This is a genomic window from Pseudomonas benzopyrenica (assembly GCF_036884265.1).
Lineage (GTDB): Bacteria > Pseudomonadota > Gammaproteobacteria > Pseudomonadales > Pseudomonadaceae > Chryseomonas > Chryseomonas benzopyrenica.
In genome coordinates, this window is record NZ_CP145723.1 from 914694 (window position 1) to 967500 (window position 52807).

The window sequence follows — 52807 nt, forward strand, 5'->3', positions numbered from 1 at the left end:
GATGGCGCCCAGTTCTTCAATCGCCTCGGCCAGCGCATCATCCATCTGCTCACCACCACCACCCCGGTGGGCACCCTCTACGAGGTGGACATGCGCCTGCGGCCGTCCGGCGCGGCGGGGCTGCTGGTGAGTTCGCTGGAGGCCTTCGAGCGCTACCAGCAGAGCGAGGCCTGGACCTGGGAGCACCAGGCGCTGGTGCGGGCGCGGGTGGTGGCGGGTTGTCCACGTCTAGGAGAACGCTTCGACGAGGTGCGGGCGCGCATCCTCGGTCGGCAGCGGGAGCTGGCGACCCTGCAGGCCGACGTGGCCGGCATGCGCGACAAGATGCTCGACAACCTCGGCACCGCGGTGACCGCCGGCGGACTGGGGCCGAACGCGCGCCGGCCGGAGCAGCTGTTCGACCTCAAGCAGGATGCCGGCGGTATCGTCGATATCGAATTTATGGTCCAATATGCCGTTCTGGCCTGGTCGTGGCAGCATCCCGAATTGCTGCGTTTTCCCGACAACATCCGCATCCTGGAATCCCTCGAAGCGGCTGGTCTGGTACCGGCCATGGACGCCATTGCCCTGCGCGAAGCCTACAAGGCCTACCGCGCCGCGCTGCACCGCCTGGTCCTGCAGAAGCAGCCGGGCAAGGTGCCGGCCGACGGCTTTCTCGCCGAGCGCGACGAAGTGCGCCGTATCTGGCACGGCCTGGGGCTGGACACGCCGTCCGGCAATCCGGCCACCTTTTAGGCCGCCATCAGTAAGGAGAGGCAAGATGTCGATGTCCGTGCGCGAGCTTTCGATCAGGCCGGGCCTGAGGGAGTGGGAGTCGGCCACCCGCTAGGTGCCGATCGCCTTCCAGCATGAATATTCTGATCATCGGACCCAGTTGGGTCGGCGACATGGTGATGGCGCAGACCCTCTTCGTCTGTCTCAAGCGCCAGCACCCCGACTGCCAGATCGACGTACTCGCTCCCGAGTGGAGTCGCCCGCTGCTCGAGCGCATGCCCGAGGTGCGCGAAGCCCTGAGCTTTCCCCTCGGCCACGGCGCCTTCGAACTGGCCACCCGCCGGCGCATCGGCCAGCAGCTGCGCGGTCGCTATGACCAGGCGATCCTGTTGCCCAACTCGCTGAAGTCGGCGCTGGTGCCCTATTTCGCCGGCATCCCCAAGCGTACCGGTTGGCGCGGCGAGATGAGATTCGGCCTGCTCAACGACATCCGCACCCTGGACAAGGCGCGCTATCCGCTGATGATCGAGCGCTTCATGGCGCTGGCTTACGCGCCCGGTGCGGAGTTGCCCAAACCCTATCCCAAGCCACGACTGGCCATCGACCCGGCCAGCCGTGACGCCGCCCTGGAGCGCTTCGGGCTGAGTCTGGACCGGCCGGTGCTGGCGCTCTGCCCGGGCGCCGAGTTCGGCGAGGCCAAGCGCTGGCCGGCCGAGCACTACGCCGCCGTGGCCGATGCCCGGCTGCGTCAGGGCTGGCAGGTCTGGCTGTTCGGTTCGCAGAAGGATGCCCCGGGTGGCGAAGAGATCCGCGAATGGGTCACCCCCGGCTTCGAAGAGGATGTCTACAACCTCGCCGGGCGTACCTCCCTGGCCGAGGCCATCGATCTGCTCTCCTGCGCGAGCGCGGTGATCAGCAACGATTCCGGTCTGATGCACGTGGCCGCTGCCCTGGATCGCCCGCTGGTGGCGGTCTATGGCTCCACCTCGCCGGGCTTCACGCCGCCGTTGGCCAGTCAGGTCGAGGTGGTGCGCCTGGGGCTGGAGTGCAGCCCCTGCTTCGACCGTACCTGTCGCTTCGGCCATTACGATTGCCTGCGTCTGCTGCAGCCGAGCCTAGTGCAGGAGGCCCTCGGCCGCCTGGTCGCCGATCCGGTCGAGGTGGGCTAGATGCGCGTGCTGCTGGTCAAGACCTCCTCCCTCGGCGATGTCATCCATACCCTGCCGGCGCTGACCGATGCGGCCCGGGCCATTCCCGGCATCTGCTTCGACTGGGTGGTGGAGGAGGGCTTCGCCGAGATTCCCGCCTGGCACCCGGCCGTGAGTCAGGTGATTCCGGTGGCCCTGCGCCGCTGGCGCAAGCAGCCCTTTTCCGCCTGGGCCAGTGGCGAGTGGGGCGAATTCAAGGCGCGCGTGCGCGAGCAGCGCTATGACCGGGTGATCGATGCCCAGGGCCTGCTCAAGAGCGCCTGGCTGACCCGCTACGCCGAGGCGCCGGTGGCCGGTCTCGACCGCAACTCCGCCCGCGAGCCCCTGGCCAGCCGCTTCTATGATGAGCGCTATCACGTCGCCAAGGGGCAGCACGCCCTGGAGCGGATCCGCCAGCTGTTCGCCCAGGCGCTGGATTATCCACTGCCGGCGGGCGTGGGTGACTACGGCCTGGATCGACAACGCCTGGCCGGTCCCAACGAGACGCCCTATGTGGTGTTCCTCCACGGCACCACCTGGGTCAGCAAGCACTGGCCCGAGGCCCACTGGCGCGAACTGGCCGAGCGCATGAGCCAACTGGACTGGCCGGTGCGACTGTTGTGGGGCAACGAGGCGGAACATGCCCGTGCCGAACGCATCGCCGACGGCCTGGATGGCGTCCAGGTGCTGCCGCGACTGAATCTCGCCGGGGTGGCCAAGGTGCTGGCCGGCGCCCGTGCCTGCGTGGCGGTGGATACCGGCCTCGGTCACCTGGCTGCGGCCCTGGACGTGCCCACCGTTTCACTCTATGGCCCGACCAGTCCGAAAAAGGTCGGCGCCTATGGCCGCGCCCAGGTGCACCTGAGTGCCGTGGGCCTGGATGGCACCGACGAGCCGCGCGACCAGCCCGCGGCCAGTCTGGCCGCCTTGACCCCGGAGCGGGTCGAACTAGAACTGGAAACCCTGCTGTTGGAAGACCTCCCCGCATGACCCTGGCTTTCGTGCTCTACAAGTACTTTCCCTTTGGCGGCCTGCAGCGGGACTTCCTGCGCATCGCCCAGGAGTGCCAGCGCCGGGGCCATGCCATCCGCGTTTACACCCTGATCTGGGAAGGCCCGGTGCCTGAGGGCTTCGACGTGCGGGTGGCCAGGGTCAGCGCCCTGTTCAATCACCGCCGCAACGAGAAATTCCACGCCTGGCTGCAGGCGGACCTGGCCCGTGATCCGGTGGACCGGGTGATCGGCTTCAACAAGATGCCGGGGCTGGACGTCTACTACGCCGCCGACCCCTGCTTCGAGGACAAGGCCCAGACCCTGCGCAATCCGCTCTACCGCCAGTGGGGTCGTTATCGTCATTTCGCTGAGTACGAGCGTGCGGTGTTCGCCCCCGAGTCGCTGACCGAGATCCTGATGATCTCCGAGGTGCAGCAGCCGTTGTTCGTCAAGCACTATGGGACGCCTGCACCGCGTTTCCACCTCTTGCCGCCGGGTATCGCCGCCGACCGCCGCGCGCCGGCCAATGCCAGCGAGATCCGCGCCGACTTCCGTCGCGAATTCGGGCTGGAGGAAGGCGAGCTGCTGCTGGTGCAGATCGGCTCCGGCTTCAAGACCAAGGGCCTGGATCGCAGCCTGCGGGCCCTTGCGTCCTTGCCCAAGGAACTGCGCCGCCGCACTCGACTCTTCGCCATCGGCCAGGACGATCCCAAGCCCTTCCTGCTGCAGGCCAAGGCCCTGGGCGTGAGCGATCGCGTCCAGATCCTCAAGGGCCGCAGCGACATCCCGCGCTTCCTGCTCGGCGCCGATCTCTTGATCCATCCGGCCTATAACGAGAACACCGGTACCGTGCTGTTGGAGGCGCTGGTCGCCGGACTGCCGGTGCTGGTCACCGACGTTTGCGGCTATGCCCACTACATCGACGAGGCCCGCGCCGGCGCGGTGGTGCCGTCGCCCTTCGTCCAGGAGACCCTAGACCGGATGCTGGCCGAACTGCTGGCCGATCCCGAACGCCGCGCGGTGCAGGGTCGCAACGGCCTGGCCTTCGCCGACAGCGCCGATCTCTATTCGCTGCCCGAGCGCGCCGCCGATGTCATCCTGGGGGTGGCATGACCCTGGAATTGCATGAGCCCTTCGCCAGCCTCTGGGCCGGCCAGGATCCCTTCGTCGCCGTGGAGGCCCTGCAGGGCCAGGTCTATCGCGAACTGGACGGGCGCCGTACCCTGCGCACCGAGGTGGCCGGGCGGGGTTATTTCGTCAAGATTCATCGCGGCATCGGCTGGGGCGAGATCGCCAAGAATCTGCTGCAGGCCAAGCAGCCAGTCCTGGGCGCGCGCCAGGAATGGCAGGCCATCGAACGCCTGCACCAGGTCGGCGTGCCGACCATGACCGCGGTGGCCTTTGGCGAGCGCGGCGCCAATCCGGCGACCCAGCACTCCTTCATCATCACCGAGGAACTGGCGCCCACCGTCAGCCTCGAAGACTTCAGCCTCGACTGGGTCCGCCAGCCCCCCGAGCCGGCGCTCAAGCGGGCGCTGATCGCCGAGGTGGCGCGCATGACCGGGGCCATGCACCGGGCGGGCGTCAACCATCGCGATTGCTACATCTGCCATTTCCTGCTCGACACCGCCCAGCCGGTCACCGTGGCCAATCTGCAGCTCTGGCTGATCGACCTGCACCGCGCCCAGTGCCGCGCCCAGGTGCCCCGGCGCTGGCGCGACAAGGACCTGGCCGGGCTGTATTTCTCCGCCCTGGGCATCGGCCTGACGCGACGTGACTTCCTGCGCTTCCTGCAGGGCTACTTCCAGCGCCCGCTGCGCGAGATCCTGCGCGACGAGGCGCCGCTGCTGGCGCGGCTGGAACGCAAGGCCGCCGCCTTGCTGGAGCGCAAGGAACGCTACGGGGACCGGCTCTGATGGCTGACTGGCGCATCGATTCCAGCGTCGCCCACCTGCCCGAATTCGCGACCCTGGACGCGGTGTTCGCCCTGGCCGGCGAACGCCTGACCAGCGATCCGCTGTCGGAAGTGGTGCGCATCGAGCGCGACGGCATCCGCTACTACGTCAAGCGCTACCACGGCGCCGGCAAGGGACTGCGGCGCTATGTCGGGCGGCCGCGGGTCAAGGCCGAATGGCAGAATCTCAAGCGTTTCGCCAAGTGGGGCATCGCCACCGCGCCGGTGGTGGCCTGGGGGATGGAGCGCTCGCCCCGAGGGTTCACCCGCGGCGCCATGATCACCCGCGAGATTCCCGATACCCTGGATCTCGCCGAACTGGCCAGGCGCGAGGATCCGCGGCTGCGCGACCGGGTGTGGGTGGACAAGGTCAGTCGTCAGCTGGCCGCGGCGACCCGTACCCTGCACGATCACCATTTCGTCCACAACGATCTCAAGTGGCGCAACCTGCTGGTGGATGGCCAGGGCGTGCTCTATCTCATCGACTGCCCGGCTGGTGCCTTCTGGGTCGGCCACTGGTTGCGCTGGCGCATCGTCAAGGACCTGGCCTGCCTGGACAAGGTGGCCAAGTACCAGCTGTCACGCACCCAGCGCCTCCGGTTCTATCTGCAATACCGCGGTCGCGCGCGCCTCAGCGACAACGACAAGGGGCGCATCCGCGAGGTGCTGGACTATTTCAAGGGGCGGGAATGAACGAGGTATGGGCGGCCGAGGATCGGGCCGTGCTGGCCGGCCAGGGCCTGGACAGCTTCGCGGCGCTGTGGGCGCTGGAGCTGACCGCGGTGGACGAACCCAACCAGGGGCGTGGCGGCTTCAGCCAGGTGTTTCGCCTTGACGTTAACGGTCATGGTTACTACCTCAAGCGCCAGCGCGACTACCTGACCCGCACCCTGGCCCGCCCGCTGGGCGAGCCGACCTTCGCCCGCGAGAGTCGCAATATCCGCCGCTACGCCGAGCGCGGCATCCCGGCGCTGGAGCTGGCCTATTACGGCGAGCGCCGCGATGACCAGGGCTGGCGTGCCATCCTGCTGACCCGGGCGCTGGATGACTGGCGCGATCTCGACAGCTGGCTGCGTGTCTGGACGCACCTGGCCCCCGAGGAGCGCCAGGCGGTGCTGGTCGCCGTCGGCGAACTGGCGCGCCAGCTGCACGGCGCCGGCCAGGTGCACGGCTGCTTCTATCCCAAGCATCTGTTCCTGCAGCGTCAGGGCGAAGGCCTGACCGCGCGGCTGATCGATCTGGAAAAGACCCGGCCGCTGCTGTTCGGCCGGCGCGATCGCCTGCGCGATCTCGAACCCCTGCTGCGCCGCGCGCCGCAATGGAGCGAGCCGGACATCACCCGCCTGCTGGCGAGCTATCTGGACCAGCCGCTGGACAGCGTCGCCGTGCGCGACTGGAGCCAGCGTCTGGCCGGGCGTCGCCGCCACAAGGAGCGCAAGGCATGACCCTGGAGCAACTGACCAAGGCCGGTCGTGCGCCGACCCTGCCGCTGCGCATGGAACTGCCCAGTGGCGAGTTGGAACTGCTGTCGCTGCTCAGGGTGCTGCCCGGTCAGCGCTATGTCGGCGAGGCCCGCTGGCAGGGCCGGCGAGTGCTGGCCAAGCTGCTGGTCGGCGAGCGCGCGAGTCGGCAATTCGCCCGCGAGCGTGAGGGCTGTCGCCTGCTGGCGGCAGCCGCGGCGCCGACCCCTGCGCTGCTGGACAGCGGCGAGGCGAGCGGGCAGGGCGCCTGGTTGCTGTTCGACTTCATCGAGGCGGCGCCCAGCGTCGAGCACCTCTGGCAGCGGATCGCTGGCGAGCCGCCCCTGTCTCCCGCGCAGAACGACCTGCTCGGCGCGGCCCTCGCCACCCTGGCGCGGTTGCACGCCCAGGGCCTCTGGCAGGCCGATCTGCACCTGGACAACCTGCTGGTCAAGGACGGCGCCGCCCTGGTCATAGACGCGGCGGACATCCAGGCCGAGACCGTCGGCCAGCCGCTGTCCCAGGCCCGGGTGCAGGAGAATCTGGCGGTGTTCTTCGCCCAGCTGCCCGCCACCCTGGATGCCCAGCTGGAAGAGCTGCTGATCCACTACCTGCTGGTCAATGCCGAACACGCCCTGCGCCTGGAGGCCCTGCTGGCGCGCACCACCGAGATTCGTCGCTGGCGCCTGGCCGACTACCTCAAGAAGAGCGGCCGGGAGTGCACCCTGTTCGCCGTCACCCGCAGCGCCTTTGGCCTGATCGCCGTGCGACGCACCTGGCTGAATCGCCTGGAAGGCCTGCTGGCCGATCCCGATGCGGCCCTGGCCGGTCTGCCGACCTTCAAGGACGGCGGCGCCGCCACCGTGGCCCGGCTGCAGTGGCAGGGTCAGGACCTGGTGCTCAAGCGATACAACATCAAGGGCTTCGGCCACTGGCTGACGCGCTTCTGGCGGCCGAGCCGGGCCTGGCACAGCTGGCGCGAAGGGCACCGGCTACGCTTCCTTGGTATTCCCACCCCCGAGCCCCTGGCCGTGCGCGAGCGCCGCTTTCTCGGCCTGCGCGGGCGGGCCTATCTGGTGACGCCCTTCGTCGACGGGCCCAATCTGCTGGAGCGCTTCGCGCCCTATGTGGATGCCGCGCCGCCGGCGGCCGAGCTGGAGGCCCTGCTGGCGCTGGTGGAAGCCCTGCGTCGCGAGCGCCTCGGCCATGGCGATTTCAAGGGCACCAACCTGATCTGGCATGAAGGCCGCTGGCTGGTGATCGACCTCGACGCCTTCCAGGCCCATGCCAGCGACCGCGCCTACGCCGCCGCCTATGCCCGCGACCGCGCCCGGCTGCTGCGCAACTGGCCGGCCGACAGCGCCCTGCATCGACTGCTCGACGAGCGCCTGCCGCCGGCCTGAGCGCCGACCCGCCATCTGTACCGGGGCTGAATCGCCGTGCGCTAGGCCCCGCTCCGGCGTGCGGCCATTACCCGTGGCCTGCCTGAACGGCTATAATTCGCCGTTTTTGAGGCGAGGCGGGCCTGCAGCGGCCTCGCGAAACCCCGGCGAACTCCTCTTGGCTTCGCCCTGTACAGAGGCTTTACCTGTGTCCCTGACCGTCCTTGGCCTGTCCGGCGCCCTCAGCCACGATCCCTCCGCCGCGCTCTATATCGACGGCAAGCTGATCGCCGCGGTGGAAGAAGAACGCTTCGTACGCGACAAGCATGCCAAGAATCGCATGCCCTACGAGTCGGCCAAGTTCTGCCTGGAGCAGGCCGGGATCACCCCCGCCGATGTCGACGTGGTGGCCATCCCCTATGCGCCCATCAGTCTCTTCGGCGAAGCCCGCTGGCACTACGCCAAGCGCTACGCCTACGCCCCGGATCGCGCCCTGGACGCCATCCTGTTCGGCAATCGCCGCTACCACCGCTACCAGAAGCGCATCGAGTGGTGCCTGGTACAGCTCGGCTTCGACCTGAAGAAGGTCAAGCTCGAAGCCGTCGAGCACCACCTGGCCCACGCCTCCAGTGCCTATCACTGCTCGGGTTTCAGCGAGAAGACCGCGATCCTCGGCATCGATGGCAAGGGCGAGTACGCCACCACCTTCTTCGGCTACGGCGAGAACGGCAAGATCCACAAGATCAAGGAGTTCTACGACCCGGACTCCCTGGGTGGCCTCTATGGCGCCCTCACCGAATTCCTCGGCTTCGAGATGCTCGACGGCGAATTCAAGGTCATGGGCATGGCGCCCTATGGCGATGCCAGCAAGTACGATTTCTCGCGCCTGGCGAAATTCGAGAACGGCGAGCTGATCATCAACACCGACTACGCCAACGTCATCGGCTTCCGCCGCTACAAGGAAAAGGGCAAGGGCTACTACTTCTCGCCCAAGCTCATCGAGTGGCTGGGACCCAAACGGGAAGGCGACATCGCCGACGATCCCTACATCCACTACGCCGCCAGCATGCAGGCACTGTTCGAACGCCTGGCGCTGGAGATGATGGACTACTACCTGGGCGACATCATCCGCCAGACCGGCAAGCTCGCCTTTGCCGGCGGCTGCGCGCTCAACGTCAAGCTCAACCAGAAGATCATCGCTCGACCCGAGGTCAAGGAACTGTTCGTCCAGCCCGCCTCGGGCGATGCCGGCACCGCCGTCGGCGCTGCCGCCTATGTCTCCCACGCCCGTGGCGTGCCGGTGGAGAAGATGGAGCACGTCTATCTCGGCCCCGGCTACAGCAACGAAGACGTCATCGCCGCCTGCGCCCGCCATCCCAACGCACCCAAGTGGGAGCGGATCGACAACATGCCCCAGCGCATCGCCGAGATCATGGTGGCCGGCAATCCGGTGGCCTGGTTCCAGGGTCGCCTGGAATTCGGTCCGCGCGCCCTGGGCGGTCGCTCCATCATCGGCTGCCCCAGCGTGCCGGGCGTGGCCGACCGCATCAACGCCCAGATCAAGTTCCGCGAGCGCTGGCGGCCGTTCTGCCCGTCCATGCTCGATACCGTGGCGCCGCAGATGCTCAAGGTCGATCATCCTTCGCCCTTCATGACCTTTACCTTCGAGGTCAACGAGGAGTGGAAGAACCGGGTGCCCGAGGTGGTCCACGAGGACGGTACCTCCCGCGCCCAGGTGCTGGAGCGTCGGCACAATCCGCGCTGGTACGACCTCATGGTCGAGCTGGAAAAGCTCACCGGCAACGGCGTCTCCCTCAACACCTCGCTCAACCGCCGCGGCGAACCCATGGTCTGCTCGCCCACCGATGCCCTGAACATGTTCTTCGGCTCGGATCTGCAGTACCTGATCATGGAAGACATCCTGGTGGTCAAGGAGGGGGCAGGCCTATGACGCGTTCCGCCGAACCGCGGGTGCTGCAGTTCTGTCACGGCTACGACGGTCCCTTCCTCGACTGCGCCCGCCAGACCGCCAGCCTCTTCGCGGGCAGCGGCTATCGCGTCACCACGGTCTTTCTCACCGGCACCGCCGATGCCGAGGTAGCGGCCGGCTGCGGCAGCGACGAGGTGCTGTTCCTGGAGTATTCCTCGCGCGACGTGCGCGGCCTCAAGCTCGGCGCCATCCAGGCGCTGCGCGAGATCGTCCGCTCGCGGGGCATCCGCTTCGTCATCGCCCATAGATTCAAGCCGATCTGGATCGCCTGCCTGGCCACCAATCTGCCGGTGATCGGCGTGCACCACGCCTTCGGCGACTACGACCGAGTCGGTCGGCGGCTGTTCGCCAAGCTGATGAGCAAGCGCCTGACGCTCCTGGCGGTCTCCGATGCGGTGCGCGACGAGATCCGCCAGCGCCTCAAGGACTGGCCGGCCGAGCGTATCGAGACCCTCTACAACCGCCTGGATGTGGAGGCGGTGGAGCGCGAGCTGCTGCCGGCCGATCAGGCCCGCGCCGAGCTCAAGCTGCCCCAGGAGGCCTGGATCGTCGGCAACGTCGGTCGCCTGCATCCGGACAAGGACCAGGCCACTCTGCTGCGCGGTTTCGCCGCCGCCTTGCCGAATCTACCGGCCAATGCCCTGCTGGCGATTCTCGGCAAGGGCCGCCTGGAAGACGACCTCAAGGACCTGGCCCGCGAGCTGGCCATCGCCGACCGGGTACTGTTCCTCGGCCAGGTGGAAGGCGCCCGACGCTACTTCAAGGCCTTCGACGTCTTTGCCCTGAGTTCCGATCACGAGCCCTTCGGCATGGTCCTGCTGGAAGCCATGGCCGCCGGCGTGCCGCTGATCGCCACCTCCTGCGGCGGCGCCCGGGAGATCGTCGAAGGCGTCGGCTTCCTCTTTCCCCTGGGCGATGCCGAAGCCCTCGGTCAGGGGCTGCAGCACCTGGGTCGGCTGGCGCCGAGCCAGCGACGTGCCTGTGTGCAGCACATGCGCGAGCGCCTGGCCGAACGCTTCTCCGACGCGGCCGTGCGCCGTGACTTCTGGCGCCTGCCGATGGTCGCCGCCTTCAAGGCCCCGGCGCCGTGAAAGTCCTGTTCCTGGTCCAGAAGGAGCAACGCATCCTGCTGGACCACTTCTATGCCAGCATCGCCGCCCACTGCGACTGCGACCTGCGCTGGCTGAGCGACGAGGAACAGGCCGATCTGCGCGCCTATTTCCGCCGCGCCGTGCCCCAGCCCGAGCAATACGACCGCATCCTGCTGTTCCTGAGATTCAAGAAGCAGCTCAAGCAGATCTCGTTCATCCGCAGCCTGCCCAATCTGGTGGAGCTGGAACACGACGCCTACCAGAATTTCATCCCCTGCAAGTACACCGGCAAGTTCAGTCGCTACTACCAGGCCATGCCCCACGTCCGGGTGCTGGTCTCCGGCGCCGGCGTGGCGCGGCGGCTGCAGGAGGAGGGGGTGGACGCCCACTTCGTGCCCAAGGGCTATGACGACAGCCGCCTGCGCGACCTGGGTGTCGAGCGCGACATCGAACTTGGCTTCGTCGGCAGCCTCGGCAGCGTGGCCTACAGCGGGCGCAAGCAGCTGCTGGAAGACCTGGCCAAGGTCGAGCCGCTGCTGATCACCAAGACCCGCTCGGGCGACGAATACCTGCAGACCCTCAACCGCATCCGCTTCTTCGTCGGCGCCGATGTCGGCATGGGCGAATACATGATCAAGAACTTCGAGGCCATGGCCTGCGGCTGCGTGCTCTTCACCTTCGATCAGGGTGAAGAAGAGAACCGGGCGCTGGGTTTCGAGGATGGCGTCAACGTGGCGCTCTATCGCTCGCTGGACGAATTGCGCGAGAAACTCGCCCGGCTGCGCGGGGACCCGGTGCACGCTGCGGCCATCGCCAGGGCTGGAGAGGCCCTGGCGCGTCACTCTTTCGCTTTCGGCCACTTGGGTGAGCGCATCGTTTCGGCTATAACCCCTGCGCTGCGACCGGCAGTGGCTCCCGGGTTCCTGCACCGCCTGCTGGGCAGGCTGGGACGCTGATGCGCCGCGCTAGGTCCGGCTTTCGACTCCACTGGCAGAAAGGGTAGAACGTGCAGTTTTCCGCCGACAGCGACATCTCTGTGGTCGTCACCAGCTGCGGGCGCTTCGACCTGCTCCGGCAGACGCTGGCGACCTTCGACGAATTCAACACCGCGCCCATCCGCCGGGTCTTCATCACCGAGGACTCCGGCGACGAAGCGGTACGGGACTGCATCCCCGTCCATTGGCGCGAACACACCGAGTTCATCGTCAACAATCCCAAGCTTGGCCAGATGCGCAGTGTCGATGCCGCCTATGGTCGGGTCGAGACCAATTGGATCTTCCACTGCGAAGACGACTGGGCCTTCTATCGCCCCGGCTTCATCGAGGATTCCCAGGCGTTGCTGGAGGCCGATCCCCAGGCGCTGCAGGTCTGGCTGCGCAGCCATGCCCATGACCTGGCGATCCACAGCCCCTATGTCTATCTCAAGCCGCGGCAGGTGCATGCCGGCATCGCCTTCCATGAAGTCGGCTCGCACAAGCCCGAATGGCAGGGTTTTTCCTTCAATCCCGGTCTGCGCCGGCGTGCCGACTATCTGTTACACGCCCCCTATGGCGAGTTGAGCGGCGAGAAGGAGCTGTCCCGACGCTATGCCGACGCCCAGCGCCATGCGCTGATCCTGGAAAACGATGCCGTGCTGCACACCGGCTTCGGCCAGCACGTGATCAGCGACAAGGACCGCAACGACAAGCAGAAGCGTCGGCGGATGGAACGCATCAAACTGGCACTGGCCTTCCTGGTCGGTGCACTCCTGGGAGCCCTGTTGTGGTGACACCCTTGCTCGATCGCCTGCAGCAGAGCCGCTATTTCACCCTGGCGGTGTTGGTGTTCATGGCCGCCTACCTGTGCATCCCCACGGCCAAGCTGATCAACAGCTACTACTATGCGGCGATCGCCCTGCCGGCGCTGATCCTCTTCGTCCTGCGGCCGCGCTTGATCGACTGGCGCTCGCCGCTGCTGCTGCTCTGGCTGGTGTTTCTCGCCTGGTTCATCGTGCCGGGAGTGCGGGCCGAAGAGGGACAGTTCTTCAAGCATATTCTCTATGTGCTGCTGTTCGTGCTGACCGTGGCCTGCCTGGTGGATGGCGATTTCTTCCGCCGCCCCGGCTTCGTGCGCCTGGCGTTCTGGGTCGTCTGCGCCTATGCCGTGGGTTCCAGCCTGGTGTTCTGGCTCACCGGCCACTATGCGGTCGGCCAGCGGGTCATCCATTTGCCGGGACGCATCTCCAATCCCATCTACGTGAGCATCTGGATGGTCTGCCTGGGCGGCCTGGCCGCGCCCACCTGGATCCGCGAGCGGCGCTGGATCGAGTTGCTGGCGGCGGTGGTGGTCAGCATCGTCGGCATCTCCTTCGCCCTGCAGACCCGTACCGGCCTGGTGGGCATCGGCTTCCTGGCCGCCCTCGGCGTGCTCTTCGCCTTTCCGCGCTTTCCGCTGCGCACCCTGGCGCTGGTCGTCCTGGTCAGTGCCCTGATCGCCGGAGTGGTCCAGGTGGTGCATACCGAAGCCTGGTTCGTCGCCTTCTGGGGCCGGGCGGATTCCGGACGCATCGAGCTGTTCCACTTCATGATCAAGGACTGGGAGTCCTGCGGCTGGTGGCTGGGCTGCGGCCTGGGCTATCAGAGCCATGACCTGCTGCACGGCACCGAGGCCATCCAGCACCCGCACAACATCTTCGTGTCCTTCGGCATCTATACCGGCCTGGTGTCGCTGCTGATCTTCGGCGTGCTGATGCTGGCCAGCCTGGGCGCGGCTCTGCGCCAGCGCGATCCCTGGGGTCTCTATCTGGCCGTGGCGCTGCTGATGCTCAATTTCGACGGCGCCAAGCTGATCGGCAATCCGGACGAGTTGTGGCCGCTGGTGCTGTTGCCCGCGGCGATGATCGCCGGGGCCGAGGTGCAGCGCCGGCGTAAGCTGGCACTGGGACAGGCGGTGCCGGTCTAGTCGTGTAGCTGCCGGTCGAGTTCGCGCCAGTCCAGGGGTTGGCGGCAGGCTTCGGCATAGGCCCTGAGGAAGGGTTCGCGACCGGGCTCGAACAGCCAGTCGCGGTCCTCGCTGTAGCGCAGCAGGTGATGGAAGTTGCGCACCCGCAGGCGCAGCGGCAGGCGCCGCGCATGGCAGCGCAGATCGGCGATGTCGATCAGACCCAGCTCGCCGTCGGGCGTCAGCACCACGTTGCCCAGATGCAGCGAGCGGAAGTAGACGCCGCTGTCATGCAATTCAGCGATGAAGCGACCCAGGGCAGGGCGCAGCGCCGTGGCCTGGGGCGAGTTGCGCAGTTGCCGCAGGGTGTCGCCCGGCAGCGGGCTGTAGTGCACCAGGTCGCGCTGCAGCGAGGCGGCGCGATAGACCTCCAGCACCCGCGGACAGGGAATGCCGCGTTCGGCCAGCTGGCGGGCGTTGTCGGCGAAGCGCTGGGCATAGGGAAACAGAGCGGCCGAGGTCAGCAGCCGTTTGCGGCGGAACAGCTTGAGGTAGCTGCCATCGGTGAGGCGCAGGACCTTGTCGCCGTGGTGGTCGGCTTCCACTACCTGGGCGGCGTCGCGCAGTTCGAGATAGCGCGAATGTTCGAGAGGCTTCATGCAGGACCCGTCAACGTCAGGGCGAGCATGTTACCCGAAGGTGGCAGGCTGTGAAGTGACCCTTACGCCCTATCCTGCCGCTTGTTGTTAGAATCGACTTTTTGCCGGCACTCTTACATGCGCCCAACACGTCAACTCCTGTACTTCGTCTATGGCGGTGCTCAGGCCTATCGGCAGGAGCTGAAGTTCAGCCTGCTGAGCGTGCTGCATTGGCGGCAGCAGCAGGACATCGCCATCCGTATCCTGACCGACCGGCCACAGGACTATCGCGGCTGGCCGGTGGAAGTGCTGGCCATCGAGGGGACGACACTCAAGGCCTGGCAGGGGCAGCACGGCTATCTGCACCGCAGCAAGGCCTGCGCCATCGCCTGGGCACTGCCGCGGGCCGGCAAGACCCTGTTTCTGGACAGCGACACCGTGGTCCAGGCGCCCCTGGCTCCCCTGTTCGACGGAATCAATGACCAGCGCGGAGTTATGGATGTCGAGGAGTGGCCGTGGCGCAAGGCCCGCAGCCGCCCGGAGTTCGCCCGTTTCGCCGCTGCCCTGGCCGCGCGCGGACAAGAGCCAGCGGAGGACACCCGACTCTACAACAGCGGGGTCTGCGGTCTGGCCCGGACGCATCTGCCGCGAGTCGAGCGGGCCATTGCCCTGATCGATGACTGGCATGGCCATGACGAGGAGGTCCATACCCTGGAGCAGATCGCCCTGTCTTTCAGCCTGGCGGATCTGGCCATCAGCGAGGCCCGGGGATCCATTCGCCACTACTATGCGGAAAAGCGCTTTCTGCACTTCATGCTGGCGCACTTCTTCGAACGCTATGGCGAAGACTATTCCCCAACGCTGCAGAGCAGCTGGCAAGAGGTGCCCTTGACCAAGCCGCTGCCCGATGTCTGGACGCGGCTGCGGGTGAAGTGGCAATTGGCCGGACTGGACAAACAGCGCGCGAGCCTGGGACGCAAGCTGCTCTATGGCTGCCTGGCGACCCAGGACAGCTACGCCCGCGCCTGTCGCCACGTCTGGTGGGAGCGGGCCCTGAGCGAACGTCTGGGCGGCGGCGACCGCCAGGCCTTCGCCGAAGGCATCTGGCCCAACGACCTGCCGCGTCCGCACCTGGCCGACGAAGCCAGCGCGGCCCTCGACTACCTGCGCAAGCGAGTGCGCGGCTAGGCCGCCCTCTTCAGGAAACCCCATGCGAACGCTCTTTCTCGTCGTCCTCTATGGCTTGCGCCCCGGGGAGTCGGCCACCATCGACAGTCTGCTGGCCCAGCCCCCGGCCAGCCTGCCGGCCGACAGTGCCCTGCTGGTCTGGAACAACGGTCCTCGGCCTCTGGAAGACGCCGAGCGGCAGCGCCTGCTGGCCGCGCCGGGCTGGGCGGAGGTGCTCATCCGGGAGGACGTCGGCAATCCACCCCTGAGTCGGGTCTACAATCTGGCGTTGCGGCAGGGCGCGGAGCGCCTGGTGATCTTCGACCAGGACACCGTGGTGGACGGGCGCTATCTGCAGGCGCTCGGCCAGGAGGCCGAGTTGCTGGTCCCCCTGGTGCTGGGGGCCGGCGCCATCCGCTATCCCCACCAGTACAAGGCGGTGGTGACCACCGAAGGACCTCTGGATCCCCAGGCCACCGTGACCATCAGTTCGGGCCTGTGCCTGACGCAGGGCCTGGCCGCGCGTATCGCGGCCCGCCACGGCGATGTCTTCGACGAGCGCTTCGCCCTCTATGGCGTCGATGTCTCCTTTTTCCTGCGCGTCCAGGCGCTGGCCCGGGAAGAGTCAGTCGAGCTGCTCTGCGCGGGCATCCTCGACCATTCGCTGTCCGAACTGGAAGCGGAAACCCCGGCCCAGCGGCGCTTTCGCGACATCGAGAAATTCTATGTCGCCCTGCTGCTGCGTCTGCACTACAAGGGCGCTTCCCGCGGCAAGGTGCTGCGCTACCTGGGGCGGCAGCTGCTAGGCAATCGTCTCTATCTGTATGGCGTGCTGCCGCGGATGCTGCGGACCATCCTCAGCGGGCGGCATCCCCGGGCGTAGCGCCCGGCAGCGGCCGGATCACCGCCTCGTGGCGGCTGTAGTAGAGGCTGTCGGCGGGGATGTCGCGCATCACCAGGGCGCCGGCCCCGACCACCACGTTGTCGCCGATGGTCAGGTGGTCGCCGACGATGCAGACGTGGGCGCCGAGGCTGACGTTGTCGCCGATGAAGATGCCGACGAGTTGCGCCGGATCGTCGCTCTTGATGCCGATGGTGGTGTGCTGACGGATCATCACGTTGCGCCCGATCACCGCCAGATTCGACACGCAGATGCCCATGCGATGAGGCAGGCGCAGCCCGGGCCCGATACGGGCGCCCAGCAGGATCTCGATGTTGTGCCGGCGGATCAGCCGGCGATTGATCCGCTCGGCCAGCTTGCGATAGTTGAGCAGGCCACGCGGGCGGCAGTAGAGGAATTGCGCCAGGCGATACCAGAACAGAAAGCTCGGACTCTCTCCCGCGGTGACGCGCCGGAGCAGACGCTTGAGTCGCAAGGGCTTGCCGGGTGCGTCCAGCACCTCCAGGCGCCAGTAATCCTTGAGTTCGGCGAAGGTGGCGATCAGCGGCGGCATGCTAGGTGTTCCGTGGCGGGGGAGGGCCAGCCTAGCGGAAAATCCCCTGGCTGGGTCAGCGGCGGGTGCGTGTTAACATGGCGCTTTTGCGTCACGACGAGACCATGAGCCAAGACTCCCCTGCGCAGACCTCCAGCCTGAAGATCTATTTCCGCCTGCTCGGCTACGTGCGGCCCTACATCGGCATGTTCGCCCTGAGTATCGTCGGCTTCCTGATCTTCGCTTCCACCCAGCCGATGCTGGCGGGCATCCTCAAGTACTTCGTCGATGGCCTGAACAATCCCAACGCCTCCATGTTCCCGGGCTGGCCCATCGTCGGTGGTCTGCACCTGGTGCAGGCGGTGCCGCTGATGATCATCCTCATCGCCGCCTGGCAGGGCGTCGGTTCCTTTCTCGGCAACTACTTCCTGGCGCGGGTCTCCCTCGGCCTGGTGCACGACCTGCGCGTGGCGCTGTTCAACCACATGCTGCGCCTGCCCAATCGCTATTTCGACGCCAACAATTCGGGCCACCTGATCTCGCGTATCACCTTCAACGTCACCATGGTGACCGGCGCCGCCACCGAGGCGATCAAGGTGGTGATCCGCGAGGGCATGACCGTGATCTTCCTGTTCGCCTCGCTGCTGTGGATGAACTGGAAGCTGACCCTGGTGATGGTGGCCATCCTGCCGCTGATCGCCCTGATGGTGACCAGCGCCAGTCGCAAGTTCCGCAAGCAGAGCAGCAAGATCCAGTCGGCCATGGGCGACGTCACCCACATCACCTCCGAGGCCATCCAGGGCTATCGGGTGGTGCGCAGCTTTGGCGGCGAAACCTACGAGCAGCAGCGCTTCCTCGATTCCAGCACCGCCAACACCGACAAGCAGCTGACCATGACCAAGACCGGCGCGGTCTATACGCCCATGCTGCAGCTGGTCATCTATTCGGCCATGGCGGTGCTGATGTTCCTGGTGCTCTGGCTGCGTGGCGAGGCCTCCGCCGGCGACCTGGTGGCCTACATCACCATGGCCGGCCTCTTGCCCAAGCCGATCCGCCAGCTCTCCGAAGTCAGTTCCACCATTCAGCGCGGCGTGGCCGGTGCGGAAAGCATCTTCGAGCAGCTCGACGAGCCCGCCGAGCGCGACGAAGGCCGCGAGGAGCGCGAGCGCGTCCAGGGTCGGCTGGAGGTGCGCAATCTGACCTTCCGCTATCCGGGTACCGAGAAGGCCGTGCTGGAAGGCATCGACTTCGTCGCCGAGCCCGGCCAGATGGTGGCCCTGGTGGGTCGCTCGGGCAGTGGCAAGTCGACCCTGGCCAATCTCATTCCGCGCTTCTACCAGCACGAAGAGGGCGAGATCCTCCTCGACGGCCTGGAGATCCAGGACTATCGCCTGAACAACCTGCGCCGGCACATCGCCCTGGTGACCCAGCACGTCACCCTGTTCAACGACAGCGTCACCAACAACATCGCCTATGGCGATCTGGCCGGGGCGCCCATGGAGCAGGTCAAGGCGGCGGCCGAAGCGGCCTATGCCGACGAATTCATCCAGCGCCTGCCGCAGCAGTACGACACCCAGGTCGGCGAGAACGGCGTGCTGCTCTCCGGCGGTCAACGCCAGCGCCTGGCCATCGCCCGGGCGCTGCTGAAGAACGCGCCGCTGCTGATCCTCGACGAAGCCACTTCGGCGCTGGACACCGAATCCGAGCGCCATATCCAGGCGGCACTGGACCGGGTCATGCAGGGGCGCACCACCCTGGTGATTGCCCATCGCCTCTCCACCATCGAGAAGGCCGACCTGATCCTGGTGATGGACCATGGCCGTATCGTCGAGCGTGGCAGCCATGGCGAGCTGCTGGCGCTGAACGGCTACTATGCGCGCCTGCACGCCAAGCAATTCGAGGAAGTCGCTCCCGTGGCGCCCACGTCCCATGCTGAATAGCTTCCGTTTCTGGCGCGAACGCGGCTGGACGACGATCTCCGCGGCCGACTATGCCGCCACCTGGCAGCGCCATGGCGGCAGCGTCGCGACTCACCCCGAGATCGTCGCGCGTCTGGCCGAACTGGCCGGCATCCCGGTGCGCTACCTGGGCTGGCCCGGCGCGGACGGTCTGCAGGCCGCGGTACCCTGTTGGGGGCGTGAACTGGCGCTCTCGCGCAGCGTGCTGAAGAAGCGCCGCCAGCGCGCCTTGTTCGATCTGGGCAATGCCGAGATCATCCTGCCCGCTGCGCCGGGTAGCGCGGCGCCCCTGCGCCAGCGCGCCCGCTATCTATCGCCCCTGTGCGACGAGCGTTTCGCCGGTCTGCGTCGGCAGAGCGAAGAACTGGCCATGCTCCGCGAGCCGGAAGCCTGGTCGAAGAAATTCCGCTACAACCAGCGTCGCGAGCAGCGGCTCTTCGAAGACGCCGGCGGTCGTGCTGTACCCATGGCCGAGCTGGACAGCACCGAGCAGGCACGGATCTATGCCGAGCTGTTCGAGGCGCGCTGGGGCTTCGAGGTCCCGGGCAAGGAGCGCCTGGCCGAGGTGTTCGCCCTGCTGCGGGAGTTCATGACCGGGTCGCTGCTCATGCTCGGCGAGCGCCCGGTGGCCATCCAGGTGCTCTATCGGGTGGAAGCGCCCGAATGGATCAGCGTCGAATACGTCAACGGCGGTGTCGATCCTGCTTCCAGCGACCTGAGTCCCGGCAGCGTCCTCACCTATTTGAATACCCAGGCCGCCTGGCAGGATGCCCGCGCCCTGGGCAAGGCCTTGCGCTATTCCTTCGGCCGCGCCGATCGCGACTACAAGGACCGCTGGTGCCATCGCGTCACCGTCTTCGAGAGCTGAGATGACCGCCCGCAAACAAGCCCTGCTCAAACGTCACCGCCGGCACAAGCGGTTGGCCCTGGCGGTCATCGCCGTCGTGTTGCTCGGCTGCCTGGCGCTGGGGCCCTGGTGGAGCGCGCCGCTGCTGGCGCTGCTGGTCTGGCTCGGCCACGAGGCCTGGTTCGCCGACCATCTCTTCTATTCGCCGCGTGACAACTACAGCTACCAGTTTCCCGCCGATACCCTGGTGCTGGGCCTGCATCTGGAGCATGGTCGACTGGCCGCGGTGGAATTGCCGCCAGGCGAGCTGACGCTGTTCCTGGAATGCCGCCTGCGCGCCGGCTGGCTGGGTCGCCTGCTGGATCCCCAGGTGCGCCTGCGGGCAGGAGACGACGGCGATCGCCAGGACTTCGAGCGCGGCGTCGCCGGGCGGCGCTATGTCAATCTCAGCGGCTATGCCGAGGCCCTGCGCCGTGGCGAGCTGCACCTCTGGACGCGCTTCTGTCGGCTGCAGGGCGAGTTGCGCCTGCACGTCTTCGCCCAGCATGATCTCCGCAGCAAGAGCGTCATGGTCATCGCGCCCCACGCCGACGACGCCGAGCTGGCCGCCTTCGGTCTCTACAGCCAGGCACGGGAAGCCAGCATCGTCACCCTGACCCAGGGCGAGATCGAGGCCGGGCACTACCAGCGCCTGGGCCTCGATCGCCAGGCCGCGGCCCGGCTCAAGGGCCGACTGCGTACCTGGGACAGTCTGGTCACGCCGCTGTGGGGTGGGGTACCGCCGGAGCGCTGCGTGCAGCTGGGTTACTACTGCCTGCAATTGCCGGCCATGCGCCAGACGCCGGAAGATACCTTCGGCTCCCGCGAGTCCGGCGACAGCGATGTGCGCAGCGCCCGGCGCCATAATCCCCTGCAACTGCCCGGCGATGTCGACGGCGCCCCCACCTGGCGCAATCTGGTGGCCGATCTGGTGGCCCTGCTGGAGCACTTCCGTCCCGAGGTGGTGGTGCTGCCGCATCCGCAGATCGATCCCCATGCCGATCACGTGGCCAGTACCCAGGCCCTGCGCGAAGCCCTGACGTTGAGCCAGTGGCAGCCCGAACTCGAACTGCTCTACGCCAACCACCTGCACGACAACGACCGCTGGCCCATGGGCCCGGCCGAAGGCGGCATCGCCCTGCCGCCGGCCATCGAGACGCCGGCGCCCCTGGTGCCCTGGAGTCCGCTGCTGACGCCGGAGCAGCGCCTGGATAAGGCCATGGCCCTGGGTATGCAGCACGACCTGCTGGTGCCGCTGCTGGCGAAGAAACGCCTGCGTCGGGCCATCCAGTGGCTGCTGGCCGGACGCCGCTGGCCGCGCACCGGCGAAGACGAGTTCTTCCGCAAGGCCGTGCGCCGTCACGAGCTGTTCTGGATAAGCCGCCGCGACGAGCCCTGACCCCGGCGTCTCCCGCCGGCAGGCGCTTTCGGGGCGCCTTGGCCCCTATGCTATGATCGCCGCCATTTTCGCGCTTTGGAGCCTGTCCCTATGAAGCTGACCATGCCTCGCTTCGATCTCGCGCCGGTCCTGGTGGTCGGCGACGTGATGCTCGACCGCTACTGGCACGGCACCACCTCGCGGATTTCCCCCGAGGCGCCGGTGCCCGTGGTGCGCGTCGACCAGCACGAGGATCGTCCCGGTGGCGCGGCCAACGTCGCCCTCAACATCGCCGCCCTGGGCGCACCGGCCTATCTGGTCGGCGTCACCGGCCAGGACGAAGCCGCCGATGCCCTCACCGACAGCCTGAGAGCCGCCCATGTACAGGTGCGTTTCCAGCGCATCGCCCAGCAGCCGACCATCGTCAAGCTGCGCATCATGAGTCGCCATCAGCAGCTGATCCGCGTCGACTTCGAAGAGCCCTTCGACACCGATGCCCAGGCGCTGGCCTCGGATACCGCCGCCATGCTGGCCGGGGTCAAGGTGCTGGTGCTGTCCGACTACGGCAAGGGCGCGCTGAAGAACCACCAGGCCCTCATCCAGTTGGCCAAGGCGCGCAACATCCCGGTGCTGGCCGATCCCAAGGGCAAGGACTTTTCCATCTATCGCGGCGCCAGCCTGATCACGCCGAATCTGTCCGAATTCGAAGCCATCGTCGGCGTTTGCGCCGACGATGCCGAACTGGTGGCCAAGGGCAGCGAACTGATGGCGCGCCTGGACCTGGGCGCCCTGCTGGTGACCCGCGGCGAGCACGGCATGACCCTGCTGCGTCCCGGCCAGGCGGCCCTGCACCTGCCGGCTAGGGCTCGCGAGGTGTTCGATGTCACTGGCGCGGGCGACACCGTGATCTCCACCCTGGCCGCCGCCCTGGCCGCCGGCGAGGATCTGCCCCAGGCCGTGGGCCTGGCCAATCTGGCCGCCGGCATCGTGGTCGGCAAGCTGGGCACCGCCGCCATCAGCGCCCCCGAGCTGCGGCGCGCGGTGCAGCGCTCGGAAGGCTCGGAGCGCGGCGTCCTGACCCTGGAACAGCTGCAACTGGCCATCGAGGACGCCCGCGCCCACGGCGAGAAGATCGTCTTCACCAACGGCTGCTTCGACATCCTCCACGCTGGCCATGTGACCTATCTGGAGCAGGCGCGGGCCCAGGGCGATCGGCTGATCGTGGCGGTCAACGACGATGCCTCGGTGACGCGTCTCAAGGGTCCGGGGCGACCGATCAACAGCGTCGACCGGCGCATGGCGGTGCTGGCCGGACTCGGCGCGGTGGACTGGGTCATTCCCTTCAGCGAGAACACCCCGGAGCGCCTGCTGGAACAGGTGCGCCCGGATGTGCTGGTCAAGGGCGGCGACTACAAGAGCGTGGAAGAGGTGGTCGGCGCCCAGATCGTGCAGGGCTACGGCGGCGAGGTGCGCATCCTCGGCCTGGTGGAGAACAGTTCCACCACCGCCATCGTCGAGCGCATCCGCAACCGCACCTGACCATTGCCGGCACTCGGGTTAAGCTGGGCGCAGAACCGTTACGGAGCTGCGCCATGTCCTCGACGCCTTAGCTGATCCTTGGTACCCGGCCCGATGGCCAACCCCTTGGCCACCCCCTCAAGCTGGCCAACCGCCACGGCCTGATCGCCGGCGCCACGGGCACCGGCAAGACCGTGACCCTGCAGCGCCTCGCCGAGGCCTTCAGCGACGCCGGTGTCGCCGTTTTCGCCGCCGACATCAAGGGCGATCTCTGCGGCCTCGGCGCGGCCGGCGCGCCTCAGGGCAAGCTGGCCGAGCGCATCGCCGCCCAGGGTCTGCCGCACCAGCCCCGGGCCTATCCGGTCACCCTCTGGGACGTCGACGGCAAGCGCGGTCATCCGCTGCGTACCACCCTGGGCGAGATGGGCCTGCTGCTGCTGGGCAATCTGCTGGAGCTGACCGACAGCCAGCAGGCCGCCTTGCACGCCGCCTTCAAGGTGGCCGATCGCGAAGGCCTGCTGCTGCTCGATCTCAAGGACCTCAAGGCCGTCCTCAATCACCTGCGCGAACAGCCCGAGGCCCTGGGCGAAGACCGCGCGCTGTTCGCCGGCGCCTCGGCCCAGGCGCTGCTGCGCCGGCTGGCGACCCTGGAACAGCAGGGCGCCGAGGCCTTCTTCGGCGAGCCGGCGCTGCAACTGGAAGACGTGCTGCGCCTGGAGGCCGACGGCCGCGGACGCATCCATCTGCTCGACGCCAGTCGCCTGGTGCACGAGGCGCCCAAGGTCTATGCCACCTTTCTGATCTGGCTGCTGGCCGAGTTGTTCGAGCAACTGCCCGAGCGCGGCGATGCCGATAAGCCGGTGCTGGCGCTGTTCTTCGACGAGGCCCATCTGCTGTTCGGCGACACCCCCAAGGCCCTGCGCGATCGCCTGGAGCAGGTGGTGCGACTGATCCGCTCCAAGGGCGTTGGCGTCTATTTCGTCACCCAGTCGCCCAGCGACCTGCCGGATGCCGTCCTCGCCCAGCTAGGCTTGCGCGTCCAGCATGGCCTGCGCGCCTTCACGGCGCGGGAGCAGAAGGCCTTGCGCGCGGTGGCCGACGGCTTCCGACCCAATCCGGCATTCGACAGCCTGGAGGTGCTGACCGAACTGGGCATCGGCGAGGCCCTGGTAGGCAGCCTGGAAGACCGGGGCACGCCGGCGATGGTCCAGCGCGTGGCCATCGCGCCGCCGCAGTCCCGGGTCGGTCCCTTGAGCGAAGCCGAGCGTCAGACGCTGATCCGTCAGTCGCCCCAGGCGGGTCGCTATGAGCGGGCGGTCGATCGCGAGTCGGCCTACGAGATCCTGCGGGAGCGTCAGGCCGATCGGGTATCGGCGGAGGCGCCGGCAGCGGCAAAGACCAAGGCCGGGCAGGGCGGTGCCCTCAGCGATCTGGTGGGGGAGCTCGCGGGGAGCGCGCTCAGGAGCGCGGCGCGCCAGGCGGCCAATCAGCTCGGGCGGCAGTTGGTGCGTGGGCTGCTCGGCTCTTTGCTGGGCGGCAAGCGCCGCTAGCCGATTAGCAGGCAAAAAAAGACCCCGCCTGGCGGGGTCTTTTGCTTTCACGCCGCCATTACATGCGCGGGGCGACGGGGTTGGCGTCGTTGGAGATGGTCACTTCCACGCGACGGTTCAGGGCGCGATCGGAGGCATTGCTGTTGCTGGCCACCGGGAAGGCCTTGCCATAGCCGCGGGTCTGGATGCGGCTCGGCTCGACACCGGCACTGACCAGGGCAGTCTGGATGGCCTGGGCACGACGCTCGGACAGCTGCTGGTTGTAGGAGTCGCTGCCGACGCTGTCGGTGTAACCCTCGACGATCACCTTGCGCTCGGGATTCTGCTTCAGGTAGTCGGCCAGCTTCTGGGCATTGGCATAGCCTTGGGGCTTGAGCTCGGCCTTGTTGAAGTCGAACAGCACGTTGCCAAAGGTCACCACGGTGCCACGCTCGGTCTGCTTGGCCTGCAGGGCGTCCTGCAGTTGCTTGAGCTGGGCGGTACGGGCGTCCAGGCGGGCCTGGGTGCGCTCGGCGTCGACGTTCTGCATCTGGGCTTCGGTCATGCGCAGCTTGATGGTCTGCATGGCCGTCTGGATGCGCTGGTTGGTCAGGTAGGCCAGCTGGTCGACGGTCTTCTCGTTTTCACCGTCCTTGTAGGCCTTTTCGGCCTTCTGCAGCCAGGCACCGGCATCCTTGGTCTCCAGGGCGGCCAGCTGGGCAGCCTGGGGTTGAGACTCCAGTGCGGAATAGTCGGACTTGGCCTGTTCCAGGTTGGGGTTGGGCGGCGTGGAGCAGGCGGCCAGGGCCAGGCTGAGCAGCGACACGGCAGGGATCAGAATGTGTTTACGCATGATGGTCGTCCTTTGAGTTCGTGAAGGGAGGAAAGGGGCGGTCGCTTACTGCTGGACCTTCTTCTGCAGGTTCTGCTGGAGCTGCAGGTTGATCTGACCTTCCTCACGGATCTGCTGGATGCTGTTCTGGGCATCCTTGAGCGCGGCGTCGGCCTTGGCGGCCTGGGTCTTGCGGGTGGCCAGACGGGCATCCCACTCGGCCTGCTCGGCCAGTTGCTTGGCTTCGTCGTACTTCTCGTTGGAGAGCGCGGTCTGGGCCTGGGTCCACTTGTCCTGGGCCGACTTGGTCTCGATGGGCGCGAACTGGTTGCCACCGGAGCTCACGGCCTCGTTGACGGCGGACTGGGTCACGGCCATCTGCGCGGTCGGCGGATTGCCGGCACAACCGGCCAGCAACAGCGAGCTGCCCAGGGCAAGGGCTGCCAGTTTCAGGGTGCAGGCTTTGGAAAGGGACTTTTGGGCAGTGGCACTCTTCATGGATTCAAGCTCCGTTGTTGATCCGAAAAGCGCGCCGCCGGCACGGGCAGGGCGGGCGCCTGGTCATGGAAAGCCGCATGTGGAAACAAGCCCGGCGCGACCCCGAGAGGTCCGTGGCGGGTGCTGACAACCAGCCCTCGTCCAGCGCTGCGGTCTGACTCTGTGACCGCTCATCCGACAAAAATGTTCACTGGCTATCGAATTTTGCCGTGGCGTGGAGGTGCTTGGCAGAGCGGTAGCGGCGTAGGTAAAGCTGCAGGTCGGCGGTTAATCCGCCGTGTCGGACTGCAGTCGATGCAGGTGCTTGCGCGCCAGTTCCAGAAAGCGCGGCGTCGTGCCGGCATCGGCGTAGAGGGGGTCGCCGAGTTCATCGGTGGCCACCACTTCCTCGCCCTGCACATAGGGAAAGCTGGCTTCCAGCTCTTCGAAGGCGGCCGCCAGCAACTCGCTGAGCAAAGCTTCGGGCGTGCGCTGGGGATAGAGTTCGCAGAGGGCCTCGAGACGGGCCGCAGTCTCGACTTCCAAGTCGAGGCGGTAGCTGCGGGTGGTGCCAGAGGTAGTGGCCTGCTGCTCCCATTGGTGAGCGAGTTCGCGAATCTTCATGGGTATCTCCCGTGGCTTAGGCAAAGGTCGGATATTCAGGTCGGACGCGGCTGGGCACCCTGCAACGACCGGGGCTTGCAACCGCGTCACCAGGGTGCTGTCCTCTGCGCTAGACCGCAGCGGTTGCCGTGAGGTCCGAACCGGTACTTTCGAGGAGCAACGAGATGGTGGAAATCGATATTCGCCTGCGCGAGCAGGTGCGGTTGCTGGGTGAGCTCCTGGGGCAGACCATTGCCGACCAGCATGGCGCGGCCTTTCTCGACAAGATCGAGCGGATCCGCAAGGGCGCCAAGGCCGCCCGTGGCGGCTCCGCGGAGGGTGCCCGCCAGCTGGGCGACACCCTGGATACCCTGGCCGAAGACGAACTGCTACCGGTGGCGCGAGCCTTCAGCCATTTCCTCAACCTGGCCAATATCGCCGAGGAATATCACCGGGTCAGACGGCGCACCGAAGACGAGCCGCCACCCTTCGAGCAGCAGGTGCTGCCGGAGTTGCTGGAGCGCCTGGCCGCGGCCGGTCACTCCGGCCAGGAGCTGGCCGAGCGGGTCGCGGCGCTGGACATCGATCTGGTGCTGACCGCCCACCCCACCGAGGTTTCGCGGCGCACCCTGATCCAGAAATACGACGAGATCAGCGCGCAATTGGCGGCCCTCGATCATCGCGACCTGACTTCCGCCGAGGTGGCTGCCATCGAGGCCCGGCTGCGCCGGCTGATCGCCGAGGCCTGGCATACCGAGGAGATCCGCCGCCAGCGCCCGACGCCGGTGGACGAAGCCAAGTGGGGCTTCGCGGTGATCGAGAATTCGCTCTGGCAGGCGATCCCCAGCCTGCTGCGCAAGCTGGACGACTGCCTGCAGGAGCGTACCGGCCAGCGCTTGCCGCTGACGGCGGCGCCGGTACGCTTCTCGTCCTGGATGGGCGGCGACCGCGACGGCAACCCCAATGTCACCGCCGCCATCAGCCGCGAGGTGCTGCTGCTGGCCCGCTGGATGGCCGCCGATCTCTACCTGCGCGACGTCGACCGGCTGGCCGCGGAGCTGTCCATGCAGGCGGCGAGTCCGGCCCTGCGCGAGCAGGCCGGCGATCATCCCGAACCCTATCGCAAGGTGCTCAAGGTGCTGCGCGAGCGGCTGCAGATCACCCGCAGCTGGGCGGCCCATGCCATCACCGATCCCCACGCCGGCGCCCGGCATATTCTCAGCGACAACGCCGAGCTGATCGCCCCGCTGCAGCTGTGTTACGACTCCCTGCAGCACTGCGGTCTGGGCGTCATCGCCGACGGCTCCCTGCTCGACACCCTGCGCCGGGCCCGTACCTTCGGCCTCTATCTGGTCCGTCTGGACATCCGCCAGGACGCCGCCCGCCATGCCGCGGCCCTGGCCGACATCTGCCGCTACCTGGACCTGGGCGACTATGCCGCCTGGAGCGAGGCGCAGCGTCTGGAATTCCTCCGCGGCGAACTCGGCAGCCGGCGTCCCTTGCTGCCGCTGGACGCCGAGCTGGAGGCCGACACCCAGGAGGTGCTCGCCACCTGCCGCGTCATCGCCGCCTCGCCGGCCGATGCCCTGGGCTCCTATGTCATCTCCATGGCCGGTGCCGCATCCGACGTCCTCGCCGTGCAGCTGCTGCTGCGCGAATGCGGGGTGCGCCAGCCGATGCGCGTGGTGCCGCTGTTCGAGACCCTCGACGACCTGGATCAGGCTGGTAGCGCCATCGCCAGTCTGCTCGATCTGCCCGACTACCGGGCGCGTCTGGCCGGTCCCCAGGAGGTCATGATCGGCTATTCCGATTCGGCCAAGGATGCCGGCACCCTGACGGCGGCCTGGGCCCAGTACCGCGCCCAGGAAGCCCTGGTGGACATCTGCGCCAGCCGTGGCGTGGAGTTGCTGCTGTTCCATGGCCGCGGTGGCACCGTGGGGCGTGGCGGCGGTCCGGCCCATGCGGCCATCCTCTCGCAACCGCCGGGCTCGGTGGCCGGGCGCTTCCGTACCACCGAACAGGGCGAGATGATCCGCTTCAAGTTCGGCCAGCCGGCCATCGCCGAGCAGAATCTGGCGCTGTACCTGGGCGCCGTGCTGGAGGCCACCCTGCTGCCGCCGCCGGCGCCGGAACCGGCCTGGCGCGAGCAGATGGATCGCCTGGCCCGCGACAGCCTGCAGGCCTATCGCGGCGTGGTGCGCGAGGATCCGCATTTCGTCAGCTATTTCCGCCAGGCCACTCCGGAGCAGGAGCTGGGCCGGCTGCCCTTGGGCAGTCGCCCGGCCAAGCGCCGCGAAGGCGGCGTGGAAAGCCTCAGGGCCATCCCCTGGATCTTCGCCTGGACTCAGACCCGGCTGATGCTGCCCGCCTGGCTCGGCTGGGAGAAGGCGCTGGACGAGGCCGAACGCCGTGGCGAATCGCCGTTGCTGCGCGAGATGCGCGAAGGCTGGCCGTTCTTCCAGACCCGCATCGACATGCTGGAGATGGTGCTGGCCAAGGCCGAAGCCGAACTGGCGCGGCTCTATGACCAGCGCCTGGTGGAGGCCGACCTGCAGGTGCTGGGCAGCCAGCTGCGCGAGCGGCTGCGCCAGGCCGGCGTGGCGGTATTGCGGCTGACCGGGCAGGGGGAATTGCTCGAACACCATCCGGAAACCCTGGTGTTCATCGCCGTGCGCAACACCTATCTCGATCCGCTGCACCTCTTGCAGATCGAGTTGCTGGCCCGGGCGCGGGCGGCGGGCGAAAGCCAGCCGGCGGCGCTCGATCAGGCCCTGCTGGTGAGCGTGGCCGGGATCGCCGCAGGACTGCGCAATACCGGTTGAGCAGGCTGTCGCTTTTGCCGGTGCCCGGGGTCGTCTGGACGGGCCCGGCACCTGCGACGCTTGGTAACTTGTGCGGCCAGGGGGCGCTGTGTATGGTTGGTCCCTTTGGCCGTCTCGTGTCGTCGACAACAATCATCGCGACAGCGCCCTGCGTGGGCTGCCAGTCCGAGACCATTCTAAGGAGCAACAGATGCGCGTAATCCTGCTGGGAGCGCCCGGTGCCGGCAAAGGTACTCAGGCCCGGTTCATCACTGAGAAATTCGGCATTCCGCAGGTTTCCACCGGCGATATGCTGCGGGCCGCGGTCAAGGCTGGCACGCCCCTGGGCCTGCAGGTCAAGGACATTATGGACAATGGCGGTCTGGTCTCCGACGAGATCATCATCGCCCTGATCAGCGAACGCATCCTCGACGCCGATTGCGCCAAGGGTTTCCTGTTCGACGGCTTCCCGCGCACCATTCCCCAGGCCGAAGCCCTCGAAGCCGCCGGCGTCAAGATCGACCACGTGCTGGAAATCGCCGTCGATGACGAAGAAATCGTCCAGCGCCTGTCCGGTCGCCGCGTGCATCCGGGTTCGGGTCGCGTCTATCACATCGAGCACAATCCGCCGAAGGTCGCCGACACCGACGACCTGACCGGCGAGCCGCTGGTACAGCGCGAAGACGACCGCGAAGCCACCATTCGCAAGCGTCTGGACCTCTATCATTCCCAGACCAAGCCGCTGGTGGACTTCTACCAGAAGCTGGGCGCCGCCCAGGGCACGCCGAAGTGCAGCCGCATCGAGGGCGTGGGTTCGGTGGACGCCATCACCGCCAAGGTGCTGCAGGCCCTGAGCTAAAAGCCGGTAACGGCCGCCTGTGCCTGCAGGCGGTCCGGTCGCGGCGCCGTCCTGGCGTCACGATCGATGGGCGGGTCCCCTCGCGTCCCGTCTTCCTCTAGAATGCGCAGCCCTTTTCCCCAGTTGCGGATCTACCCCATGTCCATCCTGCTCGCCCTCGACACCGCCACCGAAGCCTGCTCGGTCGCCTTGCATCTGGGCGACGAGATCATCCATCGCTACGAGATCGCGCCGCGCCTGCATGCCCAGCGGGTGCTGCCCATGGTGCAGGAGCTGCTGGCCGAGACCGGTCTGAGTCTGGCGCAGGTGGACGCCATCGCCTTCGGTCGTGGCCCTGGCGCCTTTACCGGCGTGCGCATCGCCATCGGCGTGGTGCAGGGCCTGGCCTTCGGGCTGGACCGGCCGGTGCTGCCGGTATCGAATCTGGCCATCATCGCCCAGCGCGCCTGGCGCGAGCGGGGTGTGACCCAGGTGGCCGCCGCCATCGATGCGCGCATGGATGAGGTCTACTGGGGCTGCTATCGCCTGGACGGCGCAGCCATGGTGCTGGCGGGGGCGGAAGCCGTGCTGGCACCCGAGGCCATCGCCCTGCCGGAGGCTGCCACCGGTGACTGGTTCGGGGCCGGCACCGGCTGGGGCTATGCCGGCCGCATGGCCGTGCCGCTGGTCGAGAGCGATGCCAGCCTGTTGCCCCATGCGCAGGATCTGGCGGTGCTGGCGGCCTCGGCCTGGCAGCGCGGCGAAGCCGTGTCGGCCGAATCCGAAGCGGCGCAACCCGTCTATCTGCGTGATCGGGTCGCCACTCCCAAGCAGTCGGTCTGACGTCAGGAAACCCGGCGTAATAGTCTGACGTCCAAGCTGTATATGCCGCTCGTCCGCCGGTCGCGACGGGCGTCCGGCCCTTGATTGTCATAGCTTTCGACCCTACTTAGAGTAGTGCCATCCGTTCGGGACCTGCCATGCGCATTGACAGCGGCTATTCCTCCTCTGCTTACCCCCTGAATCGTTCCTCGCGCGCGGTCACGCCCGTACGCGAGGTGGCGCAGGACGAGGCCGCCCGTCAAAACGCCATCGCCCGCGAGGCGGCCAACAACGCTCAGCCCAAGCTCGAGCCGGTGCGCCGCGTCGAGGCGGCCGCGGCGACCGATACCGGCAACGGCGGTGGCAATGGTCTGGTGCTCAGCGAACGCGAAGGGCGCTTCGCCAGTCAGCTCACCGCGCGTGCGCAACAGGCGCTGGCCAGCTACGGCAGCACCGCCGCCCTCGGCGCCGAGCCGGATGGCTCCTCCAGCGTCGTGGGCCTCGATCTCTACGCCTGATGCTGCCGTACTTTCTCGGCTGTCCCTCCTGGAACGACAACGCCTGGCGCGAAAGCCTCTACCACGGCCTGCGCCCGGGTGACTTCCTGTCGCGTTATGCCCAGGTGTTCAACGCCGTGGAGGGCAACACCACCTTCTATGCCTGGCCCTCGGCGGACACCATTCGCCGTTGGGCCGAATTGATGCCGGCCGGCTTTCGCTTCTGCGCCAAGTTTCCCCGGGACATCAGTCATGCCGAGGATCTGCGGGTGCAACTCTCCAGCGCCCGCACCTTTCTGGAATTGCTGGCGCCCTTGGGCGAACGGGCCAGTCCGCTGTGGCTGCAACTGCCTGCGGGCTTCGGTCCGGATCGGCTCAATGAGCTGAAGGTCTTTCTTTCGGCCATGGCGCCGCGTTGCGCCCTGGCCGTGGAGGTCAGGCACCTGGCCTTTTTCGACAAGGGCGAAACCGAGCGCGCGCTCAATCGCCTGCTCATGGAGCTGGGCGTGGAACGCGTCGGCCTGGATTCCGCCGCCCTGTTCAGCGCCGATCCGAGCGAGCCGGCCGTGCGCCTGGCCCAGGCCAAGAAGCCGCGGGTACCGGCCCGTGCCCTGGCTTTTAGCGAGCATCCCCAGGTGCGCTTCATCGGTCGCCTGGAGCTGGCGGCGAACGACTACTACCTGGCCAAGTGGGTGACCCGGGTGGCCGATTGGATCGAAGGGGGCAAGGTACCCTATGTCTTCCTGCACACCCCGGACAATCGCCAGGCGCCCGAACTGGCCCTGAGATTCCATGCCCAGCTGCGCGAACGCCTGCCCGGCCTGCCGGCGTTGCCCGAGTTGAGCACCGCCGACACCGAGCAACTCGGCCTGCTCTAGCCCCTGGCGTCCGCCGCGATACGTTTGGCGACGTTTTCGCCGGCATTCCCGCTGGCCGCTCCGGTCTGATGAGGATTCCGCCTTGCGAATCCTCTTCGGCGCGCCGCATGAAAGCCAGACACCTGCTCGGTCTCGTCATCCTGCTCTACAGCGGTCTGCACACCGCCTTCGACCAGGGCTGGCTGCGCATCCCGCCGGCCTATAACCCCTGGGCGCCGCTGGATATCCAGGCACCCGCCAATGCCGTCACCCGGCTCAAGCTCTGGCGTCTGCAGGCCGATGCCGACTATTGCGCGGCGTCCCTGGCCACCTCGGCGCTCAGCTTTCGCGAATTGCGCGGCAATCCCGGTTCGGCCGACTGCCCGCTGGAGCGGGCGATACGCATCCAGCGGGGGGAAGGGGTGCGCCTCAACGGCAGCTTCGTCGCCAGCTGTCCGCTGGCGGTGAGTTTCGCGCTGTTCGAACGCCAGGCCCTGCAACCGGCCGCCGAAGCCGTCTATGGCCAGCGGGTCGCCGAGGTGGAGCACTATGGCAGCTTCGCCTGCCGCAACATCTACGGTCGCGCCAGCGGCCGGCGCAGTCAGCACGCCACCGCCAATGCGCTGGACATCGCCGGGCTGCGCCTGGCCGACGGTCGGCGCATCAGCGTGGCGCGGGACTGGAAGGGCGATCCCCAGGCCCAGCGCTTTCTGCGGCTGGTACGCGACGGGGCCTGCCGCTCCTTCAATACCACCCTGGGACCGGACTACAACGCGGCGCACCGCGATCATTTCCATGTCGACATGGGTGGCTTTCGCGTCTGCCGGTAGAATGCACGGTCTTTTCGCCAGCGAGTCGCCCATGTCCACCGCCCGCCCCGCGCTTATCGTCGAAGCCCTGGAACCCGCTCACACGGAGGCTGCCGCTGCCTGGGCCGCGCGCCTGGGCCTGCCCCTGGGTACCGCCACCACCGAAGAGTTCGCCCTGCAGTTCGGCGCTCAAGGCCTGCAACTGGTCCAGCGCGGCCCGGAGGCGCCGGGTCCGGTGCGGGTGGATTTCGTCGAGGGCGCAGCGGCCCATAGACGCAAGTTCGGCGGCGGCGCCGGCCAGATGATCGCCAAGGCGGTCGGGGTCGGGCCGGGTGTGCGCCCGCGTATCCTCGATGCCACCGCGGGTCTGGGCCGCGACGCCTTCGTGCTGGCCACCCTGGGTTGCCCGGTGACGCTGCTGGAGCGCCAGCCGCTGATCGCCGCCCTGCTCGAAGACGGCCTGGCCCGTGCGGCGCGGGACCCCGAGGCGGCCGGCATCGCCGCCCTGATGACCCTGGTGCCGGCCGACTCCACCGCCTACCTGCAGGGCGGGGAGGGCGAGACGCCCGAGGTGATCTATCTGGATCCCATGTTCCCGCACCGCGACAAGAGCGCCTTGGTGAAGAAGGAGATGCGTCTGTTCCGGCCGCTGGTGGGCGACGACCCGGACGCCCCGGCCTTGCTCGCCGCCGCCCTGGCCCGCGCCAGTCACCGGGTGGTGGTCAAGCGCCCGCGCAAGGCGCCGGCCATCGAAGGGGTGAAGCCGGGCTATGTGCTGGAGGGCAAGTCCAGCCGCTACGACATCTATCCGAAGAAGAGCTTCAAATCTTCCTGAATGAAAAAGCCCGCGGGCGGAAGGACTCCGGCCGCGGGCGCGGGTGTCGCCGACCTCAGACGGTCGCGGCCTTGGGCGCGCGACGCTTGCGCCAGGCACGGTAGAAAGGCAGGGCCACCATCAGGATGCAGACGATCCAGATGGCCTGGCTGATGCCGCTCTGCCAGAGGATGCCCACTTCGCCGTTGGAGATCGACAGTGCGCGTCTCAGACTCGTCTCCATCAGCTCGCCGAGGATGAAGCCCAGCAGCAGCGGTGAGAGCGGGAAGTCCAGCTTGCGCATGATGTAGCCGAAGATGCCCACGCAGACCATCAACACCAGGTCGAAGGTGGTGGCGTGCACCGCGTAGACGCCGATGCCGGTTATGATGGCGATGGCCGGGGCCAGCGACCAGTTCGGCACATCGAGGATCTTGGTGAACATTTTCACCATGGGCACGTTGAGGATCAGCAGCATCACGTTGGCGATGAACAGCGAGGCGATCAGGCCCCACACCAGATTCGGCTCGTTCTGGAACAGCAACGGGCCGGGGGTGATGTTGTACAGGGTCAGGGCGCCGATCATCACCGCGGTGGTGCCCGAGCCGGGGATGCCCAGGGTCAGCATGGGAATCATGTTGCCGCACACCGCCGCACCGATGGCGGTTTCCGGTGCGGCCAGGCCACGCAGGTCACCCTTGCCGAACTTGCCATCGGCACCGGCCATGCGCTTCTCGGTGGTGTAGGCCAGGGCACTGGCCAGGGTCGCGCCGGCGCCCGGCAGCACGCCGATGATGAAGCCGCTCACTGAGCTGCGCAGGTTGACCATGAACACGCTGCGCGCTTCGCGCACATTGAACAGCATGCGCCCGGTAGCCTTGACCGCGACCTGACCATGGTGGGTCTGCTCCAGCAGCAGGAGCAGTTCGCTCACCGAGAACAGGCCCAGTACCAGGATCACGAAGTCGATGCCGTCGGCCAGGTGCACGTTGTCGAAGGTGAAGCGATAGACGCCGCTGTTGGCGTCGATGCCCACGGAGGCGATGGCCAGGCCGAACAGCGCGGCGACCAGGGTCTTGACCGGCTTTTCGGCGGCCATGCCGGAGAGGCTGAGAATGGCCAGGGCCATCAGCGCGAAGTACTCCGCCGGGCCGAAGGCGATCGCCCACTTCGCCAGCAGCGGCGAGAACAGCACCATGCCGCAGGTGGCGATGAAGGCGCCGATGAAGGAGCTCCAGGCCGACAGCGACAGGGCCACGCCCGCCATGCCCTGGCGTGCCAGCGGATAGCCGTCCAGACAGGTCATCATGGTCGCGGCTTCGCCGGGTATGTTCAGCAGGATCGAGGAGATCCGACCGCCGTACTCGCAGCCCAGATAGACCGCCGCCAGCAGGATCAGCGAGGTTTCCGGCGGCAGGCCCAGGGCGAAGGCCACCGGGATCAAGAGGGCGATGCCATTGATCGGGCCAAGACCCGGCAACAGACCCACCACGGTGCCGATCAGGGTGCCGATCAGCGCCACGATCAGGTTGGTCGGCGTCATGGCGACGCCGAAGCCCTGCATCAGAAAATTCAAGGTTTCCATGTCAGCCTTCCAGGAATTCCAGCACGCCAAGGGGTAGGGGGACTTCCATCACCCGGTCGAACAGCACATAGAGACTTACCGAGAGCAGCAGGCTGACCAGGGCACAAGGCATCAGGCGGCCGCCATAGAGCAGGCCGCACAGGGTGGCGGTCAGGAAGGCGCTCAAGGGGAAGCCCAGCGGCTGGAAGGTCAGGGCATAGCCCAGCAGGATGACGCAGCAGGCCACCACCTTGCGCAGCGAGGAAGCGTCCAGCGGCTTCTGGTCTTCGCCGTCGCCGATCGGCGTGGGACGAATGATCAGATAGGCCAGGCCCAGGCTCATCAGCCCGAACATCAGCATCGGATAGGCCCGCGGACCGACCGGCTCGTAGGAGAAGGGCGCCTGGTAATCCCGGGCAATGAACAGCATGACGAGTCCGGCCACCAGCCAGACCGCCATGAAGGCGCGTTGGAAGATCATGTCGACATCCTCGAAGGCGCCCGGAGGGGCGCCAGGGGCGGGGGCTTAGAGTCTGTTCACGATCTGCTGCGCGTCGGCCAAACTGCGTTGAAAACGCCTTCGGAATGCTCATTTACCATTCGTAAACTCCGCTTCCTCAGACGTTTTCGCCTTGTCTGGCTCTAGCTCGCGAGATCGTGGACAGCCTCTTACTGGATCAGGCCGAATTCCTTGGCCATGCCGCGGTAGCGCGCGACTTCCTTCTGCACATAGGCATCCAGTTCGGCACCGGTCATGGCGAAGGGGAAGAGTTCACGCTGATCACGCAGCTTGGCGAAGTCGTCGGACGCCAGCAGCTTGTCGAAGCTGGCTTTCCACCAGTTGTACTGCTCGTCGGTGACCTTCGGGCCGACATAGAAGCCGCGGACCACGGGCCAGACGATGTCGTAGCCCTGCTCACGCGCGGTGGGGATGTCCTTCATCGCCGGTTCGTCGAAACGCTGCTCGGCGAAGACCGCCAGGAGGCGCATGTTGCCGGCCTCGACATGGGGCATGGAGTCGGAGATGTCGGTGCTGCCGACCTGGATGTGGCCGCCCAGCAGCGCGGTGGCGATCTCGCCGCCACCTTCCAGGGCCACGTAGCGCAGTTCCTTGGGATTGATACCGGCGGCCTTGGCGATCAGGGCCGTCTGCATCCAGTCCTGGCTGCCCACGGTACCGCCGGAGCCGATCACCACCTTGCTCGGGTCCTTCTTCAGCGCCTCGACCAGATCACCAAGGGTCTTGTAGGGCGAATCGGCCTTGACCGCGATGGCGCCATAGCTGGCCCCCACCGCCGCCAGCCAGCGTACGGCCTTCTCGTCGAAACGACCGAACTTGCCCTGGGCCAGGTTCAGCAGCGAACCGCTGGAGAAGGCGACGATGGTGTCGCCATCGGCCGGACGCTGAGCCACCACGGTGTTGTAGGCCACCGCGCCCACCCCGCCGGGCATGTAGGTCACGCGCATGGGCTTGTCCAGCAACTTGGCTTCCACCAGGCCACTCTGGGCCAGCTTGCAGGTCAGGTCGAAGCCACCACCTGGGGAGGCCGGGGCGATGCATTCAGGACGCTTGGGTTCGGCCACGGCCTGGGCGGACAGCAGCACGGAGGCGGCCAGGGTCAGGGTGAGGTTGCGCAAGGTGGTGCTCATCGACGTCTTCCTTTTGTTGTTATTTCAGAAGCTGACAGGCGGACACGGCTCAGGCTCGCCAGGGCGGCGATCGTTCACAGAAGAGAAGGGTGAGCACGTGGAGCTGCGCGAGGGCGAGCATGGATGTCGTTCCGCTTGTTATTGTTGTTGGCCAACCAGGGGTGGCGCTTGGGCAAGCATCATGCGGTTCTGGGACCGCTACCTTTCACTCTAGACCGCCAAGCTTTCAACAGCCTTTCAATCGTGAAAGGCGGCAATAGTGCGGTTCCGGCTACAGGCCAGCTGGCCGGTATCCGGTAAACTCGAATTTTTTGAGCGGGAGCTGTCAGCGTGCGCATCCTATTGGTCGAAGATCATCCGCCACTGGCCGAAAGCGTCGCCCAGGCGCTCAAGAATGCCGGGCTCAACGTCGATCTGCTCAACGATGGCGTGGCCGCGGATCTGGCCCTGCAGAGTGAGAGCTATGCCCTGGCTATCCTCGATATCGGCCTGCCGCGCATGGACGGCTTCGAGGTCCTGGCGCGCCTGCGCGAGCGCGGTGATCGCCTGCCGGTGCTGATGCTGACCGCCCGCGGCGAGGTCAAGGATCGGGTGCAGGGCCTCAATCTCGGTGCCGACGACTACCTGGCCAAGCCCTTCGAGCTCACCGAGTTGGAAGCCCGGGTCAAGGCCCTGCTGCGCCGCAGCGTGCTGGGCGGGGATCGCCAGCAACGCTGCGGTCCACTGATCTACGACCTCAATACCTCGCGCTTCACCTTGGCGGAGGAAGCACTGTCGCTCACCTCCCGCGAGCACGCCGTACTGGCTGCACTCATCGCCCGCCCCGGCCGGGTCATGAGCAAAGAGCAGCTCGCCTCGCAAGTCTTCGGCCTGGACGAGGAAGCCAGTCCCGAAGCCATCGAGATCTATGTGCATCGCCTGCGCAAGAAGCTGGAGGCCGGCGCGGTACGCATCGTCACCTTCCGCGGCCTGGGCTATCTGCTGGAAGAGCAGCATGGCTGACGTGGCGAAGGCCGCTGGCAGCCTGCGTGGCCGCCTGTTGCTGCGCATGGTCATCCTGCTCGCCGTGATCCTGGCGGTCAGCAGCCTGGCCGCCTATCTCAATGGCCGGCGCCTGGCCGACGTGGCCTATGATCGGACGCTGCTGGCCTCGGCCCGTACCATCGCCGCGGGCCTGTCCGCCAGCAACGGCACCCTGCGTGCCGATGTGCCCTACATCGCCCTGGACAACTTCGCCTACGACAACGTCGGACGCATCTTCTACCAGGTGCTGGACACCCGTGGCCGACTGATTTCCGGCTACGAGGAGATCCCGCCACCCCCACCGGACGCAGCCCTGACCCGCGACTATCCGGCCCTGGCGCGCTTCTACAACAGCACCTATCGCGGCAAGGACGTGCGGGTGGTCAGCCTGGCCCAGCCGGTCAGCCAGCCGGATCTCACCGGCATGGCCGAGATTCGTGTCGCCGAGACCGCCGAAGCCCGCGAAGAGGTGGCCCGCAGCCTGCTCACCGACACCCTGATCCGCCTCGGGCTGATGGGGCTGGGTGCCATCCTGCTGGTGTGGATGGCGGTCGGCGCCGCCCTGCGGCCCCTGGAGCGCCTGCGCCAGGCCGTGGAAGAGCGTGGGGTGGACGACCTGCGCCCGCTGCCCGAGGTGCGCGCGCCCCAGGAACTGCTGCCGCTGGTGCATGCGCTGGAAGGCTTCACCCTGCGTCTGCGCCGACTGTTCGAGCGCCAGGCCGACTTCATCGCCAACGCCGCCCATGAGTTGCGCACCCCGCTGGCAGCGATCAAGGCGCGGGTCGAACTGGGCTTGCGCGAACGCGAGCCCCAGGCCTGGTACGCCACCCTGGAAGAAACCCGCACCAGCACCGATCGCCTGGCGCGCCTGGCCAATCAGCTGCTGTCGCTGGCACGGATCGAGAGTGGTGCCCAAGCCATCGCCGAAGGGGGCGCCGAGCGCCTGGAGCTCAGCGAGCTGGCCAGGGAGCTGGCCATGGCGCTGGCCCCGCTGGCCCATGCCAAGGGCGTCGCCCTGGCCTTCGAGCCCTTCGCCAAGGCGCCGGTGATCGGCGAGCCGACGCTGCTCAACGAGCTGCTCTGCAATCTGGTGGAAAACGCCCTGGCCCACAGCCAGTCAGGTGGCAACATCGTGGTGCGGGTGTTGGCCCCGGCGGTGCTGGAGGTCGAGGATGACGGTCCCGGCATTCCCGCCAGTGCGCGGGCCAAGGTCTTCGAGCGCTTTCAGCGCCTGGATCCCCAGTCCGGTGGTGCCGGCCTGGGGCTGGCCATCGTCGGTGAGATCTGCGCCGCCCATCGTGCCCGCATCCAGTTGCTGGACGGCGCGCTCGGCGGGCTACGGGTAAGGGTCGAATTTCCCGCCGAGGAAGCCTAGGCCTTGTCTAAAAGTGCCTGTGCTTGGCCATGCTGCGTTAAAAATTCGCTGGATCGCCAGCCCGGCCGGAATGCTCATTTACCACTCGTAAACTCGTTCGCGAGCCCGGTCCGCTTCCTCACGGATTTTTGCCTTCCCTGACCTTCGCTCGGCGACTTTTCAGACAGGCCTAGGCTCAGCCGAGCAGGGTGCGCGACTGTTCCACCGCGTCCCAGAAGGCCGGATCCTGAGCGGGGTCCGGCTGATTGTTCAGCCCCAGGCGGATGCCGGCGGGCAGCGTCTGGACCGAGTTCTCCTGCTGACCCTGACGCTGCGCGTGCAGCTGCGAGGCGACCTGCACGATATCGGCATAGTCGGCCGCGGCGGGCTGACGCTCCAGCGCCAGGTATTCGCGGGGCACGCAGGCGATGTCGGCCGGGAAATCCCAGACCTTGAGGATGCGTTCGCCGATCTGCGGATGGATGCGCGCGGTCACCTGATCGAGGGTGATGGCGTTGGCCAGCAGTTCTTCCTGCTCTTCGGCATAGGTCAGGATCGGCAGCACGCCGATCTGGTGCACCAGGCCGGCGAGCAGGGCGCGGTCGGCCATCAGGCGGGTATACCTCTTGCACAGCGCGTGGCTGATGGCGGCGATCTCGGTGCCCTGGCTCCAGACCTCGCGCATCTTGCGATCCACGGCGTCGCTGGTGGCCTGGAACATCTGCTGCATGGCCAGACCCGTGGCCAGATTCGCCGTGTAGTTGATGCCCAGGCGTCCGACCGCCATCTGCAGGTCGGTGATCTCCTTGCTGGTGCGCAGCAGCGGGCTGTTGACCACCTTGATCAGGCGCGCCGTCAGAGCCGCGTCCATGGCGATCACCCGACTCAGCTCGGCGACGCCCACGTTGGGGTCTTCGGCCGCTTCTCTGACCTTCAGGGCCACCTCGGGAAGGGTGGGCAGCACCACGCGGTCCGTGTCTATCGCATGGAGAAGATCCTGAACAACTTTTTCAGCAAGAGGAGTCATGACATACCTGTGTGAGGAGCGGAAAAGGCGATCCCAACCTTCAGCGCTTTATTTCACGATCACTGTCGAGAGAGTAGGGCAAATCGAGTAAACGGCAGTTTGGCCCGTCCGAGCTGCCCAGGGCGATGCGCCCGTCAGCCACGGCATCGCCCTGCAGCACGGCCAGGAACTCGCAACCCTCGGCGCTTGGCGCGGCCAGTACCACCTCGCCCACGCTGCTGCCATGGACTGGCGAGAACAACTCGGTACCCACGGCAGGGGGCTGGTCGCTGCCGGCCAGGCGATAGAGACGCCGCTTGAGCTTGCCCAGGTACTGCATGCGCGCGACGATCTCCTGGCCGGTATAGCAGCCCTTGCGAAAGCTCACGCCATCCAGGGCCTGCAGGTTGATCATCTGTGGGACGAACAGCTCGCGGGTCGCGCCGAACAGCTGGCCCACGCCGGCCCGCACCTGCGCCAGCAGCCAGATCTCCAGCCCGACTTCCGGCAGCGCGGGCACGCCTGCGTCCGCCGCCCGCCAGACTTCGACGCGGCCGTCCTCCAGGCGCAGGGCGAAGCCGCCCTCGAGGGTAACCACGGCATTGGCCTGGTCACCCAGCGCGATGTCGGGATAGGCACTGGCGAAGCCCGCAGCCGAGAGCCCCAGGCGTTGCCATTGGGCGCTTTCATCCGCGAGCGTCGACTTGGAGAAGACCGCATATTTCTTCAGATCGGTCAGCAGTGGCTCGACCAGTTCCGCGGCCATCGCCAACAGATAGCCGTCGGCCTGCTTGACGATGCGGAAGCTGGAGACCAGACGGCCCTTGGGCGTGCAGCGACCGCCCAGGCCGGCCTGGTCGTCAGCGAGATAATTGAGGTTGCAGGTCAGCTGCCCCTGGAGAAACTTGGTCGCATCGACCCCGCGGATGGCCAGGACGCCTTCGTGGGTCAAGCGGCAGAAATACGGCGAGTTGGCCATTGCGGCTGCAGCTCCGTGTCGAGTGAAGCCGCTCATCATAGGCGCGCCCAGGGTGAATGTCAGGCGCACTGCGCGATGGGGCGCTTCAGGCTTATACTGCGCCGATTGTCGCAGGAGTCCCCATGAGTACCGAAGCTACCGAACTCAATAGATTGTACTGGCACAGCCGCCGCGGCATGCTGGAGCTGGATGTGTTGCTGGTGCCCTTCGTCAAGGAGGTCTATTCCTCCCTGACTGCCGAAGACCAGGCGCGCTATCGCAAGCTGCTCGAGTGCGAGGATCAGGACATGTTCCACTGGTTCATGCAGCGCGGCGAACCGGAAGACGCCGACCTGCAGATCATCGTGCGCATGATCCTGGACCGTGTCCAGCCGGCTTGAGCCCTTCGAATGCCGCTGGAGCGCCTCGGCGGGCCTCCTGCGGCTGCATGCCGTAGCGGCGTTCGCTGCAGGGATCAGCCCCTGGCTGACGGCCATTCCCTGGACGCTCAAAGCTCTCCTGACGCTGCTGGTGCTCTGGTCCTGGCAGCGTGTGCGCCAGCGGCAGCTCCAGCAGCGCTATCCCGAGGTTCCGCGGCGGCTACGGCATGGCGCCGAGGGGTGGCAGCTCTGGTCGCCGGCCAGTGGCTGGCAGGCGGTGCAATTATGCCCGGACAGCCTGGCATTGCCGCTGCTGGTGGTCCTGCGCTATCGCCTGCCTGGCGAAAGACTCACTCGCAGTCTCTGCATCGGCCGTGACAGCCTGACCGCGGATGCCCATCGCCGCCTGCGGGTCAGGCTTCGCTTCGCCCCGCGCCGGTTCGCGGCACCAGAATAGTGTCCCGGGCGGCGTCGCTGGCGAGCTGCGGATAGTCCAGGGTGAAATGCAGGCCGCGACTTTCCTGGCGGGCAAGGGCGCTCTCGATGATCAGCTCCGCCACCTGCGCTAGGTTGCGCAACTCGATCAGGTCGCGACTGACTCTATAGTTGCTATAGAACTCGTCGATCTCGTCCATCAGCAGCCGGATGCGATGGCGGGCGCGTACCAGGCGCTTGGTGGTGCGCACGATGCCGACGTAGTCCCACATGAAGCGCCGCAGTTCGTCCCAGTTGTGGGCGATGACCACGTCCTCGTCCGAGTCCGTCACCTGGCTGGCATCCCAGTCGGGCAGGTCGCGCGGCATGACGATCTCGGCCTCCTGCGCCTGGATGTCCAGCGCCGCCGAGCGGGCATAGACGAAGCACTCCAGCAACGAATTGCTGGCCATGCGATTGGCCCCATGCAGACCGGTGCAGCTGGTCTCGCCGATGGCGTAGAGGCCGGCGAGATCCGTGCGCCCATGCGCATCGACCCGCACGCCGCCACAGGTGTAGTGCGCCGCCGGTACCACCGGGATCGGATCGCGGGTAATGTCGATACCCAGCTCCAGGCAGCGCCGATGGACCGTGGGAAAGTGCTCCTGCACGAAGTCCGCCGGCTTGTGGCTGATATCGAGGAAGACGCAGTCGACGCCCAGGCGCTTCATCTCATGGTCGATGGCGCGGGCCACCACGTCCCGCGGTGCCAGATCGGCGCGGGGGTCGAAGCGCGGCATGAAGCGTTCGCCATCGGGCAGGCGCAACACCGCGCCCTCGCCACGCAGGGCTTCGGTGATCAGAAAGCTCCGCGCATGGGGGTGATAGAGGCAGGTGGGATGGAACTGGTTGAATTCCAGGTTGGCCACCGAGCAGCCGGCGCGCCAGGCCATGGCGATACCGTCGCCGCTGGCGCTGTCCTGGTTGGTGCTATAGAGGTAGGCCTTGCTGGCCCCGCCGGTAGCCAGCACCGTGAAGCGTGCGTGCAGGGTGTCCACCTGATCGCTGGTCCGGTCGAGCACATAGGCGCCCAGGCAACGGGCGCCCGGCCGGCCGAGCTTTTCCGTGGTGATCAGATCCACCGCCACGCGCTGGCTGAGCAGCTGTATGTTGGGGCGGCCTTCGGCGATGCGCAGCAGGGTGTCGAAGATGGCCATGCCGGTGGCATCGGCGGCGTGAATGATGCGTCGGTGGCTGTGGCCGCCTTCACGGGTCAGGTGAAAGCCCAGGCCGCCCTTGCCGGTGTCCTGTTCGCGAGTGAAGGGCACGCCCTGGTCGATCAGCCACTGCATGGCCTCGCGACTGTGCTCGACGGTGAAGCGCACGGCCCCTTCGTCACACAGTCCGGCGCCCGCGATTAGGGTATCCTGCACGTGCGCCTCGACGGTATCGCCCTCGTCCAGCACGGCGGCGACGCCACCCTGGGCCCAATAGGTCGAGCCTTGCGCCAATTCGCCTTTGCTCAGGACCGCGATCGACAGCGTCGCCGGCAGATTGAGCGCGAGCGTCAGGCCCGCGGCGCCGCTGCCGATTACCAGGACATCGAATTCCAGATGACGCGCCATGACGTTTCCTTCTCACCGAGACGGCGAGTATAGGAACAAGGCGGCTGACGGCATAGCCATCGCGCGGCATCGAGCAGGGAACTCGCGGGCGTGGAGCAGGGTCTATGTACAGATAATTGCTCATCCGTGCGGCGGGAATGCCCAGACGAGAATGAGCCATCTGCCAAAGCTAAATCAGTGACACCCAGGAGCGATCAGCAGCCATATTAGTGCTCGCTCATCAACTGCTGTGGAGGGGAGAACTTTCGTGCAACAGCCCAGTCTAGCAGCGCGCGTCGATAGTGAAAGCAAGGACGATAAAGAGCTGCAAGCCAAGGACAGCAAGCAAGCCCTGCCCACCCAGGAGCAGGATCAACAACTTGTCGAGCGCGTCCAGCGTGGTGACAAGCGTGCCTTCGACCTGCTGGTGCTCAAGTATCAGCACAAGATCCTCGGTCTGATCGTGCGTTTCGTCCACGATACCCAGGAAGCCCAGGACGTCGCTCAGGAGGCTTTTATCAAGGCCTATCGCGCGCTCGGGAACTTCCGCGGTGATAGCGCTTTCTACACCTGGCTTTATCGCATCGCCATCAACACGGCGAAAAACCATCTGGTTGCCCGGGGTCGTCGTCCACCGGACAGCGACGTCAGTGCCGAAGATGCGGAATTTTATGAAGGCGACCATGCTCTAAAGGATATCGAGTCCCCAGAGCGGTCCCTCTTGCGGGATGAGATCGAGGCCACCGTGCACCGTACCATCCAGCAACTCCCGGAAGATCTGCGTACCGCGCTGACCCTTCGTGAGTTCGAAGGCCTCAGCTACGAAGACATTGCTAATGTCATGCAGTGTCCGGTTGGAACGGTCCGGTCTCGGATTTTCCGAGCTCGGGAAGCGATAGACAAAGCATTGCAGCCCCTGCTGCGTGATGCATAGACAGCGGCGACAGCTTTTAGAGAGGTAATACGTATGAGTCGTGAAGCCCTGCTGGAATCCCTGTCCGCTGTTATGGATAACGAAGCGGACGAATTCGAAACCCGGCGTGTCATCGCCGAGGTCAGCAAGGACCCGGAATTGCGCGCCACCTGGTCGCGCTACGCCATGGTCAGCGCCGTGATTCGCGGCGAGCCCATGATGCCGAATCTGGACATCGCCAAGGGCGTCACCACCACGCTGGAGCGTGATGAGGTCGCCACAGCCCCGGCAGCGCCCGTCGCTGCTCAGGTCAGCAAGGGTCGCTGGTCGAGCTTGGGTCGTGTCGCGGTTGCCGCGTCCGTGACCTTCGCCGTACTGGCGGGTGTGCGGATGTACAATCAGTCTGACGTCTCTACCCAGGGTCTGGCCCAGCAGGCGCCGAGCCAGCTGACCGTGCCGCAACCTGCGCGTAGCCCGGCCGTACTGGCTAGCTTTAGCGAAGAAAGCACCAAGGCTAACGCCGAAGCTAAGGCTGATCAGCCAGCGGCTGGTGAAAAGCAGGATGTTCCTGCCCAGCGTTGATTCGCTGGTCTCTCCCCAGAAGGGCGCCTGGAGTTAAGCTTCAGGCGCCTTTTTTTTGCCTGAAGGATTTTCGACCAGGTCGCAAAAAAGCTTCGAAAGCTATCGTTCAGCAAGGGCGTGCTATTTCTGCTGCCAGTCGTCACTGACTATGCCTTCCATCCGGGAAGGGCTGGTCGCCAGCGATGTGTTCAAGTCATTGGATAGAGTGGAGCTGCATGCGCATGCGCAATCTAAAGCATTACACGGCGGCCCTGATGGGGCTCTGGCTGATGGGACTGACGGCCATGGCTCGGGCCGATCTGCCGGATTTCACCGGCCTGGTCGAGGCAGCGTCTCCCGCGGTCGTCAATATCAGCACCCGGCAGAAAATTCCCGAAGGTCGCGGCGCTGGCGCCATGACCATGCCGGACCTGGAAGGTCTGCCGCCGGGCATCCGTGAATTCTTCGAGCGCAGCATTCCGCAAATGCCGCGCAGTCCCCGTGGCAAGCAGGAGCAGGCCCAGTCGCTGGGTTCCGGCTTCATCATCTCTGCCGATGGCTACATCCTGACCAACAACCACGTGGTCGCCGATGCCGACGAGATCTTGGTGCGTCTCTCCGATCGCAGCGATCACACGGCCAAGCTGATCGGCGCGGATCCCCGTACCGACGTGGCCTTGCTGAAGATCGATGCCAAGGATCTGCCCACCCTCAAGCTGGGCAGCTCCGATCAATTGAAGGTCGGCGAATGGGTACTGGCCATCGGCTCGCCCTTCGGCTTCGATCATTCGGTCACCGCCGGTATCGTCAGCGCCAAGGGCCGCAGCCTGCCCAACGAAAGCTACGTCCCCTTCATCCAGACCGACGTCGCCATCAACCCGGGCAACTCCGGTGGCCCGCTGTTCAACCTCAAGGGTGAGGTGGTCGGGATCAACTCGCAGATCTTCACCCGCTCCGGTGGCTTCATGGGGCTGTCCTTCGCCATCCCGATCGACGTCGCCATGAACGTGGCCAATCAGCTGAAGACCGAAGGCAAGGTCAGCCGTGGCTGGCTCGGCGTGGTCATCCAGGAAGTGGACAAGGATCTCGCCGAGTCCTTCGGCCTGGATCGTCCGGCCGGTGCCCTGGTCGCCCAGATCCTGGACGACGGCCCGGCGGCCAAGAGCGGCATCAAGGTCGGCGACGTCATCCTCTCGGTCAACGGCCAGAAGATCGAGGAATCCGCCGACCTGCCGCACCTGATCGGCAACCTCAAGCCGGGCGCCAAGGCCGACATGGAGGTCATCCGCGAAGGCAAGCGGCAGAACCTCAGCGTCACCGTGGGCGACATGCCCAAGGACGACCAGGCCACGTCCGGTGGCGAACGCGGTTCCGATCGGGCCAGCAATCGCCTGGGGATCGCCGTGGCCAACTTGACCGCCGAGCAGAAGAAGACCATGGATATCCAGAGCGGTGTGGTCATCAACAAACTCAGTGGCGACGGTCCCGCCGCGGCCATCGGTCTGCGTCCGGGCGATGTCATCACCCATCTGAACAACCAGCCCATCGAATCCGCCACGGCCTTCGAGAAGATCACCTCGGCACTGCCGGCGGGTCGCTCCATCTCGATGCGCGTGGTGCGCGAGGGCCGCGCCAGCTTCATCACCTTCAAGCTGCCAGGCAAGTAAGGACCGGGTAGGGGAGTGGGGGCAGGTGACTGCCCCTTCTTTTTGTCCGCTCGAACGGCGCGAGTCCCCTTGTTTGCCGCATTCAGGTAAACTCCCCCGCTATTTTCCCGGCGGATGTTCCGCTGCTGGCTATTCGAGTGCTGATTCGTGAGTGATCTGAGCCATATCCGCAATTTCTCCATCATCGCCCACATCGATCACGGCAAGTCGACGCTTGCGGATCGGTTCATCCAGATCTGTGGTGGTTTGAGCGACCGAGAAATGGAGGCCCAGGTCCTGGATTCCATGGATCTCGAGCGCGAGCGCGGCATCACCATCAAGGCCCATAGCGTCACGCTGTACTACAAGGCTCAGGACGGCAAGACCTACCAGCTCAACTTCATCGATACCCCCGGCCACGTCGACTTCACCTACGAAGTCAGCCGTTCGCTGGCCGCCTGCGAAGGCGCGCTGCTGGTGGTGGATGCGGGCCAGGGCGTGGAAGCCCAGTCGGTCGCCAACTGCTACACCGCCATCGAGCAGGGCCTCGAGGTCATGCCGGTGCTGAACAAGATGGACCTGCCCCAGGCCGAGCCGGACAAGGTCAAGGCCGAGATCGAGCACATCATCGGCATCGACGCCACCGACGCCGTGCCCTGCAGCGCCAAGAGCGGCATGGGCGTACCCGAGGTGCTGGAGCAACTGGTCAAGGTCATCCCGCCGCCCGTGGGTGAAATCGACGCGCCCCTGCAGGCGCTGATCATCGATTCCTGGTTCGACAACTACCTGGGCGTCGTCTCGCTGGTGCGCGTCAAGCACGGGCGGGTCAAGAAGGGCGACAAGATCCTGGTCAAGTCCACCGGCAAGGTGCACCAGGTCGACAGCGTCGGCGTCTTCTCGCCCAAGCACACCGAAATGCCCGATCTGAAGGCCGGTGAAGTGGGCTTCATCATCGCCGGCATCAAGGAAATCCTCGGTGCTCCGGTCGGTGACACCCTGACCCTCAGCGCCACCCCCGATGTGGCCATGCTGCCGGGCTTTCAGCGGGTCAAGCCGCAGGTCTATGCCGGTCTGTTCCCGGTCAGCTCCGACGACTTCGAGGACTTCCGCGAAGCGCTGCAGAAGCTCACTCTCAACGACGCGGCCCTGCAATACGAGCCGGAAAGCTCCGAGGCCCTCGGCTTCGGCTTCCGCATCGGCTTCCTCGGCATGCTGCACATGGAGATCATCCAGGAGCGCCTGGAACGCGAATACGATCTCGACCTCATCACCACCGCGCCGACCGTGGTCTTCGAGGTGGTGCTCAAGGATGGCAGCACCATCTATGTCGACAACCCGTCGAAGCTGCCGGACCTGGCCTCCGTCGCCGAGATGCGCGAGCCCATCGTCCGCGCCAATATCCTGGTGCCCCAGGAGCACCTGGGCAACGTCATCACCCTGTGCATCGAGAAGCGTGGCGTCCAGCGCGACATGCAGTTCCTCAGCAGCCAGGTGCAGGTCAGCTACGACCTGCCGATGAACGAGGTGGTGCTGGACTTCTTCGACCGCCTCAAGTCGGTGAGCCGTGGCTATGCCTCGCTGGACTACAGCTTCGATCGCTTCGAAGCCGCCAGCCTGGTCAAGCTCGATGTCCTCATCAACGGCGAGAAGGTCGACGCCCTGGCCCTGATCGTCCATCGTGACAAGGCGCACTACAAGGGTCGCGCCCTGACCGAGAAGATGAAGGAATTGATTCCCAGGCAGATGTTCGACGTGGCGATCCAGGCGGCGATCGGCGGTCAGATCGTCGCTCGTACCACCGTCAAGGCGCTGCGCAAGAACGTTCTGGCCAAGTGCTACGGCGGTGACGTCTCCCGTAAGCGCAAGCTGCTGGAAAAGCAGAAGGCGGGCAAGAAGCGCATGAAGCAGGTCGGTAGCGTGGAGATTCCTCAGGAGGCCTTCCTGGCCGTGCTCAAGGTGGATAGCTGAAGCCCATGTCTTTGAACTTCCCTCTGTTGCTGGTTCTCGCGGTCGCCGTCTGCGGCGCCCTGGCCCTCATCGACCTGCTGGTGCTCGCACCGCGTCGTCGCAAGGCGATCCAGACCTACGGGCAGCAGGTCAGCGAGCCCGATCCGGCGGTACTGGAGCAGTTGAACAAGGAGCCGGCGCTGGTCGAGTACGGAAAGTCCTTCTTTCCTGTCCTGGCCATCGTGCTGATCCTGAGGTCGTTCCTGGTTGAGCCCTTCCAGATTCCGTCGGGCTCCATGAAGCCGACCCTGGAAGTGGGCGATTTCATCCTGGTGAACAAATTCGCCTATGGCATTCGCCTGCCGGTGATCGATCTCAAGGTCATCCCGATCGGCGATCCCCAGCGTGGTGACGTCATGGTGTTCCGCTATCCCAGCGATCCCAGCGTCAACTACATCAAGCGCGTCATCGGGGTGCCGGGGGATACCATCCGCTACACCAGCGACAAGCAGCTGTACGTTAACGGCCAGCGCGTCAGCGAGGAGCTGGTGGGCGACGAGCCGGGTTCGCTGGGCAGCGTCAAGCTGTTCAAGGAGCAACTGGGCAAGGCCGAGCACCTGATTCGCGAAGAGATGACCCGCTACCGCATGGAACCCGACCACGAGTGGAAGGTGCCTGCCGGTCACTACTTCATGATGGGTGACAACCGCGACAACTCCAACGACAGTCGCTACTGGGACGATCCCAGCATTCCCCGTGACCTGCTCGGCATGGTTCCCGACCGCAACATCGTCGGCAAGGCCTTCGCCGTCTGGCTGAGCTGGCCGGAGCCCAAGCTGCAGAGCATGCCCACCCTGTCTCGCGTAGGTATCATCAGATGAATGAACGCAGAGTGCCTGGTCGTCCGTCGCGTCAGCAGGGGCTGTCGTTTCTCGGTGGTCTGCTCGCACTCTGCATCATCGCTTTCCTGGCCAGTACGGCCATGAAACTCGCGCCCCATTACCTGGACTACAATGCTCTGACCAAGGTCATCGAATCCATCGGCGACAATCCCGATAACCAGATTCGCAGCGTGTCCGACGTCTACAGCTATGTGGGGAAGGGGATGCAGGTAAACGACATCCGTGATCTCGATCTGCAAAAGGCCATGCGCGTCGAAGCCGAAGGCAATCACCTGCAGATCCACCTCGACTATGAAAAACGTGAACACCTGATCCGCAACATCGATCTGGTCGTTCGTTTCAATCGTGATTTCCGTATAAATCTCCCGTGACTTTATCTCTAGATCGCCTCGAGCGTCGGCTGGGTTATACCTTCAAGGACCCGGACCTGATGCTGCTCGCCCTCACGCACCGCAGCTTTGCCGGTCGCAACAACGAACGCCTGGAATTTCTCGGCGACGCCATCCTCAACTTCATCATCGGCGAAGCCCTCTACGATCACTTCCCCCAGGCCCGCGAAGGTCAGCTGTCCCGCCTGCGGGCCAAGCTGGTGAAGGGCGAGACCCTGGCGCTGCTGGCTCGCAGTTTCGAACTGGGTGATTACCTACGCCTGGGCTCCGGTGAACTCAAGAGCGGTGGCTTTCGCCGCGAATCCATCCTCGCCGATGCCATGGAAGCTCTGATTGGCGGCATCTATCTGGATGCCGGCATGGACGCCGCCAAGGATCGGGTCATGGCCTGGCTCGGGCCGCAACTACGCGAGTTGACGCCGGTGGATACCAACAAGGATCCCAAGACCCGGCTGCAGGAGTTCCTCCAGGCACGCGCCTGCGACCTGCCACGCTACGAGGTGGTCGCCATCGAAGGAGAGCCCCATTGCCGGGTCTTCTTCGTCGAATGCGAGATCGCCATGCTCAATGAGAAAACGACGGGGCAGGGCGTCAGTCGCCGCATCGCCGAACAGATAGCTGCCTCGGCGGCCTTGATCGCCCTGGGCGTGGAGAATGGTCATGAATGATGAGCTGAAGGCATCGCGCTGCGGCTACGTAGCCATCGTGGGTCGCCCCAACGTCGGCAAGTCCACGCTGCTCAACCATATCCTCGGACAGAAGCTGGCCATCACCTCGCGCAAGCCGCAGACGACCCGGCACAACATGCTCGGCATCAAGACCGAGGGTGAGGTGCAGACCATCTATGTGGATACCCCTGGTCTGCACAAAGAAAACCAGAAGGCGCTCAACCGCTTCATGAACAAGACGGCCGTCACCGCCCTGCGCGATGTGGATGTCGTGGTGTTCGTGGTCGACCGTACCCGCTGGACCGACGAAGACCAGATGGTGCTGGAGCGGGTCCGCTTCGTGAAGTGCCCGGTGCTGCTCGCCGTCAACAAGATGGATCGCCTGGAAGACAAGGCCGACATGCTGCCGCACCTGCAATGGCTGCAGGAGCAACTGCCGGAAGCGACGCTCATTCCGGTTTCCGCCCAGCACGGGCACAATCTCGATGCCCTCGAGGAGCTGGTGGCCGAGCGCCTGCCGGAAGGCGACCACTTCTTCCCCGAAGACCAGATCACCGACAGATCCAGTCGCTTCCTGGCGGCCGAGTTGATTCGCGAAAAGATCATGCGTCAGTTGGGGGCGGAATTGCCCTATCAGGTCGCCGTCGAGATCGAGGAATTCAAGTACGAGAACGGAGTGTTGCACATCCATGGCCTGATCCTGGTCGAGCGCGATGGCCAGAAGAAGATCCTCATCGGTCAGGCTGGCGAGCGCATCAAGCGCATCGGCCAGGAAGCCCGCCAGGACATGGAAACCCTGTTCGACGCCAAGGTCATGCTCAATCTCTGGGTCAAGGTCAAAGGCGGCTGGTCCGATGACGAGCGCGCCCTGCGCTCTCTGGGTTACTCCGACCTCTAGCGATGCAGGCGTCCGAGCCGCTGTTCGTCCTGCATGCGCGCCCTTATCGGGAAAGCAGTGCACTGGTGGATGTGTTCGGCGCCTTCGGCCGGGTCCGCACGGTGTTGCGCGCGGCCCGCTCCCGTTCCGGAAGTCTGGCCAGGCCCTTCATTCCCCTCGAAGCCCAGCTCAGCGGGCGCGGGGAGCTGAAGAATCTGCAGAAGGTGGCGGCCCTGGCGCCGCCTTTTCTACTCCAGGGGCAGGCGCTGTTCAGTGGCTTCTATCTCAATGAGCTGCTGGTCAGGCTGCTACCCGCCGAAGATCCCTATCCCGCCCTCTTCGAGCTCTATGGTCTGACCCTCGCTGCCCTGGTCCAGGGTCGTCCTGTCGAACCCCTGCTGCGCACCTTCGAATGGCGTCTGCTTGATCTGCTGGGCTATGGCTTCTCGCTGTCCCTGACCCTGGATGGCCAGGCCATTGACGCCCAGCGCCTCTATCGCTTCATTCCGGACCAGGGCTTCGAGCCCGTCGACGAGGTACGCCCGGGTTGTCTGGCCGGCGCGGAAATCCTAGCACTGGAGCGTGGCGAATGGGACGATCCTACGGTAGTCCGCGCTGCCAAGCGCCTGATGCGCCAGGCCCTGGCGCCGCACCTGGGCAGCAAACCCCTCATGAGTCGCGAATTGTTCGCCAAGCCAAGTGAATAAGCCATGAAAGACTTCAGTCGTGTTCTGTTGGGCGTCAACATCGATCATGTCGCCACCCTGCGTCAGGCGCGGGGTACCCGCTATCCCGATCCGGTCAAGGCGGCGCTGGACGCCGAGGAGGCGGGAGCGGATGGCATCACCCTGCATCTGCGCGAGGACCGTCGCCATATCCAGGAGCGGGATGTCCGCCTGCTGCGTGACCTCCTGCAGACCCGCATGAATCTCGAAGTGGCCCTGACGGCTGAAATGCTGGCATTCGCTCGCGAGATCCGTCCCGAGCACGTCTGCCTGGTGCCTGAACGCCGGGAAGAACTGACCACCGAAGGTGGCCTGGATGTAGTGGGGCAGGTCCAGCGTATCCGCGACGCCATCGCTGCACTGCCCGCTTCGGAAGTATCCCTCTTTATAGATCCCGATCTGCAGCAGATCCAGGCGGCCAAGGACAGTGGTGCTCCGGTGATCGAACTCCACACCGGTCGCTACGCCGAAGCGGAGACCCAGGAAGAGCAAGCCCATGAGCTGCAGCGGCTGGCCAAGGCGGTGGAATTCGCCACTGGCCTCGGGCTGGTGGTCAATGCCGGCCATGGCCTGCACTACCACAATGTCCAACCCATCGCGGCGCTGCCGGGCATCAACGAACTGAACATCGGCCATGCCATCGTCGCCCAGGCCGTCTTCGTCGGCTTCAAGCAGGCGGT

At 66.1% G+C, this 52807-nt stretch carries 52 protein-coding genes (2 of these 52 only partly in view); 41 read left to right on the top strand and 11 right to left on the bottom strand.

What is annotated here, in order from left to right; translation table 11 throughout:
* The 13 genes from glnE to V6W80_RS04310 form a co-directional block, all read left to right on the top strand.
* Nucleotides 1-735, top strand: the 3' end of a protein-coding gene (gene glnE / locus V6W80_RS04250; protein WP_338545928.1) for a bifunctional [glutamate--ammonia ligase]-adenylyl-L-tyrosine phosphorylase/[glutamate--ammonia-ligase] adenylyltransferase. It extends 2226 nt beyond the left edge of the window; only the last 735 of its 2961 coding nucleotides appear in the window; its start codon lies beyond the left edge, outside the window; its stop codon occupies nucleotides 733-735.
* 113 nt (nucleotides 736-848) lie between these two features.
* Complete coding sequence (waaF, locus tag V6W80_RS04255) at nucleotides 849-1883, top strand: lipopolysaccharide heptosyltransferase II (protein WP_068383051.1); 1035 nt, start codon at nucleotides 849-851, stop codon at nucleotides 1881-1883.
* Nucleotides 1884-2891 (top strand): lipopolysaccharide heptosyltransferase I, encoded by a 1008-nt coding sequence (gene waaC, locus V6W80_RS04260; protein WP_068383053.1) that lies wholly within the window; start codon nucleotides 1884-1886, stop codon nucleotides 2889-2891.
* Entirely contained in the window at nucleotides 2888-4006 is a 1119-nt protein-coding gene (locus V6W80_RS04265) for a glycosyltransferase family 4 protein (protein ID WP_338545930.1), read from the top strand. The genes waaC and V6W80_RS04265 overlap by 4 nt, the downstream gene beginning before the upstream one ends.
* Nucleotides 4003-4809 carry a lipopolysaccharide core heptose(I) kinase RfaP gene (gene rfaP / locus V6W80_RS04270; RefSeq protein ID WP_338545931.1) on the top strand — a complete coding sequence of 269 codons (807 nt, stop codon included), beginning with the start codon at nucleotides 4003-4005 and terminating at the stop codon, nucleotides 4807-4809. The genes V6W80_RS04265 and rfaP overlap by 4 nt, the downstream gene beginning before the upstream one ends.
* Nucleotides 4809-5540 (top strand): lipopolysaccharide kinase InaA family protein, encoded by a 732-nt coding sequence (locus V6W80_RS04275; protein ID WP_231357057.1) that lies wholly within the window; start codon nucleotides 4809-4811, stop codon nucleotides 5538-5540. Before rfaP ends, V6W80_RS04275 begins: the two co-directional genes overlap by 1 nt.
* Nucleotides 5537-6292, top strand: coding sequence for a lipopolysaccharide kinase InaA family protein (locus V6W80_RS04280; protein ID WP_338545934.1), 756 nt, complete (start codon nucleotides 5537-5539; stop codon nucleotides 6290-6292). The genes V6W80_RS04275 and V6W80_RS04280 overlap by 4 nt, the downstream gene beginning before the upstream one ends.
* The gene (locus tag V6W80_RS04285) at nucleotides 6289-7710 is read left to right on the top strand and encodes a phosphotransferase (protein WP_338545935.1); all 1422 of its coding nucleotides are present in this window, start codon (nucleotides 6289-6291) and stop codon (nucleotides 7708-7710) included. The genes V6W80_RS04280 and V6W80_RS04285 overlap by 4 nt, the downstream gene beginning before the upstream one ends.
* A gap of 187 nt (nucleotides 7711-7897) precedes the next feature.
* Complete coding sequence (locus tag V6W80_RS04290; protein WP_017640110.1) at nucleotides 7898-9640, top strand: carbamoyltransferase family protein; 1743 nt, start codon at nucleotides 7898-7900, stop codon at nucleotides 9638-9640.
* Nucleotides 9637-10770 carry a glycosyltransferase gene (locus V6W80_RS04295; RefSeq protein ID WP_064307362.1) on the top strand — a complete coding sequence of 378 codons (1134 nt, stop codon included), beginning with the start codon at nucleotides 9637-9639 and terminating at the stop codon, nucleotides 10768-10770. The genes V6W80_RS04290 and V6W80_RS04295 overlap by 4 nt, the downstream gene beginning before the upstream one ends.
* Nucleotides 10767-11726, top strand: coding sequence for a glycosyltransferase (locus tag V6W80_RS04300; protein ID WP_338545936.1), 960 nt, complete (start codon nucleotides 10767-10769; stop codon nucleotides 11724-11726). Before V6W80_RS04295 ends, V6W80_RS04300 begins: the two co-directional genes overlap by 4 nt.
* A 50-nt stretch (nucleotides 11727-11776) precedes the next feature.
* Nucleotides 11777-12538 (top strand): glycosyltransferase family 2 protein, encoded by a 762-nt coding sequence (locus tag V6W80_RS04305; RefSeq protein ID WP_338545937.1) that lies wholly within the window; start codon nucleotides 11777-11779, stop codon nucleotides 12536-12538.
* A gap of 5 nt (nucleotides 12539-12543) precedes the next feature.
* Nucleotides 12544-13710, top strand: coding sequence for an O-antigen ligase family protein (locus V6W80_RS04310; protein ID WP_338545938.1), 1167 nt, complete (start codon nucleotides 12544-12546; stop codon nucleotides 13708-13710).
* Here V6W80_RS04310 and V6W80_RS04315 read toward each other — a convergent pair.
* Nucleotides 13707-14348, bottom strand: a complete 642-nt coding sequence (locus tag V6W80_RS04315) for a lipopolysaccharide kinase InaA family protein (RefSeq protein ID WP_338545939.1) — start codon at nucleotides 14346-14348, stop codon at nucleotides 13707-13709. The genes V6W80_RS04310 and V6W80_RS04315 overlap by 4 nt on opposite strands.
* A gap of 117 nt (nucleotides 14349-14465) precedes the next feature.
* Here V6W80_RS04315 and V6W80_RS04320 point away from each other — a divergent pair, with 117 nt between their 5' ends.
* Nucleotides 14466-15515: a hypothetical protein gene (locus V6W80_RS04320; RefSeq protein WP_338545940.1), complete on the top strand. Its 1050-nt coding sequence runs from the start codon at nucleotides 14466-14468 to the stop codon at nucleotides 15513-15515.
* Nucleotides 15516-15537: 22 nt separating this feature from the next.
* Nucleotides 15538-16377, top strand: a complete 840-nt coding sequence (locus V6W80_RS04325; protein ID WP_338545941.1) for a hypothetical protein — start codon at nucleotides 15538-15540, stop codon at nucleotides 16375-16377.
* Here V6W80_RS04325 and V6W80_RS04330 read toward each other — a convergent pair.
* A complete protein-coding gene (locus tag V6W80_RS04330) occupies nucleotides 16352-16948 on the bottom strand; it encodes a serine acetyltransferase (protein ID WP_184292280.1) in 597 nt (198 codons plus the stop codon). The two genes, V6W80_RS04325 and V6W80_RS04330, sit on opposite strands and share 26 nt — an antisense overlap.
* A gap of 104 nt (nucleotides 16949-17052) precedes the next feature.
* Between V6W80_RS04330 and msbA the strand changes: the two genes are divergently transcribed.
* From msbA to V6W80_RS04355, 5 genes are all read left to right on the top strand, one after another.
* Nucleotides 17053-18867, top strand: a complete 1815-nt coding sequence (gene msbA, locus V6W80_RS04335; RefSeq protein WP_338545942.1) for a lipid A export permease/ATP-binding protein MsbA — start codon at nucleotides 17053-17055, stop codon at nucleotides 18865-18867.
* Entirely contained in the window at nucleotides 18857-19753 is an 897-nt protein-coding gene (locus V6W80_RS04340) for a GNAT family N-acetyltransferase (protein ID WP_064307355.1), read from the top strand. The genes msbA and V6W80_RS04340 overlap by 11 nt, the downstream gene beginning before the upstream one ends.
* Before the next feature lies 1 nt (nucleotide 19754).
* Nucleotides 19755-21170: a PIG-L deacetylase family protein gene (locus tag V6W80_RS04345; protein ID WP_338545943.1), complete on the top strand. Its 1416-nt coding sequence runs from the start codon at nucleotides 19755-19757 to the stop codon at nucleotides 21168-21170.
* Between the two features lie 90 nt (nucleotides 21171-21260).
* Nucleotides 21261-22688 (top strand): bifunctional D-glycero-beta-D-manno-heptose-7-phosphate kinase/D-glycero-beta-D-manno-heptose 1-phosphate adenylyltransferase HldE, encoded by a 1428-nt coding sequence (gene hldE, locus V6W80_RS04350; RefSeq protein ID WP_231357070.1) that lies wholly within the window; start codon nucleotides 21261-21263, stop codon nucleotides 22686-22688.
* Nucleotides 22689-22759: 71 nt separating this feature from the next.
* Nucleotides 22760-24217 (top strand): helicase HerA-like domain-containing protein, encoded by a 1458-nt coding sequence (locus V6W80_RS04355; RefSeq protein ID WP_338547343.1) that lies wholly within the window; start codon nucleotides 22760-22762, stop codon nucleotides 24215-24217.
* A 58-nt stretch (nucleotides 24218-24275) separates the two neighbouring features.
* On the opposite strand, the gene V6W80_RS04360 is transcribed toward V6W80_RS04355, so the two are convergent.
* The 3 genes from V6W80_RS04360 to V6W80_RS04370 form a co-directional block, all read right to left on the bottom strand.
* A complete protein-coding gene (locus V6W80_RS04360; RefSeq protein ID WP_017640124.1) occupies nucleotides 24276-25049 on the bottom strand; it encodes an OmpA family protein in 774 nt (257 codons plus the stop codon).
* A 45-nt stretch (nucleotides 25050-25094) separates the two neighbouring features.
* Nucleotides 25095-25526, bottom strand: a complete 432-nt coding sequence (locus V6W80_RS04365; protein ID WP_007161972.1) for a DUF4398 domain-containing protein — start codon at nucleotides 25524-25526, stop codon at nucleotides 25095-25097.
* Nucleotides 25527-25793: 267 nt separating this feature from the next.
* Entirely contained in the window at nucleotides 25794-26129 is a 336-nt protein-coding gene (locus tag V6W80_RS04370; protein ID WP_017640126.1) for a hypothetical protein, read from the bottom strand.
* Between the two features lie 164 nt (nucleotides 26130-26293).
* Between V6W80_RS04370 and ppc the strand changes: the two genes are divergently transcribed.
* The 7 genes from ppc to V6W80_RS04405 all read left to right on the top strand — a co-directional run bounded on the left by ppc (nucleotide 26294) and on the right by V6W80_RS04405 (nucleotide 33567).
* Nucleotides 26294-28930 carry a phosphoenolpyruvate carboxylase gene (gene ppc / locus V6W80_RS04375; RefSeq protein ID WP_064307351.1) on the top strand — a complete coding sequence of 879 codons (2637 nt, stop codon included), beginning with the start codon at nucleotides 26294-26296 and terminating at the stop codon, nucleotides 28928-28930.
* A 190-nt stretch (nucleotides 28931-29120) separates the two neighbouring features.
* Entirely contained in the window at nucleotides 29121-29768 is a 648-nt protein-coding gene (adk, locus tag V6W80_RS04380; protein WP_017640128.1) for an adenylate kinase, read from the top strand.
* A 138-nt stretch (nucleotides 29769-29906) separates the two neighbouring features.
* A complete protein-coding gene (gene tsaB / locus V6W80_RS04385; protein ID WP_068383074.1) occupies nucleotides 29907-30590 on the top strand; it encodes a tRNA (adenosine(37)-N6)-threonylcarbamoyltransferase complex dimerization subunit type 1 TsaB in 684 nt (227 codons plus the stop codon).
* A gap of 137 nt (nucleotides 30591-30727) precedes the next feature.
* On the top strand, nucleotides 30728-31087 hold the full coding sequence (locus V6W80_RS04390) for a hypothetical protein (protein ID WP_064307350.1): 360 nt from the start codon (nucleotides 30728-30730) through the stop codon (nucleotides 31085-31087).
* A complete protein-coding gene (locus V6W80_RS04395; RefSeq protein ID WP_173150130.1) occupies nucleotides 31087-31944 on the top strand; it encodes a DUF72 domain-containing protein in 858 nt (285 codons plus the stop codon). The genes V6W80_RS04390 and V6W80_RS04395 overlap by 1 nt, the downstream gene beginning before the upstream one ends.
* Before the next feature lie 107 nt (nucleotides 31945-32051).
* Complete coding sequence (locus tag V6W80_RS04400; RefSeq protein ID WP_338545946.1) at nucleotides 32052-32753, top strand: extensin family protein; 702 nt, start codon at nucleotides 32052-32054, stop codon at nucleotides 32751-32753.
* A gap of 31 nt (nucleotides 32754-32784) precedes the next feature.
* Nucleotides 32785-33567: a class I SAM-dependent methyltransferase gene (locus V6W80_RS04405; protein WP_338545947.1), complete on the top strand. Its 783-nt coding sequence runs from the start codon at nucleotides 32785-32787 to the stop codon at nucleotides 33565-33567.
* A 55-nt stretch (nucleotides 33568-33622) separates the two neighbouring features.
* Here V6W80_RS04405 and V6W80_RS04410 read toward each other — a convergent pair whose 3' ends face one another.
* The 3 genes from V6W80_RS04410 to V6W80_RS04420 all read right to left on the bottom strand — a co-directional run bounded on the left by V6W80_RS04410 (nucleotide 33623) and on the right by V6W80_RS04420 (nucleotide 36760).
* A complete protein-coding gene (locus V6W80_RS04410) occupies nucleotides 33623-35131 on the bottom strand; it encodes a tripartite tricarboxylate transporter permease (protein WP_064307347.1) in 1509 nt (502 codons plus the stop codon).
* 1 nt (nucleotide 35132) lies between these two features.
* Nucleotides 35133-35591: a tripartite tricarboxylate transporter TctB family protein gene (locus V6W80_RS04415; RefSeq protein ID WP_017640135.1), complete on the bottom strand. Its 459-nt coding sequence runs from the start codon at nucleotides 35589-35591 to the stop codon at nucleotides 35133-35135.
* A gap of 188 nt (nucleotides 35592-35779) precedes the next feature.
* On the bottom strand, nucleotides 35780-36760 hold the full coding sequence (locus V6W80_RS04420) for a Bug family tripartite tricarboxylate transporter substrate binding protein (RefSeq protein WP_017640136.1): 981 nt from the start codon (nucleotides 36758-36760) through the stop codon (nucleotides 35780-35782).
* Nucleotides 36761-37090: 330 nt separating this feature from the next.
* Between V6W80_RS04420 and V6W80_RS04425 the strand changes: the two genes are divergently transcribed.
* Both V6W80_RS04425 and V6W80_RS04430 read left to right on the top strand, forming a co-directional pair.
* Nucleotides 37091-37762 (top strand): response regulator, encoded by a 672-nt coding sequence (locus V6W80_RS04425; protein WP_093253821.1) that lies wholly within the window; start codon nucleotides 37091-37093, stop codon nucleotides 37760-37762.
* Nucleotides 37755-39158, top strand: coding sequence for a sensor histidine kinase (locus V6W80_RS04430; protein ID WP_068383080.1), 1404 nt, complete (start codon nucleotides 37755-37757; stop codon nucleotides 39156-39158). The genes V6W80_RS04425 and V6W80_RS04430 overlap by 8 nt, the downstream gene beginning before the upstream one ends.
* Nucleotides 39159-39333: 175 nt before the next feature.
* Here V6W80_RS04430 and V6W80_RS04435 read toward each other — a convergent pair whose 3' ends face one another.
* Nucleotides 39334-40164 carry an HDOD domain-containing protein gene (locus V6W80_RS04435; RefSeq protein ID WP_338545948.1) on the bottom strand — a complete coding sequence of 277 codons (831 nt, stop codon included), beginning with the start codon at nucleotides 40162-40164 and terminating at the stop codon, nucleotides 39334-39336.
* Nucleotides 40165-40204: 40 nt separating this feature from the next.
* Nucleotides 40205-41122: a YgfZ/GcvT domain-containing protein gene (locus V6W80_RS04440; protein ID WP_338545950.1), complete on the bottom strand. Its 918-nt coding sequence runs from the start codon at nucleotides 41120-41122 to the stop codon at nucleotides 40205-40207.
* A gap of 122 nt (nucleotides 41123-41244) precedes the next feature.
* Here V6W80_RS04440 and V6W80_RS04445 point away from each other — a divergent pair, with 122 nt between their 5' ends.
* Together V6W80_RS04445 and V6W80_RS04450 are read left to right on the top strand one after the other, a co-directional pair.
* Complete coding sequence (locus V6W80_RS04445) at nucleotides 41245-41502, top strand: succinate dehydrogenase assembly factor 2 (protein WP_068383084.1); 258 nt, start codon at nucleotides 41245-41247, stop codon at nucleotides 41500-41502.
* Complete coding sequence (locus tag V6W80_RS04450) at nucleotides 41486-41938, top strand: protein YgfX (protein ID WP_338545952.1); 453 nt, start codon at nucleotides 41486-41488, stop codon at nucleotides 41936-41938. The genes V6W80_RS04445 and V6W80_RS04450 overlap by 17 nt, the downstream gene beginning before the upstream one ends.
* On the opposite strand, the gene nadB is transcribed toward V6W80_RS04450, so the two are convergent.
* A complete protein-coding gene (gene nadB / locus V6W80_RS04455) occupies nucleotides 41895-43520 on the bottom strand; it encodes an L-aspartate oxidase (RefSeq protein WP_017640143.1) in 1626 nt (541 codons plus the stop codon). The two genes, V6W80_RS04450 and nadB, sit on opposite strands and share 44 nt — an antisense overlap.
* 331 nt (nucleotides 43521-43851) lie before the next feature.
* Between nadB and rpoE the strand changes: the two genes are divergently transcribed.
* The 10 genes from rpoE to pdxJ all read left to right on the top strand — a co-directional run.
* Nucleotides 43852-44433, top strand: coding sequence for an RNA polymerase sigma factor RpoE (gene rpoE / locus V6W80_RS04460; protein ID WP_026083736.1), 582 nt, complete (start codon nucleotides 43852-43854; stop codon nucleotides 44431-44433).
* Between the two features lie 33 nt (nucleotides 44434-44466).
* On the top strand, nucleotides 44467-44994 hold the full coding sequence (locus tag V6W80_RS04465) for a sigma-E factor negative regulatory protein (RefSeq protein WP_338545955.1): 528 nt from the start codon (nucleotides 44467-44469) through the stop codon (nucleotides 44992-44994).
* A 221-nt stretch (nucleotides 44995-45215) separates the two neighbouring features.
* Nucleotides 45216-46640, top strand: coding sequence for a DegQ family serine endoprotease (locus V6W80_RS04470; RefSeq protein WP_026083737.1), 1425 nt, complete (start codon nucleotides 45216-45218; stop codon nucleotides 46638-46640).
* A gap of 147 nt (nucleotides 46641-46787) precedes the next feature.
* Nucleotides 46788-48587: a translation elongation factor 4 gene (lepA, locus tag V6W80_RS04475; protein ID WP_338545958.1), complete on the top strand. Its 1800-nt coding sequence runs from the start codon at nucleotides 46788-46790 to the stop codon at nucleotides 48585-48587.
* Nucleotides 48588-48592: 5 nt separating this feature from the next.
* Nucleotides 48593-49447: a signal peptidase I gene (gene lepB, locus V6W80_RS04480; protein ID WP_093253806.1), complete on the top strand. Its 855-nt coding sequence runs from the start codon at nucleotides 48593-48595 to the stop codon at nucleotides 49445-49447.
* Nucleotides 49444-49839 carry a DUF4845 domain-containing protein gene (locus V6W80_RS04485; RefSeq protein ID WP_017640150.1) on the top strand — a complete coding sequence of 132 codons (396 nt, stop codon included), beginning with the start codon at nucleotides 49444-49446 and terminating at the stop codon, nucleotides 49837-49839. The genes lepB and V6W80_RS04485 overlap by 4 nt, the downstream gene beginning before the upstream one ends.
* A complete protein-coding gene (rnc, locus tag V6W80_RS04490; protein ID WP_064307342.1) occupies nucleotides 49836-50525 on the top strand; it encodes a ribonuclease III in 690 nt (229 codons plus the stop codon). Before V6W80_RS04485 ends, rnc begins: the two co-directional genes overlap by 4 nt.
* A complete protein-coding gene (era, locus tag V6W80_RS04495) occupies nucleotides 50518-51423 on the top strand; it encodes a GTPase Era (protein ID WP_017640152.1) in 906 nt (301 codons plus the stop codon). Before rnc ends, era begins: the two co-directional genes overlap by 8 nt.
* 2 nt (nucleotides 51424-51425) lie before the next feature.
* On the top strand, nucleotides 51426-52109 hold the full coding sequence (gene recO, locus V6W80_RS04500) for a DNA repair protein RecO (RefSeq protein ID WP_017640153.1): 684 nt from the start codon (nucleotides 51426-51428) through the stop codon (nucleotides 52107-52109).
* A gap of 3 nt (nucleotides 52110-52112) precedes the next feature.
* On the top strand, nucleotides 52113-52807 hold the 5' portion of the coding sequence (pdxJ, locus tag V6W80_RS04505) for a pyridoxine 5'-phosphate synthase (protein ID WP_064307340.1). 46 nt of this gene lie beyond the right edge of the window; only the first 695 of its 741 coding nucleotides appear in the window; the start codon lies at nucleotides 52113-52115; its stop codon lies off the right edge, out of view.

What these genes read in the sequence shown, in the direction of transcription:
- V6W80_RS04285 (WP_338545935.1), top strand. Translation starts at nt 6,289, where the DNA reads ATGACCCTGGAGCAACTGACCAAGGCCGGTCGTGCGCCGACCCTGCCG.
- V6W80_RS04295 (WP_064307362.1), top strand. Translation starts at nt 9,637, where the DNA reads ATGACGCGTTCCGCCGAACCGCGGGTGCTGCAGTTCTGTCACGGCTAC.
- V6W80_RS04275 (WP_231357057.1), top strand. Translation starts at nt 4,809, where the DNA reads ATGGCTGACTGGCGCATCGATTCCAGCGTCGCCCACCTGCCCGAATTC.
- V6W80_RS04265 (WP_338545930.1), top strand. Translation starts at nt 2,888, where the DNA reads ATGACCCTGGCTTTCGTGCTCTACAAGTACTTTCCCTTTGGCGGCCTG.
- hldE (WP_231357070.1), top strand. Translation starts at nt 21,261, where the DNA reads ATGAAGCTGACCATGCCTCGCTTCGATCTCGCGCCGGTCCTGGTGGTC.
- V6W80_RS04440 (WP_338545950.1), bottom strand. Translation starts at nt 41,122, where the DNA reads ATGGCCAACTCGCCGTATTTCTGCCGCTTGACCCACGAAGGCGTCCTG.
- V6W80_RS04395 (WP_173150130.1), top strand. Translation starts at nt 31,087, where the DNA reads ATGCTGCCGTACTTTCTCGGCTGTCCCTCCTGGAACGACAACGCCTGG.
- recO (WP_017640153.1), top strand. Translation starts at nt 51,426, where the DNA reads ATGCAGGCGTCCGAGCCGCTGTTCGTCCTGCATGCGCGCCCTTATCGG.
- V6W80_RS04370 (WP_017640126.1), bottom strand. Translation starts at nt 26,129, where the DNA reads ATGAAGATTCGCGAACTCGCTCACCAATGGGAGCAGCAGGCCACTACC.
- V6W80_RS04430 (WP_068383080.1), top strand. Translation starts at nt 37,755, where the DNA reads ATGGCTGACGTGGCGAAGGCCGCTGGCAGCCTGCGTGGCCGCCTGTTG.
- V6W80_RS04470 (WP_026083737.1), top strand. Translation starts at nt 45,216, where the DNA reads ATGCGCAATCTAAAGCATTACACGGCGGCCCTGATGGGGCTCTGGCTG.
- V6W80_RS04410 (WP_064307347.1), bottom strand. Translation starts at nt 35,131, where the DNA reads ATGGAAACCTTGAATTTTCTGATGCAGGGCTTCGGCGTCGCCATGACG.
- msbA (WP_338545942.1), top strand. Translation starts at nt 17,053, where the DNA reads ATGAGCCAAGACTCCCCTGCGCAGACCTCCAGCCTGAAGATCTATTTC.
- adk (WP_017640128.1), top strand. Translation starts at nt 29,121, where the DNA reads ATGCGCGTAATCCTGCTGGGAGCGCCCGGTGCCGGCAAAGGTACTCAG.
- V6W80_RS04340 (WP_064307355.1), top strand. Translation starts at nt 18,857, where the DNA reads ATGCTGAATAGCTTCCGTTTCTGGCGCGAACGCGGCTGGACGACGATC.
- V6W80_RS04415 (WP_017640135.1), bottom strand. Translation starts at nt 35,591, where the DNA reads ATGATCTTCCAACGCGCCTTCATGGCGGTCTGGCTGGTGGCCGGACTC.
- V6W80_RS04325 (WP_338545941.1), top strand. Translation starts at nt 15,538, where the DNA reads ATGCGAACGCTCTTTCTCGTCGTCCTCTATGGCTTGCGCCCCGGGGAG.
- nadB (WP_017640143.1), bottom strand. Translation starts at nt 43,520, where the DNA reads ATGGCGCGTCATCTGGAATTCGATGTCCTGGTAATCGGCAGCGGCGCC.
- V6W80_RS04365 (WP_007161972.1), bottom strand. Translation starts at nt 25,526, where the DNA reads ATGAAGAGTGCCACTGCCCAAAAGTCCCTTTCCAAAGCCTGCACCCTG.
- V6W80_RS04360 (WP_017640124.1), bottom strand. Translation starts at nt 25,049, where the DNA reads ATGCGTAAACACATTCTGATCCCTGCCGTGTCGCTGCTCAGCCTGGCC.
- V6W80_RS04330 (WP_184292280.1), bottom strand. Translation starts at nt 16,948, where the DNA reads ATGCCGCCGCTGATCGCCACCTTCGCCGAACTCAAGGATTACTGGCGC.
- waaF (WP_068383051.1), top strand. Translation starts at nt 849, where the DNA reads ATGAATATTCTGATCATCGGACCCAGTTGGGTCGGCGACATGGTGATG.
- waaC (WP_068383053.1), top strand. Translation starts at nt 1,884, where the DNA reads ATGCGCGTGCTGCTGGTCAAGACCTCCTCCCTCGGCGATGTCATCCAT.
- rfaP (WP_338545931.1), top strand. Translation starts at nt 4,003, where the DNA reads ATGACCCTGGAATTGCATGAGCCCTTCGCCAGCCTCTGGGCCGGCCAG.
- V6W80_RS04400 (WP_338545946.1), top strand. Translation starts at nt 32,052, where the DNA reads ATGAAAGCCAGACACCTGCTCGGTCTCGTCATCCTGCTCTACAGCGGT.
- V6W80_RS04405 (WP_338545947.1), top strand. Translation starts at nt 32,785, where the DNA reads ATGTCCACCGCCCGCCCCGCGCTTATCGTCGAAGCCCTGGAACCCGCT.
- V6W80_RS04280 (WP_338545934.1), top strand. Translation starts at nt 5,537, where the DNA reads ATGAACGAGGTATGGGCGGCCGAGGATCGGGCCGTGCTGGCCGGCCAG.
- ppc (WP_064307351.1), top strand. Translation starts at nt 26,294, where the DNA reads ATGGTGGAAATCGATATTCGCCTGCGCGAGCAGGTGCGGTTGCTGGGT.
- V6W80_RS04485 (WP_017640150.1), top strand. Translation starts at nt 49,444, where the DNA reads ATGAATGAACGCAGAGTGCCTGGTCGTCCGTCGCGTCAGCAGGGGCTG.
- V6W80_RS04320 (WP_338545940.1), top strand. Translation starts at nt 14,466, where the DNA reads ATGCGCCCAACACGTCAACTCCTGTACTTCGTCTATGGCGGTGCTCAG.
- tsaB (WP_068383074.1), top strand. Translation starts at nt 29,907, where the DNA reads ATGTCCATCCTGCTCGCCCTCGACACCGCCACCGAAGCCTGCTCGGTC.
- V6W80_RS04445 (WP_068383084.1), top strand. Translation starts at nt 41,245, where the DNA reads ATGAGTACCGAAGCTACCGAACTCAATAGATTGTACTGGCACAGCCGC.
- V6W80_RS04315 (WP_338545939.1), bottom strand. Translation starts at nt 14,348, where the DNA reads ATGAAGCCTCTCGAACATTCGCGCTATCTCGAACTGCGCGACGCCGCC.
- V6W80_RS04420 (WP_017640136.1), bottom strand. Translation starts at nt 36,760, where the DNA reads ATGAGCACCACCTTGCGCAACCTCACCCTGACCCTGGCCGCCTCCGTG.
- V6W80_RS04390 (WP_064307350.1), top strand. Translation starts at nt 30,728, where the DNA reads ATGCGCATTGACAGCGGCTATTCCTCCTCTGCTTACCCCCTGAATCGT.
- V6W80_RS04345 (WP_338545943.1), top strand. Translation starts at nt 19,755, where the DNA reads ATGACCGCCCGCAAACAAGCCCTGCTCAAACGTCACCGCCGGCACAAG.
- era (WP_017640152.1), top strand. Translation starts at nt 50,518, where the DNA reads ATGAATGATGAGCTGAAGGCATCGCGCTGCGGCTACGTAGCCATCGTG.
- V6W80_RS04435 (WP_338545948.1), bottom strand. Translation starts at nt 40,164, where the DNA reads ATGACTCCTCTTGCTGAAAAAGTTGTTCAGGATCTTCTCCATGCGATA.
- lepB (WP_093253806.1), top strand. Translation starts at nt 48,593, where the DNA reads ATGTCTTTGAACTTCCCTCTGTTGCTGGTTCTCGCGGTCGCCGTCTGC.
- V6W80_RS04465 (WP_338545955.1), top strand. Translation starts at nt 44,467, where the DNA reads ATGAGTCGTGAAGCCCTGCTGGAATCCCTGTCCGCTGTTATGGATAAC.